The following is a 57,671-nucleotide window of genomic DNA, read 5'->3' on the forward strand; positions in this document are numbered from 1 at the left end:
TATTTCCCCCTGACACGTTCACCGTTCTCTGCGCGTGCAGGGAAAACAGATTTACGGGTGAACGGAACATAATCATGGTCACAGAGGTTATCTCTCTGCTTACAACCGTTTATGCCAATCCGAAGATAAGCCATGCCCTTGCCCCGGCTCTCATCGTCCCCCTCACCCCGGCCCTCTCCCCAAAGGGGCGAGGGGGCAAAAGATTCCGCCGGACGGGTGAACGGAACAGATCCGGGCGAATAGCTCCCCCCTTCAAATCCGCATTCTGGCAACCACAACAAAACGGTTGGCAGGCACGACAAGGGAAGCGCCGACGGAAGTTGTTATGTTGAATCCGACACTCTTTATCCAGCACGCAGATAACAACACAACACACTCTGAAGGTGAGAACGTGATGACAATTAAAACTGGAAAAAAAGCGCTGGCGCTGGCCATTGCGCTCCTGACCTCTGCCGGTGTTAACGCCCCAGCCTTCGCCCACGGCGGCGAAGCGCATATGGTGCCCATGCAGAAAACGCTCGCTGATTTTGGCGCGGACGTCCAGTGGGACGATTACGCGCAAATGTTTACCCTCATCAAAGACGGCGCTTATGTAAAAGTGAAGCCAAACGCCACCACGGCGGTGGTTAACGGTAAAACGCTGAAACTTGAAGTGCCGGTTATCTTTAAAGACAAAACGGCGTTTATCTCCGAAGGCTTTATCAATGAAGTTTTCCAGTCCGGGCTGGATCAAACCTTCGCCGTAGAGAAAAAACCACACCCGCTTAATTCCCTCAGCGCCGATGAAATTAATAAAACGGTGGAGATAATCAAAACAGCGGCGGAGTACAAAGCCAATATCCGCTTTACCGAGATTTCACTGCGCGAGCCGCCTAAAGAGCAGGTATGGAAGTTTGTGATAGACGGCACCAGCGTGAGTCAGCCCCGCGAGGCCGATGTCATTATGCTCGATGGTCGCCATATTATAGAGGCCACGGTGGATATAAGCGCCGGAAAAGTGAATTCATGGAAGCCCATAGAGGGTGCTCACGGCATGGTATTGCTGGACGATTTTGCCAGCGTACAGTCAATAATCAACGGCAGTAAAGAATTTGCCGAGGCGGTGAAAAAACGCGGTATCAAAGATCCGTCGAAAGTAGTAACCACCCCGCTCACCGTCGGCTATTTTGACGGTAAAGACGGCCTGAAGCAGGATCAGCGTCTGCTGAAGGTCATCAGCTATCTCGACGTTGGCGACGGCAACTACTGGGCGCATCCGATTGAAAATCTGGTCGCCGTGGTAGACCTCGAGCAGAAGAAAATCATCAAGATTGAGGAAGGCCCAACTATCCCGGTACCGATGACGCCGCGTCCTTATGACGGGCGCGACCGCGCTGCCCCGAGTCATAAACCGCTGGAAATTATCGAACCGGAGGGCAAAAACTACACCATTACCGGCGACACCATCCGCTGGCAAAACTGGGATTTTCACCTGCGCCTCAATTCCCGCGTCGGGCCAATCATCTCTACCGTGACCTATAACGACAACGGCACCAAACGCAAAATAATGTATGAAGGTTCGCTGGGCGGGATGATTGTGCCATATGGCGACCCGGATATCGGCTGGTACTTCAAGGCTTATCTGGATGCAGGTGATTACGGCATGGGCACGCTGACCTCGCCAATAGCACGCGGTAAGGACGCACCGGGCAATGCGGTTTTATTGGATGAAACCATTGCCGATTACACAGGTAAACCAACCACGATACCACGTGCTATCGCCGTTTTTGAGCGCTATGCCGGGCCGGAGTACAAGCATCAGGAAATGGGCCAGCCGAACGTCAGCAGCGAACGCCGCGAGCTGGTGGTGCGCTGGATTAGTACCGTCGGCAACTACGACTATATTTTTGACTGGGTATTCCACCAGAACGGCACCATCGGTATCGACGCGGGCGCTACGGGCATTGAAGCGGTAAAAGGCGTGAAGGCTAAAACCATGCACGATGCCAGCGCGAAGGAAGATACGCGCTACGGCACGCTGATTGACCACAATATCGTCGGCACCACCCACCAGCATATTTATAACTTCCGCCTGGACCTGGATATCGATGGCGAAAATAATAGCCTGACTGCTATCGATCCGGTAGTGAAGCCAAATACCAGCGGCGGGCCACGCACCAGCACCATGCAGATCGATGAATATGCGATTAAAAATGAGCAGGATGCGGCTCAGAAATTTGACCCCGGTACCGTGCGCCTGTTGAGCAATCCTAATAAAGAAAACCGCATGGGCAACCCGGTTTCTTATCAGCTGATCCCTTATGCGGGCGGCACTCATCCGGTGGCTACCGGCGCGAAATTTGCTCCGGACGAATGGATTTACCACCGCCTGAGTTTTATGGATAAACAGCTGTGGGTGACCCGCTATAACCCGGATGAACGCTATTCAGAAGGCAAATACCCTAACCGCTCCGCCCACGATACCGGGCTGGGAGCCTATACCAAAGACAACCAGTCGCTGGAAAACAGCGATAACGTAGTCTGGCTGACCACCGGCACCACGCATATTGCGCGTGCCGAAGAGTGGCCAATCATGCCAACGGAATGGGTACATGCCCTGCTCAAACCCTGGAACTTCTTTAACGAAACGCCAACCCTGGTGCAGTCGGCGGATAAGGACGGGAAGTAGTCAACAAGGGCGCTCCGCAACGAGCGCCCGCTTTTTATTCCGCAGACTTAACAGCTTGCCAGGCGTGGATCAGCAGCGACTGAAAGAACTGGACGCTGCTCGCAAAACCCGCTTCCAGCAACAGAGCCTCCGTTTGCCGCGGTGCAAGCAGCAGCAGGCGACGGTTTAGCTCAGCCTTAACCTCTTCGATATCGCGCGGGCGCTGGGTGAACGCCTGCTGCAACGCTACCCAATTTTTCAACTGCCCGTTAAAAGCCGGGTCCTGCATATCACCGGCTATCTCGGCCGCTATCAACTGCCCGTTTGGCTTCAGCCTGTCAGCAATGTGCTGGTAAATTCCGCCGCGCCGTGGGTGCTGGATAAAATGCGCTACCAGCAGGCAAAGCGCCACGTCGAATTCGCTCTGCGGCTGAACATCATCCACATGGCCAACAATCAATTCGCAGCGCTCGCTCAGCCCTTCCCGCTCAAGTTTTTCAGCGCATACCGCCAGCATATCCGGCGAAGGATCCACCCCGGTAAAGCGCCATGTCGGGTGCTCTTTTGCCAGCCTGACTATTTCTGTTCCGGTGCCGACACCCACGCACAGCACACGAGAATCATCTGGAAAATCTCGCAGCAGCAATGAGATAAGCAGGTGCAGGTTGTCCGAAATTTCCTTCAGCCGCTGGTTGCTGACGTCGTACTGGCGCGAAAACTCAGCGTTAAAAATGTCATTGGTATCGTTCATCAGGCTGCCTCGGTTCACGGCTTTAACAACTCATGTAACTTACGATAGCACATGAGATGAAGGTTTAAAAATCGTTTTCTTCAGCGCCATAAACGCCTCTCAGAACAGATTCTCCGCTGAAAAATATCCGATTAAATAACCGATTGATTAATATCCAGGCAAATAAAACGGCCGCTAATGAAATTTCTTTTCCGCTGTCGGAATAATTTTTTCCGCAAAATGAAACAAAATATTACCTGAGTAAAAATAAGCATTTTTAGTCACGAAAAAGTAAAGATCAAATAATTCCGAGACGATCTTTTTTATTTGGAGGCAACTAGTGATATACTGCCAGACGGTTTGCAAACCATTTAAGAATAATCAGGCCACTTGTTATCTGGCCTTACAAAACCTCAATCTGGCACTCATTTTATGGGTTCGATCCCCCGTAACTGAAAGACCGGGACAATAAATAATTATGACCTACCATCCACTTCAAAACACCATAGCAACATACAGTCAGCAAATAAAAAGCCACCCTCGATTTCGGGAGGCTATGCGGCATCATTATGACTCACTGTTAGTTACTTATAAAAAGCAGCCGCTATTTTATAAAACTATTCTGCAAAGCTCCCGCTTTCATGTTGTGCTGGCGCTGCTTTGCTTCCACTATGGCGACCGTCGTGCGGTGCTGGCGGATATTAAAGAGTTTTGCGTGAGAATGGAGTTAACCAGCCTGAACACCGTGAATTCGCTGGTGACTCTGCTGCGCATCACCGGGCGTATGACGCTGGAAAAAAGCGAGGATGACCGCCGGGTTTTGCTCTATACCCCCAGCGAAAAAGGCCTCAATGAAACGCGCAGTTATATGCAAATTTCCATACCTTCGCTGAAACTTTTACTCCCGGAAAATACGCTTTCGATTCACGCTCTGGAAGATGAGGCAACCTTCACACAGTTTTTCCGCCGCAGCGCCGGGCTGTTATTTGATGAAGTAATATTGAGCCGACTGGTAGACAACAGCGCGATGTTTGTCGATAAAGATGCCGGGCATATTATCATGTTAAGAATATTACTTAACGCCCGCCAGGATGAAAATGGCCGCTGGTGGCTACAGCCCAACTACAATAAAACGGCAAAAGAGCTGTCAATTTCGCGCATGCATCTTCGCCGCATTATTAACTGTGGTATCTTAGCCGGGCTATTCAGCGAGGATAATGAAGGCCTGCTGGAAATTCATCAGAGCTTTATTGAAATGGCCGAATCTTATTTTGGGTATTACTTCTCATTTATCCTTTACGGGCTTAATATCAATCCTTGTGAAGTGTAAGAAAAGCCGGCATAAAGCCGGCTTTTCTATTATCTCTCCCGCAGCGCCTCTCTCGCCTTATTCAGCGGTTTCAGCAGATAGTCGAGTATCGATTTGCTGCCGGTTTTAATATCTACCGTCGCTATCATACCCGGGAAGATCGGGAACGCTTTTCCTTCGCGGTTTTCAAGCTGGCTGGCGTCGGTGCGAATGTAAACCCGATAGTAGTAAACGTCCCGCTTCACTTCATCCTGAAGGGTGTCAGGCGAAATCATCGTAACCACGCCCTGCAGCCCGCCGTAGATGGAGTAATCGTAAGCGGTTATTTTGACCAAAGCCTTTTGTCCTGGATGGATAAACGCTACGTCTCGCGGAGAGATCTTCGCTTCAATCAGCATTTGGTCATCAAGCGGAACCAGCGTCATCAGCTTGCCGTTCGGCGGGATCACTCCGCCAACGGTGGTCACTTCGATGCCCTTCACAATCGCCCGCAGCGGCGCGGTGAACTTCAGCCGGGTCAGGGAATCCGTTCGCCCACGCATCACCGAGCGCTGGGTTTCTATTTCTTCATTGGTTTTTGCCAGCTCTTCACGCGCGCGCACGTAATACTGGTTTTGCATTTCGGTAATTTTGTTTTGCAGCTCATTTTTCTGCCTTTGCAGGCGCAGCACCTCAACGCTGCTGGCCGCTCCCTGCTTAACCAGCGGTTGAGTCATGGCCAGCTCCCGCTGCACCAGCGCTACGGCCTCGCGTAAACCGGCAACCCCTTTTTCCAGGCTGCTACGGCGTGATTCGTATAAAGCCGTCTCCTGGCTGACCAGCTCGCTGTCGGTTGCCAGAATGTCAGGGAAAGTCAGAGGCGTACCGCCAACTTCGGCTTTTAAACGAGAAGCCGTTGCTATCGCGGCGTGCAAACGTGATTCGCTCTCCTGCACGCCGGACTCGGTTTTGGTGCGATCAAGCTGGGCCAGGACCTGCCCGCGTTCCACAATATCGCCCTCATGGACTTCAAGCTTGTATAGGATCCCGCCTTCCAGCGACTGAATGACCTGCTCACGGGCGGAAGGCACAACTTTGCCCGAACCTGTTGTCACCTCATCGAGGGTGAAGAAGTTTGCCCAGACAACAAAAACCAGCAGCATCAGCCCCAGGGCCCAGGCAACCAGGCTGGAGCGAGGGAGCGCAGGCTCCTTGAGGCGGCTGTTATAACGCGTGATGTCATTCATGCCTGCGCCTCCGTGGCTTCGGCCGTTTTAAGAGTTGCGGTACGGCGCGGCGCGGCCTTTTTCTCCATCATGCCGTGCTGTTGTAGAATTTTGTCACGCGGGCCGTCCATGACGATACGGCCCTGATCCAGCACGATAATGCGGTCAACAAGCTGCAAAATCGGCATTCTGTGAGTCGCCACCACCATCGTTCGGTTGCCGAGCCAGCCCCCAAGATTGGCAATCAGCTGCCGCTCGCTCACTTCATCCAGCCAGGCCGTTGGCTCATCAAGCAGCAGGATCTGCGGCTGGGTTATCAGGGCTCTTGCCAGCAAAAGCGCCTGCCGCTGCCCGCCGGACAGCCCCGCGCCGCCTTCGGTAATCAGATAATTGAGGCCATTTTTCTGTTTCTGCACAAAGCTCAGAGCGCCGCTAAGAACCAGCGCCCGATGGATCTCTTCGTCGGTCGCCAGCGGGCGCCCCATCGTCAGGTTGTCGCGTACCGAGCCAAAGAACAGCCGGGCCTGCTGGCTCAGCAGATGCATATCGCGGCGTAGATCGGCGGTATCCAGCTGGCCGAGACTAATATCGTCTAGCAGGATCTGGCCATGCTGCGGCGTCTGCATTCCTGCCAGCAGCTGCAATAACGTGCTTTTCCCCGACCCGTTGCGGCCCAGCAGCGCAATCTTTTCCCCGGCCTGAATGGTCAACCTGGCGATATCGAGGTCGTTAACCTTCTCTTCTTCGTCGTAATAAAACGCGGCGTAGTTGAGCTGATAATTGCCCCGCAGGTGAGATTTATGCACTTTCTTACCCTGCTCGGGATCGTCAAGCGGGCGCTGCATAAGGTCGTCCAGCCCCTTGCGCGCGACTTTCGCCTGCTGCCAGCGCGAAAGAACGCCGGAAATCTGCGCCAGCGGCGCAATAGTGCGAGATGCGAGGATCGAGGTTCCTACCAGCGCACCGGTGGTCATATCGCCATTGATAACCAGATAACAGCCGACAAGCAGCACAACGGCGTAAACAATCGACTGCACTTCCTGAGTCCAGGTCATCAGCATGCTGGTCAGCCAGCGCTGCTTCATGCCTACCGCCGCCGCCACGTCGTTGGTGTTATTCCACTGATTCTGGAACCGCTGTTCCGCCCGCAGCAGTTTAATGTCTTCGATGGACTGTACGGCTTCAACCAGCGTTGCGTTGCGGATAGCAGACTCGCGCATTCCTTCATTGGAAAGCTGCGCCAGCGGGCGCTGTACCAGCAGGCCGGGGATCAGCAACAGCGGAATAGCCAACAGCACCACAAACACCAGCGGGCCGCCGATAAGCCACAGGATAAAGACAAACAGCAGGAAGAACGGGATATCCGAAACCGTGCTGATGGTGGTGGAGGTAATTAACTCGCGCACCGATTCCAGCTCGCGGATTTGCGAGATAAACGAGCCGGTGGATTTTGGCCGCGCGTTATTTTTAATGCGCAGCGCGCGGGCAAAAACCCGGTCAGAAATACGCAGGTCGGCCCGCTTGCCGACCACATCGGCAATGTGTACACGAAGCATACGCATGGTGAATTCAAAAATAATCGCCAGCATCACCCCGCCGAACAGCACCCAGAGCGTCGGTACCGACTGGGAAGGCACGACGCGGTCATATACCTGCATCGAAAAAATCATCCCGGCAAGCGCCAGCACGTTGGCCGCCATTGCCACCAGCATGATGTCTCCGTAACGCTTCCAGTCTTTCAGGGCCAGCGTCCAGAACCAGTTTTTCTGATACGGCTTAACGTAATCGTCCACGCGCGCATCGGGAATGGAGTTCAGCGGGCGCAGCAGAATAATGCCTTTAAGGCGCTTTGCCAGCTCGTCACGGCTAACGACGGTTTCCAGCCCGCCGTCTCCGCTGAGCTGCACGCTAATCTGCCCATAGTTATCCATACGGGTCAAAACGGCCATTTGCCCGTCGGTAAACTCGGCCACCAGCGGCAGTCGCCACGGATCGATAAGCGAAACGTCTGCCGGTGCGGTACGCATGGCGAGCCCAAGCTGGCGAGCGATATCTTCCAGCACCAGATGATGAGGGCTTTGGCTCTCCTGATTGATGCCCACGCGAACGTGTTCCTCGGAGAAATCCAGACGATAGTGGCGCGCGACGCTAAGCATCGCCTGCAGCCAGGGTTCGTAGCGGGTATGCGTTGAAGTCATTACGTTTCACGTCCTGCGAAAGAAAAATAAATCTGCGGCTATATCTTTTAAGCGACAGCTGCCCCGCCGGGCTTAACTCCGGCGGGGCCTGTTACGCTAGATAACCAACAGCTGGTGGTTGGCCAGTAGCGTAGCCAGATCGGTCTGCACGCCGTTGAGCGTGACGACCGTGGTTGGGTCAAAGGCTCCTCCCTTGCCGTCACGATCGATCTGGATTTCGGTATTACTGCCGTTCTGCACCACTTTGATGTAATCGCCGATATTGCCTGCCCCCGCGCCCAGCTGCGCCACGCCGTTGATGTAATGCGCCGAGCCATCTCCGGCATAGCCGCTGCCCTGCAACAGTTCGCGCAGGTCGATACGGTCGCTGTCTGCGGTACCTTCCCAGGTGCCAACCGAGAAGCCGTTAACCACATCGCTGCCGTTCCCGCCGGTCGCATCCGCGTTATTCAGCAACTTGTATAACAGCGTATCGTGGCCGCCGTTGCCGATATTGAAGATGTCGTTGCCGCCGCGACCTTCGAAGACGTTATTCCCGCTGTTTCCGGTTATCACATCATCGTGGTCAGAGCCTGCAATGCCTTCGATATTGGTGAAGGTTGCGGTGTTAAACCCGGTGTTTTGCGCGCCGGTTTTACTCAGATCCGCATTGATCCCAACGGTGGAGTTTTTAAAGTCAACAATATCCATACCGCCGGTTGTGCTCCAGGTCTGGTGATCCGAAGAGGTTTCCCATCCGCCGCCGCCGTTGTAGACGTAGGTTCCCTGTGCGGCGACAAAGGTATCGTTGTAGCCGGTTCCGGTCAGGGTTCCGCCGTGAATACCGGTTGCAGCGTCTGCCGTCAGGGCATAGCTTTCTTTTCCGTCTCCGGCGGTTAACCCGTCCCACGTTTCGTTGCTGGAAACGCCGTTAATGGCGCGCACCAGTACCGCGCTGTAGGTTTCTGACGGGCTCAAACCGTAGAAGCTCACCAGCGCCGAAGCATCGTTAATGCCGATGCCCGACTGGGCGTTAATCACCTGGCTTGCCACCAGCACGCCCGCGGAGTTGTACAGCTTCACGGTGTTGCCGTAGAAGACGTTCATCCCTTCGCCATCGACTATTTTGAGGTGGATAGCCGTACCCGGCGCAACGGTGTTGGTGTTGCGCTCCAGCACTACGCTGCCGTTCTGGCGGAAGATCAGCAGATCCTGCGCACCATCCCAGTCGTAATCCACCAGCGCCGCGCCGGAAACCTGGCTGGTGGTGGCCGATCCAAACTTAGATGAGGTAAAGCTCGCCGCACCCGGCAGCGCGTCGTTGGTGTAAATGTACGACTGCCCGGTATTCGCCAGCTTGATGATGTCCATCCTGCCGTCGAGGTTCCAGTCCACCGCCACGCTCACGGTGCCGTTATACTTCTCTGTGCCTACCGCCGTTCCGGTCTGCAAATTGCCCTTGCCGTCGTTCAGCATTAGCAAGCCGCCGGTTCCCGCGCGGGACATGCCCATATACAGATCCATATAACCGTCACCGTTAAAGTCGGCCCAGGTCATGCTGACCGCATTACTCGCCGCCGCAGAGCCGGTTGCGCTGTACATGGTGTTAATGAAGTTCTGGCTCCAGGTAAACGTCCCATCACCTTTGCTGAACATGGTGGACAGCGCGTAGTTATTGCCCCCGTTGGTGGTGTGCTGGGCAATATCCACCATGCCATCGTTGTTCAGGTCAACGCCGGAAGCTTCAATCAGGCTGTTGTAGTTACCCACTTTTGCGCCGGTCACGAAGTTGCTGTAGGTCCCACTGCCGGATGTGCCCGTCAGCTTGCCGCCGTTGTTGTTCATAAAGGTGCTGGAGTCCGGCCCGCCCGCGTCGCCCATCACAAAGTCAACGTAGCCGTCGCCCTGGAAATCAATCGCCACCACCGCGCCGTACCAGAGCAGTGCACCAACCGCCGCGCTACTGCCGGTGCTGGTCGACGTATAGGTTCCGTCGCCGTTGTTTATCAACTGGGCGATGTAGCTATAGTTGGTGCTTTCCACCAGCATATCTGCCAGCCCATCGCGGTTGATGTCAGCATAGGCGCCGGTGGTGTAGCTCCCGGTCATGGTGAAGTTGCCGCTGACGCTGTAATTGTTGCGGTCGTTAGCGGAGGCAAACTGCTGGTTGCTGGCAAACGTCCACATACCGTCCGTATCCAGCATATAGCTTGCTGAATAAGCGTTGGTTGCGCTGGTGAAGGACCAGCCCGGCGTCATGGATGCCTCCGCCCCTACCACTACTGTGCCGTGCGTAAGACCCGCGTTGTTGCCGTTACCCGCGCTGCTCATTACCTGCGCCGTTACGTCATAGCTTTTCAGCCCCAGGGCATTTCCGTCAGGGATCTGCAAATACCAGGTGTTAGATGAAGGATCGACCACCACCGCGCCGCCGCGTTCAGAGCTGTAGGTTTTGCCGTCTACCGTGACAACCACATACTGCCCGTTGACCAAATCGGCATTTACGGTGCCGGTAATAATCGGCGTGGTGTCCGTCGTCGTCAGGCCGTCAACCAGCGCTTTGGTGGTAGGTATCGAGGTATCTACCGTCAGGCTAAACTTGTTCGAGTCGGTGTAGTTCCCGGCTTTGTCGGTGATACGCAACACATAGTTGTAATTGCCGTCCAGCAGGCCGGAATCCGCAAACGTCCAGTTGGTTCCGCCGGTAATAGTCACCTTGCCCACCAGCACGCCGTCGCGGAAAATTTGGGCTATTTCGCCGTCCGCCAGCGCATGATTCAGAGTGCCGTTAAGCACCGGAGAGTTATCATCCGTCGGATAGCTGCCGTCGAAGTTACCGGTACGTTCGCCGGTATCATCGGTGTAGCTCACAATAGTGCCGAGCGTGTCCGGCGCCAGGGTATCAACCGTGACGGTCTGGTTGGCGGTTGAGCCAACGTTTCCGGCCTGGTCGATAATACGAACCTGGTAGAGGTAATCCCCGTCAGCAAGCGTGCGCCCGTCAACGTAGTGCCACGCCGTGCCGTTAACCACGACATCGACCCAGTTTTTGCCACCGTCCAGGCTTATCTGCACTCGCTCATCGCTTGCCAGCGTATGGCCCAGCGTACCGTTCAGGGTCAGCGTGGTATCCATGGTGATAAAGTCGCTGCTGCTCTGCCCGGTGTCTTCGGAGATGCTGTCGATAGTAATCCCGTAGACAGGTGCGACGGTATCAACGGTCACGGTCTGGGTGGCCGTATCACCCACGTTCCCGGCGAGATCGACCACACGAACCTGGTAAGTGTGATTTCCGTCAGCCAGAACCCGCGCGTCAGTGTAGTGCCAGCTGGTTCCGCTCACGGAGGTGGCGTAAACCCAGGTTAAGCCGCCGTCCAGGCTTATCTGGACGAACTCGTTGCTGCCGAGCGCCTTGCCCAGGCTGCCGTTCAGCGTCAGCGTATTATCGTTGGTGATAAAGTCGCTGCCGCTGAAACCGCTGTCGTTGCTGATGCTATCGACGGTAATCGTTATCGCCGCATCCGGGGCGACGGTATCCACCGTCACCTGCTGCGAAGCGCTCTGCCCGACGTTTCCGGCATCATCCACCACGCGCACGATGTATTGATAAGTGCCGTCGCTAAGGGTTCTTCCGTCGTTGAAGTACCAGCTGGTTCCGAGCGTAGTCACCGTCTGCCAGGTCGTTCCGCCATCGAGGCTTATCTGGACATACTCGCCGTCCAGCAGCGCGGCGCCCACGGTTCCACGCAGCGTCAGCGAAGTATCGTTGGTAACAAAATCGCTGTTACTCAGCCCGGTATCGTCGCTGATGCTGTCGATAGTGACGGTTTTGCTGGCGTCAGGCGCTACGGTGTCCACCGTTACCAGCTGGCTTGCGGTTGAGCCGATATTGCCCGCAGCATCAATAACCCGAAGCTGATAAAGATAATCGCCGTCCGCGAGTACCCGGCCATCGATATAGCTCCAGCTGGTGCCGCTGATGCTGACATCAACCCAGGTTTTACCGCCGTCAATACTAATCTGCGCGTGCTCCCCGGCCGCCAGCGGCGCGCCAAGTTTACCGCTCAGCGTCAGGGTATTGTCGCTGGTGATAAAATCATGTGCGTCCAGACCGGTATCGCGGGAAACGGCTTCCACTGTGATGGTTTTGCTTGCATCAGGGGCGACGGTGTCGATAACCACATTTTGCGCGGCGGTCGCGCCTACGTTGCCCGCATTGTCTATCACGCGAACGTTATAGGTTACCGTGCCGTCCGGCAGCGTGCGGCCATCCGCAAAACTCCATGCGGTGCCGTTAACCACCAGATCGATCCAGCTTGCGCCGCCGTCGAGGCTTATCTGTGCCTTCTCATTATTGCCCAGCGCTGCGCCCAGCGAGCCTTTCACCACCACCTTGTTATCGGCGGTAATAAAGTCCGTGGCGCTCAGCCCGGTGTCGTTTTGCAGCGCATCAATAGTAATGCTCATCTGCGGCGGCGTGGTATCCACGGTAATGGTGCGGTCGGCCCCGGCGCTATTGCCGATGCTGTTGCTGACGCTGGCGTGAATCACATACGAGCCGCCGTCTGCGAGAGCGGTTACCGCACTGCTGCCGAGGGTGTAGCTCCAGCTGCCGTCGCTTTGTACCGTAGTGCTATAAGTCTGTCCGTTCAGCGTGATGGTCACGGTTTGTCCGGCAGGAGCATTGGTTGTCCCGCCGATTACCAACGGCGTGCCGTGCTCCGCGGCGCTGACGATATCGTCTCCGGCAAAGGTGCCTACGCTAATGGTCGGCACTTCGCCGCTCAGGGTGACCTGAGTGCTGCCGCTGCCGCCGTTGCCCGCCTTGTCGCTGACGGTGGCAGAAATAACATAACTGCCGTCCGCCGCGCCGAGGAAGTCCTGCGCCGGAACGGTAACCGACCAGCTGCCGCCGTCGCCAACCTTAGCGGTGTAGCTATGGTTATTGAAGGTAACGGTGATGGTCTGGCCCGGCTGTGCGCTGGTGGTGCCGCTGATGACCTGGCCCACCTGCTGTTCGCCGCTGTTAATGATGTCGTCGCCCGCCACCTTATTGAAGGTGATGGTTGGCGCCACCGTGTCCACCGTCAGGGTGCGGTCCGCGCTGCCCGGGTTACCGGCTTTATCGCTTACCGCGGCATTAACGATAAAGTCGCCCTCGGCAAGTTTCGCCAGGTCCTGGGCAGGTACGGTAAGGCTCCAGCTGCCGTCCGCCTGAACGGTGGTTTCGTAGCTTTCAGTGCCCAGGGTTACCGTCACTTTTTGCCCAACTTCCGCGCTGCTGGTTCCGCGGATCGTCAGCGGCTGCTGCTGCTCCACGGCGTTAATCACATTATCGCCAGACAGGTCAGCGATAGTGATAATTGGCGCGGAGGTATCCACGCTGATGTTATGGCTTGCTGAGGCCGAATTGTTGGCGCTGTCGGTGGCCGAAGCCGTCACGGTGTAGCCGCTGCCGTGCGTCAGATTCTGCACCTGCTCCGCCGGAACGGTAACCGACCAGCCGCCGCCCGCCTGAATAGTGGCGCTATAGCTCACGCCGTTCAGGATGACCGTAACCTGCGTCCCCGTTGCCAGTTCGCTGCTGCCCCCGCTGATAATCAGACTCTGGCTGGCTTCGGCCGCGTTAATCACGTCATCATTGCTGATGGTGTTGATAGTCAGCCCGACGGTTGAAGCGCTTACCAGCACGTTATGCGACGCGCTGCCCTCGTTACCTGCGGCATCGGTCAAGACCGCGCTCACGGTGGCGGTGCCATTTTGCAGAGCGGAGATAGCCGATGCCGGAACGCCGACGCTCCAGTTTCCGCTGGCATCCACCGTTGTGGTGTATTTGATGCCGTTGAGGGTGATAACAATTGTATTTCCCGGAGCCGCGCCGCTGCTGGAGCCGGAGATAATCTGCGCCTGCCCGTGCTCGCTCAGGTTGATAATGTCATCGCCCGCTATCGGGTTGAAACTGATTGTCGGCGCGGTGGTGTCCAGCGTGATGCTCTTGCTGCTTGTTGTGCCGTTGCCAGCCGCATCGTTAACGCTGACGCTAATCTGGTAATTATTGTCCGCCAGCGCACCCAAAGCCGTTGCATCGAGAGTGATGCTCCAGCTGCCGTCCGCCTGCACAACGCCGGTATGTGTTTTTCCATCCAGCGTCAGGGTAACGGTCTGGCCCGGTTCCGCATTTGAGCTACCGGTTACCGTTACGCCGGTTCCGGCTTCTTTCGCGTTAATCACGTTGTCTGCCGCAACCGTATCGATTGTCAGGGCTGGAGCGCTTGCGTCCACGCTATATTCACGCTCTGCCGATGCGCCGTTACCGTTCACATTAGAGACGCTAACCTTTACCGAAGCATCGCCATCTTTCAGGCCGCTGAGGTCACCCGTCGGAACGCTGTAGCTCCAGCTGCCATCATCTTTAACCTGAGTGGTATAGCTGCGCCCGCCGAAGGTAATCGTGACGGTTTGCCCGGCCTCCACGTTCTGAGTGCTGCCGGAAAGCAGCAGGTCTGCGCCTTTCTCTGCGGCATTCAGCACGTTGTCGGCCGTAATGCTATTCACGCTGATGGCTACCGGGCTGAGATCTACTTTGACGGTATGATCGATGGAAACCGGGTTACCCGCGCTGCTGCTGCCTGCCGCGCTGACGGTAACATCGCCCGCTGGCCAAAGGCTTACATCATTCGCCGGTACTGCCGCAGACCAGACGCCGCTGGCGCTAACGGTCGCCAGATAGCTTTTTCCGCCGATAGTTACGGTGACGGTGCTGCCCACGGCCATGCCGCTGGCGCTGCCGCTAACGATCAGATTCTGTCCGTGTTCGATAGCATTAATAACGTCGTCGCCCGCCACGGTGTCGATGCGGATGCCAGGCAAGCCGGCGTCGATAGCAAAATCATGTTCGGCGGACCCGCTATTACCGTGGCCGTTGGTGACCGATGCGCTCACCGTCAGCTTGCCGTTACCCAGCGCGGCCAGCACGTCCGCCGGGAGTTCGAGGCTCCAGCTCAGATCGCTTTTCACCGTTGCGGTGTAGCTTTTTCCACCCAGCATAATTGTGACAACGTCACCTTCCGCAGCATGGCTTACCTTCCCGCTCAGCGTCTGCCCGGCGGCAACTTCAGCCGCATTCAGCACGTTGTCAGCGGTTATCGCATTAATGGTGACGGCCGGGGCCGCCGTATCCACCAGCAGATTGGCATTAGCGCTCGCGCTATTGCCGATGGCGTTTGTCGCCGTAGCGCTCAGGGTATAATTCGCTTCACCCAGCGCGGCCAGATCGCCGGGCTGAACCTCAAGGCTCCAGTTGCCGTCTGCATCCGTAGTGGCGCTGTAGTTTTTGCCGTTCAGCGTGACGGTTACACGGGTTCCCGCCGCAAGGTTGGCGCTGGTTCCGCTCAGGGTCAGAGCTTCGCCTTTTTCCACCGCGTTAAGCACGTTGTCGCCGCTGATGGCGTTGAAGTTAACCGACGGCAGGCCGGTATTAACCAGCACTTCGTGGCTCCCGCCGCCGGTATTCCCCGCCGAATCGGTCAGGCTGGCGGTTATTGTCACTTTGCCGTCGGCAAGCTGGCTCACCACTTCCGCCGGGACGCCTATGCTCCAGTTGCCTGCGGCGTCAACGGTTGTAGTCCAGCTTTCAGAGCCGAGGGTGACGGTGATTTTATCGCCCACCGCCGCGCCGCTGCTGGTGCCGGAAACTATCTGCGCCTGGCCGTGTTCGGCAAGGTTAATCACATCGTCGCCCGCCACGGTGTTGAAGCCGACGGACGGCACGGTAGCATCCACCTTCACGTTATGGCTGGTTGTGCTGCCGTTGCCTGCCGCATCGCTGACGCTGGCCGCTACGGTATATACGCCGTCGGCAAGCGCGGAGGCTTTGTCCGCTGGCACGGTCACGCTCCACGAGCCGTTCGGCTGCACGGTCCCGGTGTAACTTTCGCCGTTCAGCACCACGGTGACGGTTTGCCCCGCCTCGGCGCTGCTGGTGCCGGTAATGACCACCGGCTGCCCGACTTCGACGGCGTTCAGCACGTCGTCTCCGCCAATAACGTTGATTTGCAGCGTAGGCGCTGCGGTATCGACGCTGATTTCGCGCCCCGCAGAAGCGCCGTTGCCGTTAACGTTCACCGTGCTAACTTCAACCGAAGTGTCGCCGTCTTTCAGGCCCTTCATATCACCGGCTGGAACGGTAAATTCCCAACTGCCGTTCGCCTGTACCTGAGTGGTATAGGTGTGCCCCGCAAAGGTAATCGTGACGGTTTGCCCCGCTTCCACATTCTGCGTGGTGCCGGACAACAGCAGATCCGCCCCTTTCTCGGCGGCGTTCAGCACGTCATCCCCGGCAATTTGGTTGACGGAAATCGCCACGGCGCTGAGATCAACATTCACCGTATGGTCGATGGATACCGGGTTGCCGGTATCGCTGCTGCCTTTAGCGGAAACGGTAATATCCCCGGCCGCCCACAGGCTAACTTCATTGCCCGGAACGACGGTTTGCCAACTGCCGTCCGCGCTGACCACCGCGCCATACTCTTTGCCATTGACCGTTACGGTCACCGCGCTGCCCACGCTCAGGCCGGAGCTGGTGCCGCTGATAATCAGATTGAGGCCATGTTCGATGGCGTTAACAACGTCATCCCCGGCAATGGTGTTAATACGCAGCCCCGGCAGCGCGGCATCAATGGTGATTTCGCGCGAGCCGGTGCCGGTATTGCCGGCGCCGTCGGTCACGGAAGCGTTGATTTTAAGATCGCCGTTGCCCAGCGCTTCCAGTACGTCTTTACCCAGCGGCAGGCTCCAGGTCAGATCATCCTGAACTTTTGCCGTGTAGTTAACGCCGCCGATATTGAGGGTAACGTCCGCTCCGGCCTGCACGCCGGTGACTCGCCCGCTGATTATCTGCCCCGCGGTCAGTTCGCCCGCGTTGATAACATCGTCTGTAGCAACAACATTGATGGTTACGCCCGGCAACGTCGAAGCCACTTCCAGCGTGCTGGTCTGGCCGCCGCTGTTCCCTACGTCATTGCTGGCGCTAACGGAAACCTCGTAGAAAGCTTCGCCAAGATGAGCGACATCCTGCGCAGGAACGGTCGTCGTCCATTTGCCCTGGTCATCAACCGTTGCGGCATAGTTTTTGCCGTTAAGGGTTACGGTTACCAGAGCGCCAGGAGCCAGCCCGGTCGATGAGCCGCTGATAACTACGTCGCCGGTTTTCTCATCGGCATTAAGAATATTGTCTCCGGCGATGGTATCTATCGCCAGGGTCGGAGCGGCCGTGTTGACGGTAATTTCGCGCGAACTGTCGCCGGTGTTGCCCGCTTTATCGGTAATGGAAGCGGTAACGGTGTAGCCGCTGTCCGCTAACGCGCCGATATCCCCGCGCGGTATGCCCACGCTCCAGTTGCCCGCCGCGTCAACCACGCCGGTGTAACTCTTATTACCCAGCGTCACGGTGACAATATCACCCGCCGCCGCGCCGGTACTGGTGCCGGAGATAATCTGCGCCTGCCCGTGCTCGCCGCTGTTTATCACATCGTCTGCGGCAATCGCGCCGATGGTGACTTTTGGAACGGTAATATCAACCAACATGTCGCGGCTGGCCGAGCCAGCGTTGCCCGCGCGGTCTTCCACGTTTGCCGTAATGACAATATTGCCGTCGGCCAGCTTGCCGACATCTTCCGCCGGCACCGTCAGGCTCCAGCTGCCGTCGGCCTTAACGTTCGCTTCGTAATCTTTGCCGTTGAGCTTCACGGTAACGGTCTGGCCCGCTTCTGCGGAACTGGTGCCGCTAATAACCAGCGCCTGCTTCGCCTCGGCGGCATTCAGCAGGTTGTCCTGGCTTACCGGATCCAGCGTGACCGTAGGGGCAAGCGTATCCACGCTGACGTTTTGTGCCGCGCCGGTACTGTTGCCGTTATTGTTGGTCACGCTGACCTGCACGCTGGTATCGCCGTCTTTCAGGGCGACCATATCCGCGGCGGGAACCTTGTGGCTCCAGCTGCCGTCAGGCTGCACGGTAGCGGTGTAGGTGTGGCCGCCAAAAGTGATGGTTACCGTCTGGCCTGCTTCCACATTCTGCGTGCTGCCGGAAAGCAGCAGATCGGCGCCTTTCTCGGCGGCGTTCAGCACGTTGTCACCTGAAACGGTGTTGATGCTGATAACCACCTCGCTCAAATCAACAACGACCTGGTGCTGGATGGCGACATCATTACCCGCGCTGCTGCTGCCTTTTACCTCGATGCTAATGGAACCTTCACTCCACTGGCTAACCTCGTTGCCCGGCACGGCGGCCTGCCAGCTGCCGTCTGCCCGCACGGTGGCATCATAATCTTTGCCGTTTATGGTGACGGTCACCGCGCTCCCGGCTTTCAGGCCGGTGCTGGTGCCGGTAATAATCAGGTTCTGGGCATGCTCGATGGCGTTTATCACGTCATCACCCGCCACGGTATCCACACGCAGCCCCGGTAAATTGGCATCTATAGCGATATCGCGGCTGCCGCTGCCGGTATTGCCGTGGCCGTTGGTAACCGAAGCCGTCAGCGTCAAATCACCGTTGCCGAGCGCCGTAAGGATCTCTTTAGAAACCGGCAGGCTCCAGCTCAAATCATCCTGCACAATCGCCTGGTAGAGTTTGCCGCCGAGATTAATAGTGACAACGTCACCTGATGCGGCACCGGTCACCGTCCCGCTGAGGGTCTGGCCGCTGGCGATTTCACCGGCGTTGAGGATATTGTCGGCGGTAACGCTGTTGATGGTTACCGTAGGCAGCGCGCTGTCTACCTGCACGTTATGGCTGGCGCTATTGCTGTTGCCGCTGGCGTCGGTCACGTTTGCGCTAACCTGGTAGTTAGCTTCGCCCAGCTTGCCTACCGCAGAAGCGGGCACGGTAGTGCTCCAGCTACCGTCATCCCGGGTGATGGCCTGATAGTTCACGCCGTTTAGCGTGACGGTGATGACGGTGCCCGCTGGCTGATTACTGGTGCCGGAGATTTGAAGATCCTGACCTTTTTCAACCGCGTTGATCACATCATCGTGCGCAAGCGTTGCGATATCGATCGTCGGCAGAGCGATATTCACCGTTATGCCGTGCGTGATGCTGCCGGTGTTGCCCGCAGCATCGGTAACGCTGGCGGTGAGCGTATAGCTTCCGTCCGCCAGCCCTTTAATCACAGCAGCAGGAATGCCTACGCTCCAGTCGCCGTTGCTGTCCAGAGTCGTGGTGTAGCTGAATGAAACGCCGGAATCGTTAGTAATTTTTACGGTCACAACGTCCCCGGCGGCTGCGCCGGTGCTGCTTCCGCTGATGGTTTGCGCGTAGTTGTGTTCCGTAGCGTTAATGGTGTCATCGCCCGCAACGGTTTCAATCGTCAGCTTCGGCTCGGTGATATCTACCAGCATGCTGCGGTCGGCGTTTGACGGGTTGCCGGCTTTGTCAGCAACCGTGGCATGAACCGTGACATTCCCGTCGCTAAGCGCCCCCAGCGCGTCTGCCGGAACGGTGATGCTCCAGCGGCCATCGGCCCCAACTTTTGCGCTGTAGCTGATGTTGTTCAGGGTAAGCGTCACTTCCTGGCCCGGCTCGGCGGTGCTGCTCCCGGTAATGGTCAGAGGCTGCTTCGCTTCTGCCGCATTAAGGATATTGTTGTCGCTCAGCGGATCGATGGTCAGCAGCGGTGCGCTGGTGTCAACGCTGTATTCCTGCCCGGCGCTCGCCGGGTTACCGCTGGCATTGCTGACGCTAACGGTGACCTGTGCATCACCGTCTTTGAGCTTAGCCATGTCCGCCGCCGGAACGCTGAAGCTCCAGGTGCCGTTATCGTTAACGGTGGTGGTGTAGCTGTGTCCGGCGAAGGTAATCGTCACGGTCTGCCCCGGCTCCACATTAGTGGTCATCCCGGAGAGCAGAAGATCGGCGCCCTTCTCGGCGGCGTTCAGCACGTTGTCCGCCGTGACGCTATTAATACTGATTGAAACCGGAGCCAGGTCTACATCCACGATGCTGTCGATGCTGACCGGGTTTCCGGCGCTGCTGCTGGCGGAAGCGGTGACCGTCAGCACGCCATCCGGCCAGGTGGCAACGTCGGCGGCAGGCACCGCCGCACTCCAGCTGCCGTCGGCATTGACCGTGGCCGGGTAATTTTTGCCATGCAGGGTAACGGTGACGACGCTACCTGCCGTGAGATAGCTGCTGGTGCCGCTGATTATCAGATTCTGGCCGTGTTCCGCGAGGTTAATAATATCGTCGCCCGCAACCGTGTCGATGCGCAGCCCCGGAAGTTGAGCGTCGATAGTGATATCGCGCTCCGCGCTGCCGGTGTTGCCGTGTCCGTTAGTCACCGAGGCATGAACCGTTAGCTCGCCGTTGCCCAGCGCGGTAAGAATCTCTTTCGACAGAGGCACGCTCCAGCTGAGGTCGTCCTGAACCACGGCGCTGTAGCTTTTGCCGCCCAGCAGCACGGTCACGGTGTCACCGGCCTTCACGTTCATCACGCTGCCCCGCAGGGTTTGCCCGGCGTTCACTTCAGCAAGATTGACGGTGTTATCGCCCGCCACGGTATCGATCAGCACAATCGGCAGCGAGCTGTCTACCAGCACGTTGTGGCTGGTGGAATTGCCGTTGCCGCTGGCATCCGTGACCGCCGCGCTGACGGTGTAGTTAGCCTCACCCAGCTTAGCAACGTCCTGGGCGGGGATTTCTACGCTCCAGCGATTGCCGCTCACGGTGGCGCTGTAGTTCACGCCGTTAAGCGTGACGGTGACCCCCGTACCATCAGGCTGATCGCTGGTACCGCGGACGACCAGTGAAGCGCTTTTTTCAGCCGCGTTAACCACGTCATCCTGAGCAACGGTGTCGATGCTGATTTGCGGTAGCCCGGTCGCCACTTCGAAGTTAAGCGCGCCGCTGCCGCTGTTACCCGCTTTATCCGTAACGACTACGGTTGCGCTGTATTTGCCGTCGGCCAGGCCGCCGATGACATCGGCAGGCAGGCCAAGGCTCCAGTTGCCGCTGGCATCCAGCACCGTCGTATATTCAACGTTGTTGATGGTGATTTTGACCGCATCGCCAGCCGCCGCGCCGGTCGCTTTGCCGGTAAGCATCTGCGCCTGGCCATGCTCAAGCTGATTAATGATGTTGTCGCCTGCAAAGGCGTTGATAGTGACAACCGGCACCGTGGTATCCACCAGCATGCCGTGGCTGGCGCTGCCCGGGTTGCCCGCAACGTCATTGACGCTGGCGCTTATCGACCAGCTGCCATCGTGAAGGTTGGCCAGATCCTGCGCCGGAACGGTGACGCTCCAGCTGCCGTCCGCCTGAACCTGCCCGGTGTAGCTTTGCTTATTGAGAATGACGGTCACCGTCTGGCCCGGCTGGGCGGTGCTGGTGCCGGTAATTGCCAGATCCTGCGCCGCCTCGGCGTGGTTAAGAATATTATCCGCGGTGATGCTGTTTAAGGTAATGGCCGGAGGTTGAGTATCCACCAGCACTTCACGCGCCCCGCTGGCGCTGTTACCGCTAGTATTAGTCACGCTAACGGACACTTCGGCGCGGCCGTCAATCATTGCGCCCATATCAGAAGCCGGAACCGTGTAGCTCCAGCTGCCGTCTTCATTCACCGTCGTGGTGTAGGTGTGACCGGCAAATTTGATAACCACGGTCTGCCCTGGCTCAACGCCCTGGGTTTTACCGTTGAGCGTCAGGTCTGCCGCCTTCTCGACCGCATTTAGCATATCGTCGCCGGTGACAGCTTCGACGGTTATTGCCACCGAATTCAGGTCAACTTCCAGTTCGCGGGACATCACCGCCGGGTTGCCCCATTCGTCTGCGGAGCTGGCCACAATGCTCAGCTTTCCGTTTGCCCAGGAGGCTAAATCAGCGGCGGGAACGCCAATCTGCCAGCTGCCGTTTGTGTTAACCACGGCCTGGTAGTCAATGTTGTTGATCCGCACCGTAATGGTGGTTCCGGCGCTAAGATTCGCGCTGCTGCCCGTCACGGTAAGATCCTGGTGCTGTTCGATGGCGTTAATCACGTCGTCGCCGGAGATGGTGTTAATGCGCAGCCCCGGAAGCTGGGCGTTAATGTTAATTTCGCTGCTACCGCTGCCGGTATTTCCGTGCCCATTAGTCACGGAGGCAACGATAGACGCATCGCCGTCGCCCAGCGCTTTTAAGTCAGCAGCAGGCACCGTGGTGCTCCAGCTCAGATCGTTTTGCACCGTCGCGTTATAGGTTTTTCCGCCGAGTTTAATGGTGACCGTATCACCTTCGTGCGCCCCGGTGACCCGGCCGCTAAGCAGCTGATCGTTATCTATTTCGCTGTTGTTAACCCGGTTATCCCCGGCAAAAGCAGAAACAATCACCGTCGGCAGCGCGGTATCAACCAGCAAGGTCGCACCCGCCGATCCGGTATTGCCGTTGCTGTCTGTGCCGCTAACGCTGAGGGTGTAGTTGGTATCGCCGAGCTTAACCACATCGGTGACAGGCACTTCTACGCTCCACGCGCCATGGTTCACCACGCCCGCATAGTTCACGCCGTTAAGCGTAACGGTAATCGCGCTGCCGTCCGGCAGGTTACTGGTGCCGCTCAGGGTAAGCGGCTGCCCGGCCTCGCTGGCGTTGAGTACGTTATCGTGGCTTATGGCGTCGAAGCTAAACGACGGAGGCGTGGAGCTAACGGTAATATCATGGTTTACGCTGGCGCTGTTGCCTGCCGCATCGGTGATGGTCACCGTAATAGTGTTCTGGCCTTCCGGCAGCGAGGAAACAACTTCTTTAGGAATGCCCACGCTCCAGCTGCCGTCTGCTTTAACGGTAGTGCTGTAGGTTGCGCCGCCCACGGAGACGGTTATCTTATCGCCCTCTGCCGCGCCGCGGCTGGTGCCGGAGACGATCTGTGCCTGCCCCTGCTCGGTCACGCTGAGGATGTCGTCGCCGGCAACGGTATTGACGCTGGCCTCTGGCGGAGTGGTATCGACCAGAAGCGAAGTGTTGGTATTAGTGGTATTGCCCGCTTTATCGCTGACGCTGAAGTTAAGCGTGTAGTTGTTGTCCACCATGGCCTGAACGTCAGCGGCGGGGAGCTCCAGGCTCCAGCTGCCGTCCGCGCCGACTACGGCTGTGTAAGTCAGGCCGTTCAGTTTCAGGGTAACGATTTGCCCCGCTTCAGCGTCGGTTTTACCGCTGACGATGACAGGGCCGCCGTGTTCCGCCGCGTTAACAATATTGTCCCCGGCAACGGTATCTACCGTCAGAACCGGCGCTTTGGTATCAACGACAATCGTCTGGCTGGCGGAGATTGTATTCCCGGCGGCATCTTTGCCGCTTACGGCAACCGTCCAGCTGCCGTCGGCCAGGTTTTTTGCATCAGCAGCAGGAACGTTGAGACTCCAGCTGCCGTCCGCGTTAACGGTGGTTGCGTAGGTTTTACCATTAAGGGTCACGGTTAATGCCGTACCCGCTGCCAGCTCTTTTGAGCTGCCGCTTAACAGCAGATCATTTGCCTGAGCGGCCGAGTTAATGACGTTTTTGTCGGCGGTAACGGCGACGTCGATGGCGGCCTCTGCGGTGACAATATTCAGCGTGATATCGCCCGCAGAGCTGACTTTGCTGCCGTCAATCTGCACTACGCTGTAGGTATGGGTGCCGTCGGGCTGTTCGCCGAGCAGCACGCTCCAGCTACCGTTTTTATCTACCATGGTGCTGGCGATGGTATTGCCGTTAGCGTCTTTGATTTGAATCGTCGCGCCCGGCTGGCCGGAGCCGCTAAAGGTTGGCGTGGCGTCATCGGTGACCGCATTGCTGCTCAGCAGCCCTTTGCTGTCGCCTTTGTTATCGGTCACCGCAAAGGTCGGCCTTGCGCTCTCAACCTCTTTGGTATTATCGATTATTTCGGTGTGATTTTTGTCGCTGCCGCCGTGAGCGAGCAGTGCGCCAACCCCGACGCCGCCGGCAATAGCACCGGCAACCCAGCCCCAGGGAACATCGCTCAGTACGGAGCCATCCAGCAGAGGCTGTACGGACTCAATCGGCATAGCCGTTGCCGTAAGCTCGATGCCCTGGCCGCCCAGCGCCGCGCCCGCGTCGTCGAAAGTGATATGAGTAAGCCCGTTGCCGTCGTCGAATACCAGCTCAGAGTGGCGGCCGGACTGCCCCTCTTCTTCCGCGAAATAGCCGTTACAGCGCATCACGCTGCCGTCTTTCATGTAGATCAGCAGGTCTTTACCCTGGCGCACATAGCGAGCCACGTCCTGGGCGCTGCCGTGAACCTGGATGATCGACGGGGAAGAGAGCGAAACGGAAAGATTGCCGTCGCTGGTTAATACTGTTTTCTCTGCATTTTTGCGCGAAATAACGTCAACAACTTTACTCATAGCACTTCTCCTTAAATATGCCGAAACGGGGCATATACGCTTATTTTTGAATGTGCGTATCCCTGAGAAATCTGGATCTCATTTCACATCAACTTATTTTTTCAGTTATCGCTAACTTGCTGCTCTGTTGGTATTTATTTCAATTCAGGTAATTTCGATGCGGCGTTTTTTTCAATCCCCGTCAGCGGCAATAAATTGTCTACGGCGGCGGCATAATTTACCGCTGCCAGCCAGCCGTCATAATCGGCATTAATTTGTGCCCACGCCGCCTGAAAAACGTCCTGCTCCACGCTTAATAAATCGTTGAGGCTGCGTTTGCTGAGCTTGTATTCGTTTTTATAAACCTCACGGGCGCGGCGGGCGTTGTCCAGCTGTAGCTTTCCGGCCTCTTCCCGGCCTCTGGCACCGCTCCAGTCCGCCATCGCTACCGAGGCCTTCTGCAACACGTCAAATTTAGCCTGCTCTACCTGTGAGGTAGCAATACGCCGCGCGCCCTGAGCCTGCTCAACCTGGGCCGAAACGGCGCCCCCCTGATAGATTGGGGCATCAACGTTAAGTTGAATTTGATCGTCCCAGTAAGCGTTATTGTTGGACTGATAGCGGGTGCGCCCGCCCCTCAGGCTTAACGTGGGCCAGTGGCCGGACTTTGCTTTATCGACGGCATAATCCGAGGAGTTGCGCATGGCTTCAGCCGCTAATACCGCCGGGATAATCGAGTAGTCAATGTTGTCGAGCGGCTCCTGCTCCAGCGCCAGCTTCATCGGCAGCGGCTGGTATTGAGCGGCTTTCACTCCTGTCAGCACCACCAGCCGCGCTTTCGCGCTCTGTAAGGCGGCCTGATATTGTTCCAGCGTCGAGCGCATGCCCGCTATCCTGGTTTGGGTTTGCAGCACGTCCGAGCTGGAGCTAAGCCCGGCGTCAGCACGCAGCTTCGCCATGTTGTTCACGGTTTGCAGCGCGGCAACGCCCTCGTCGGCGGCAGCAATCAGCGCCTGGTAGCGCTTGACCTCGATATACGTCTGGGCGGTTTTCTCCGCCACCTCGGTTAACGTTGCCATCAACTGATAACGGTAGCTTTCCCGCTGGCTCTGCTGCTGGCTAATATTGCTGCTGGTTTTGCCGAAGTCATACACCAGCTGGGTAAGACTGAGACCGTAAGCAGCCGAATTTTTTAATGAACCGCTGGAGTCAGTGGTGCTGGAGTGGCCGGTGCTGCCGCTAAGAGAAACCTGCGGGAACCATGCGCTCCGGGCCTGGTCGATTTGTGCCTGGCCGATGCCGAGCTGCGCGGCCTGCCGGGAAACCGCAGGATCTCTGTCCAGGGCAAACAAAATGCTCTCTCCGAGCGTCAGGCTGGTGGCTTGAGCAACGCCGGGGGCAGCGGCCCACTCCGGCGCAGGGGCGGCATTTCCACCCGCGCTGGCCCCGATACAAATAAGGGCGAAAATGACGCCTGACAGAGAATAAAAATGGGCCATAATCGCAAGATCCTTCTACTCAAAATAAATACAGAGATGCGGCAAAAGCTCCGCCTGCTGATTGGCGGATATGACTAAGCAGCCCAATAAATTGAGCGTATTAAATATATAAAAAGACAAAGATTTTATTATTGCGTGGCCGATTAATTTTCTTACCAGCACACCATCTGATTTCTTCAACTATCAATGAGTGTTTTTTCTTCGCACTTTCGCTTCCCATGAATAAATGAAACCCATAATCGAATAGCTATTTCCTTTAGGCTTCCGGCGATTTGAAAAAATAACCAACGAATTAAATATGACTTATTTTATTCAGCGGCGCAAATAACCAGGATGCTTTTTCCTACCGGTTTGTAAGAAAAATCCTACCAGATAAAAATTAACCTCACCAACGATTTTGTGTTAAAGACATGTTACGCAAAAGCAAAGTGGTGACAGTAACTTAGGAGAAAATGACAATATCTGCGCTAAAAACGAAAACGTCGAAGATCGATAATTCATAGAGTTAGCTTACATAAATTGATTTACATCAAATTTACATTTCGTATTAACAGACCGATAATATCAGGTTGCTCATTTTTGGTTGTTTTTTTATAGATGTTAATTTCTTGTTGATGCAAGGGTGTGCTGCGGTCGCCAGAACGCTTTTCAACGCCGCTGAATACCCCTCAGAGAAAGTCACTTCATGACCAAAATAGCGGTTTCTTGACAAAAAAACGCAAAAAAAGCCGGGAGATCCCGGCCTGAAGGTAGCTACAGATTTTATTAGACTAATGGTCAAGACTGGTTAACAGTCTCCCCCGCAAGCGAGGGAGTTCAACACTAGCAGCGACAAATAATAACGGGTCGTGATAAGACCCAAAATGTGTCGCTATTTAGTAGCGCACGCATACCGTTTTAGTTTCGGTATAGGCGTCCAGCCAGTCCGGGCCAAAATCACGCCCGGTTCCGGACTGCTTCATTCCGCCAAACGGCATGTTGGCGTCTATCAGCGTGTGGCTGTTAACCCACACCGTTCCGGCCTGGATGCGCCCGGTATACTGCATTGCGGCCTGTAAATTATTGGTCCAGAGACTGGCAGTCAGGCCGTATTCGCTATCATTGGCCTGGCGTAAAGCCTCTTGCGCATCCGCCACCCGAACAAGATTGACAACCGGGCCAAAGACTTCTTCACGAGTGAGTTTCAGGCTGGTGGAAGGATTCACGACCAGCGTAGGCGCAATGTAAAAACCGTCGCCCTGCGGCCCCGAGTTACCGCTGATAATTTCAGCTCGCTGCTGTTGCGCATCCGCCAGATAGCCCGCTACTTTCTGCTGCTGAGCTTTAGAAACCAGCGGGTTAATGTGCGCCTGAGGATCCAGGCCCGCACCAACCTGTAACGATTTCACCGCCTGCTCAAAACCGCTAACCAAAGTATCAAACAGCGGCGCTTCAATATAAATTCGCGAGCTGGCAGCGCATACCTGCCCCTGGTTCAGGAAGCTTCCGGCCATCAGGCCTTCAATAACCATTGCCGGGTCGGCGTCTTTCAGCACAATGGCCGGGTTTTTACCGCCCAGCTCCAGCGTGACCCTGGTCAGACGGTCAGCCGCCGCTCTGGCAATGCCTTTTCCGGTGGCCGTCGAGCCGGTAAAGCTAACCTTAGCCACAAGAGGATGTTCGGTCAGCGCTTTGCCGCAGCGTACTCCGCTGCCGGTTACTACATTAAACACGCCATCCGGCACGCCCGCCTCGCTCGCCAGTTCCGCCATGCGAAGCAACGTCAGCGGCGTTGTCTCGGAAGGTTTCACCACGATGGAACAGCCGGCGGCGAGTGCGGGCATGACTTTCCACATACCTATCAACAGCGGAAAGTTCCACGGCACGATACCGGCTACCACGCCAATTGGTTCTTTGCGTGTCCAGGCCTGGTAACGCGCCCCTTCCGGCATCGGGATCGATACATCCAGCGTCTGGCCGCTAATTTTAGTGGTCAGGCCTGCGGTGTAACGCATCCAGTTCAAAGTGCATCCCACTTCAAAAGCGCGCGAAATATTGATCGACTTACCCTGCTCCAGAGTTTCCAGCTGCGCCAGCTCTTCCGTATTCTGCTCAAGCAAATCGGCAAAACGCAGTAAGATCCTTTCCCGCCCGGCGGGCAGCATATTTGCCCAAACGCCGCTGCTGAATGCGCGCCAGGCGGAGGTTACCGCGCGATCGACATCCTCTGCGCTGGCATCGGCGCTGCTGGATATTTGTTGCCCGTCCGCCGGGTTGTAAACCGCCAGCCGGGAGGCGCTGTCGGACTCCTGCCAGCGGCCATCAATGTAAAGCCCATGAGAACGCTGAAGAAACTGGCGCACATTGCCCAGCACGCTTACCGTTTCTTGCTCAGACATAGCATCTCCTTATCAAAGTCATTATCGGGTAGCACCTCTTCATTCTAGGCGTTATGTTGAATTCCGGGTTTGCTGCGGCTGACATTCGCTTTGCTGGCTGTGACACGCTACACAAATACAAATCATGCTTCTTTTTTTGAATCACGTTTACCTATAGTTATTGGCGTCGGGCGACGAAAGGTGGGGGATGTATGGCACAAGAGCAATACAACGAGCGATTCGAAAAATGGCTGGATCAGGTTAATCGTGCATGCGGGTGCTTTGCCGGTGCGGCGCTGAAAAGTGAATTTCACGGCAGCCTGAGCGAGCAGCAGATGCATGCCATGAAGCTTAGTGTCGTGGAGATAAGCCAGGCCAGCCTGGTGAGAACCCGGCGCGAGGTTTCACAAAGCAACGACGCCTGGTTTTATACCGTATTTCAGCTGGCCGGAGAGGCCGTAATGGAGCAAGGCGACAGCCGGGCCGTGCTACGAGGCGGCGACATCACGCTTATCGACGCCTCTCAGCCCAGTCGTTTTACTTATACCAGCGGCGCAAAACAGGTCTCTCTGCTGCTGCCCCGCCACCTGCTTGAACAGAACCTGCGTTTCGGTGACATTCCCTGCGCGCAAAGGCTGGCGGCGGAATTACCGATGGTGCGGCTTAGCCATAGCCTGCTGCGCGAAAGCATGGGGAGCAACTCTCTTAGCAATAGTGAGAGTGAGGCTATGCTGGAAGCGATTACCTGCCTGCTTACCCCTGCGCTTATCAACCGCAGCCTTCCTCACTCCAGGCGCGACCGCCATCTGCAAAAAGTCATGTCGCTGATTGATGAGCATATTCAGTCCGAAACGCTGCGCCCGGAATGGATTGCCAGCGAATCCGGCATGTCGGTACGCAGCCTCTACCGCCTGTTCGCAGATAAAGGGCTGGTAGTCGCTCAATATATTAAAAATCGCCGTCTTGACCTGTGCGCCCAGGCGCTGCGCACCGCCGGGCAAAGCGAGAAACTCGCGGGGATTGCTTACAGCTGGGGATTTGCCGATCACAGCCATTTTTCAACGGCTTTTAAAGGAAGGTTTGGGCTTTCGCCGGGGGAATATCGGAAGCGTTTTCAGGCCGCCTGAAAAGAGCCCTCTCACCCTGAGCCTTCCTGAAAGAAGGCCGGGGGTGAGAGTAAAATACCAAAACTACTTCTTCATCCACTGGCCGTTCAGACCACGCACATACTCACCGGCCGGCGCACGATCGACCAGTTTCTGCCAGGCAAGCCGCGCCACTTCGTTGATCGAAATATTATTGGTGTCCGCCAACTGCTGGTAATGCTGGGCGCGGGCATCATTGATGCTTTTTACCAGCGCCAGGGTTTCCTGGTCCTGTTTTATCGGCGCAATATAGCCGCTTAGCGTTTCGCCGACCCGCCCCTGTTCACGAGCTTCATTCAATGTCAGAGCCATTGCCGACGCGCTGAACAACAAGGCCAGCGCCAGCGCCCCTTTAAGAATAGATTTCATCCCCGTTCCCCTCATCAGAACAGATCGCTGCGGCTTTTGAGCAGGCTTTCGACATCTTTATCCACTTTGATATGGATCTCATGCTCAATTTTGACATTCATATTGATGGTTATTGGCTCTTTCGGCGCCGCTACCTCGATTCGCGGCGTGCAGCCCGCCAGCATCATGGCGCAGGGTGCCAGCAGCGCGGCGGTTAATATTTTCATTGTCTGTCCTCACAGGCTTCGCCGGGTTGGGTACAGCGCGCTGACGGCAGCGCGGCATTCTCTTCCAGCCAGGTTTGTAAATTATCGCCAAAGCGCAGGCTGCGCCACAGGGTAAACAGGTTTTCCTGATGGGTATAGTTGAGATTGACGGTATTTGTTTTCCCCTCGACGTGGCTGATGCCGGTCACGCTGGAGCGCATTTTCACTATGCCGAGATTATCAAGACTGAGTTGGGTCCAGGAGCGGGAAATTTCCATATAGCGCAGCCAGTTAATTGCCGCCCCCGCAGCCATATTATTATCGACGATGGCGTCGGCCATATCCTTATCCATACGGAAGGTCATCGGCCCGGGGTTTGTCAGCCAGCCGTCTTTGATTATCCACTGCGGATGGTTAAGCCATAGCGGCAGCGCGCCGTTGAAGCGCCCGGACATGGTGAATTGTTTCGGGCTAATCGCGCTGATAAGTTCGCTCGAGGAGAGATTTTGCAGGCGCAGCAGCGCCGCATCATGCTGCGGCATACGCAACTGCTGCATGGATATCTTGCCGCCCAGCACATCGGCATTCACGTTGCTTAGCAGCAGAGGCTGACGTTCACTCCATGGATACCAGCCTTCGAGATCGGCAGTAATATTTTGCGTCGCAATCTGGTTGCGCACTTCTGCGATGCGCAGAGTGACCGGCCCACGGGTGCCGAGATGCCAGGTGGAGTCGCTGAAGCGGAACGGCAGCACAAAGTCTACGCCGTTGATTTGGTTATCCGGCATCCAGACGCTGCCGTTTTTTACCACGCCGTGGCCGCCTGCCTCGAAGCCCTGCCCGGCTGCGGCCGAGAAAGCAACCTGAGCGTAGAGCGCGCCGCCCTTCAAATCCATTTTCCAGTCCGGCGGGAGCAGGGGCTGGAACACGGTCAGCACCTGCTTTGGCCACCACGCATTACCGCGCAGGCGCTCGCCATCCCAGCGCCCCACCACCCGTACCGGGCCAATAGCACCCGCATGGAGATCGCCTTTGTACAGGAAGGAAGTTGGGTTTTGGCCACTGACGCTAAACTTGAGCGTTGAAGGGGGCAAGGCGCTGCCGCCGCTGAAGGTGGCTGCTCCGGCATCCAGCGAGAAGTCGCCGCTAAAGGTTTCTTTTTTTTCGTTACGCTCCCAGCGCAGCGGTTTTTCCAGCACCAGGCGCGGCTTGGCTATCAGCATCGAGCCGTATTCCAGTTTGTCGAATCCGGTTGATAGCGAACTAAGCTCTATTGCGCTGTCGCGCCATTCGCCAAGGCCCCTTACGTCCCATTTAGCCTGCATCGGCGTGAAACTGCCCTTGCCCCAGTAGCGCCACTGCCACAGCCCGGCGTCCGGCAGGAAGTCGTTAGCTTTGCCGTCAAGATGCAGTTCAACGGAGCCCATTTCGTTATCGTGAGCGCGCAGAATTGCCTGCAGGCGGCCATCTACGCCTTTACCCGAGACGCGCACGCCGGCCAGCGGCCAGCGCACATCATCTATATTCAGGGTTTCAATCAGCCGCCCGCGTGAACGCAGCAGCGCGCCGGGGCGGAACAGTAAAGCCGGGTCGGTAAGCGCCCCGGTCAGCTCGCCGGGCAGCACCGCGTAAAAAATCAGCTGATCCTGTTTGGCTTCGCCGGTTAGCTGAAACGGTAAGGCGCTGTCGGTCATGCTGAGCTTGCCCGGCCCGATGTTCAGCACGGCGTTACCCTTCCCGGCTTCGCCCTGGGTCACCACGTTCATTCGCCCGGTGAATACCGCGTTATCCAGCCCCTGCTGCCAGTCTTCTACCTTCAGCGCCAGGCCGCCGCGCAGAGGGAAACCGGCGTAGGGCCAGTTCCACTCGCCGCCGTTAATCTCCAGCACTTTCTCGCTTAGACGCCACGGAACCGAAAGCAACATCTCGTCTGAGGCGGCTTTTCTGACCGCTAACGTACCCGAGCTGGCATGCCAGTTCAGCATCACGTCAAGCTTGTCCGACTCCTGCGGAATTTGTACCTGAGTCGCAACCTGGCCATCGGTCGGCAGGCCGTCGGGAACCAGAGGCAGGGTTAACTCGCCCACCAGCTCCAGCGGTGGAAGACCTTCGAATGCGCCAACCTTCAGCTCGCCTATCCGCAGGCTCTGCCCTTTAAGGGTCGCGGCAACGGTCAGCAGTTTGCCCTGGTAATCCAGGTGCTGTTGCTCCGGCGTCAGCGAAAGGCGCAGCGCCCCCGAATACTGCTGCCACGGAGTCACGTTGAGCTTATCGATAGTCAACCAGGTGTTGGGCAGCATTTTCTGCCATTCTTCAAGGGTACGCGGCGCGGCGAACGAGGCATCATCCTGCGGGATTTTGCCGATACAGTCCGGGTTCAGATTCAGTTCCGCAACCTGCAGGCGCCAGCGGCTTGGGTGGCTGAGGGTGGCATCCCTGAGATTGGCAAGTTCGCACTCACCCGCCAGATAACGGAGATCGGGAATAACAATTGCGCCGTTATGCAGGCGCGGGCTGGCTTCCATCGCGATGCGCGTTCCCTGCGGCAGCCAGATACCGGCAAGCGTCGGCAGCCAGTGAGCGAGCGTCAGCAGCAGCGAAAGCGGCAGTAAAATCAGCGCCAGCAGCAGCGCAAGGGCGGCTTTGTATTTACCCTTCATGGGTGGTTAATATCCTGATTCAGCGACAATTTAAGCCGAAATATGTCATTATTCTGGCACGATTATGGCCGGACGTGAAGGCGGCGACAGCATTAAGCTTAGCTTGCCCGGAAAGTGTAATAGTCACCCGGCGTTAAAATTTCTTTTAAGAAATTGTATGATTATTTTAAGCATGGTAATTTTGGAACCAACCCTTTCTGGAGATAAGTCTTATGAAACTTGCGGTTTATAGCACAAAACAGTACGACAAAAAGTATCTGGAGCAGGTTAACCAGGAGTATGGCTTTGATCTTGAATTTTTTGACTTCCTGCTGAGCGAGAAAACTGCCAAAAACGCCAACGGCTGCGACGGGGTCTGCATCTTCGTTAATGATGATGGTAGTCGCCCGGTGCTGGAAGAGCTAAAAAAACACGGTGTTAAATTTATCGCTCTGCGCTGCGCCGGTTTTAATAACGTGGATTTGGAAGCGGCAAAAGAGCTCGGCATGCCGGTAGTCCGCGTACCTGCTTATTCGCCTGAAGCCGTCGCCGAACACGCCGTGGGCATGATGATGTGCCTTAACCGTCGCATTCACCGTGCCTACCAGCGCACCCGCGATGCCAACTTCTCGCTCGAAGGGCTGACCGGTTTTACCATGCACGGCAAAACCGCTGGCGTCATCGGCACCGGCAAAATCGGCGTTGCGGCGCTAAGAATTCTGAAAGGGTTTGGCCTGCGCCTGCTGGCGTTCGATCCGTACCCAAGCGCGGCGGCTCTGGATCTAGGGGTGGAATATGTTGACCTGGAAACGCTGTTCGCCCAGTCAGACATTATCTCCCTGCACTGCCCGCTGACGCCGGAAAACTATCACCTGCTGAACCAGAGCGCCTTCGACCAGATGAAAAACGGCGTGATGATCATCAACACCAGCCGCGGCGGCCTGATTGATTCCCAGGCGGCCATCGACGCGCTCAAGCATCAGAAAATTGGCGCGCTGGGGATGGACGTTTACGAAAATGAACGCGATCTGTTCTTTGAAGATAAGTCCAACGACGTGATTCAGGACGACATTTTCCGCCGCCTCTCCGCCTGCCACAACGTGCTGTTTACCGGACATCAGGCGTTTTTAACCGCGGAGGCGTTAACCAGCATCTCCGAAACCACGCTCGAGAACCTGCGCCAGCTTGAAAAAGGCGAAGCCTGCCCCAACCAGCTGAACTGATTTGCCGCCCTCTTCACGCCGGAGAGGGCTTTTTAAGATTATCCTTACTGCTTCATGCGCCACATCCTGCGAAAGTGGCGCCCTTTCATTGATGACACATAAACCTTAGGGAGAAGAGATGAAAAAGTTTGCTTCACTTATGCTGGCAAGCGTTGTTCTGGCGGGCTGTGCCCAATCAGCCGATAAAGGCTCCGTAACCGCGCAGGACTTGCAGCACCACCGTTTTGTGCTGCAAAGCGTTGACGGCAAGCCTCTGGATGTGAAAAACAGCAAGCGCGCACCCGAGCTGAGCTTTGGTGAGAACATGCATATTTCAGGCGCGATGTGTAACCGCTTTATGGGTCAGGCAACGCTTGAGGGCGACACGCTGAAGGCGAAGGGTCTGGGGATGACCATGATGCTGTGCGTAGAGCCGCAGCTTAACGACCTGGATCACCGCATCAACGACATGCTCACTGCCGGAGCAAAAGTTACGCTGGAAAATCAGCAACTGGTGCTGAAAAGCGGCCAACATACGCTGACGTACAAACTGGCCGATCTGGTTAACTAATCAGTAGCTGCCACAGGTGCCGGCGGCGAGCGAGTTCTCATTACAACGCTTGCCGTTTGGCATGGCACACATGCCCATCGCACTGCCGTCCAGCTGACGCGCAACGCTCATCGTCCCGCCGATCATCGCACAATTCGCTTCGCCCTGGCTCGACATCGCTGCCCTCAGGCCCGGTGGAACATGGGCCGCAGTGGCCTGTTGCGGGGGTTCATTACTGCAAGCTGATAATAATAGTGCGGCACAACCGGCTAAAAACGCAGCGCGCATGGCTTCTCTCTCCTGGCTGAATATGCAAAACCTTTGCATAATGGCGCATGGTTACCGCTGCGTCGAGGGCATAAAGCAATAAAATGTGTTGCTTTTTGTGGTGTCGATCACCTTTTAAAACAAAACATCAGAGTTTTCTTAGCGCCCCGCCTTTTTATCTCGCTAAATCAAGCTCGCCATCACTCCCGGTCAACCAGCAATAACGTGCCGTGACTACCGGGCAAAACGCGGTGTTCAGCTCCGGCCGGAATAAGATAAAAATCCCTGGATTTAAGCCTGATGGTTTCTCTCCCGACCTGGAGATCCATCTCGCCTTCAATCACCACCAGAAGCTCATCAAACCCGGCATGGGACTCAACCGGAATGCCTTCCCCACCCATTTTGATAAGCTTAATGTTGGCGCCGCCGATTTTCCCCAGCACCTGCGACTTCCAGATATCCGGTAGTTCAAACGCCATCTGTGTTAACGATCCGCTATTCATGCCGTCTCCTTGTAGGGTAAGCCCCTATCCTCACCGCACTTTTCCCGTCGGCCAAATTCTTAATAACCATAAGATATTCACGAACTATTGCGCCGGGTAACGCAGTCGTTAACGATGGATCAATTTGTGCACTCCTGGCCCGAACAACTTCAAGGGGCCAGGTGGACGTACTATAATTGAGGGATTAATTATTACGGGACTCGGGGTTAGCAGGCGGGTCCCTTTATTTTGCGCAATGTAAAGGTGTCTTATGATCACTATCGACGGCAACGGTGCAGTCGCCTCCGTGGCGTTTCGTGCCAGCGAAGTTATTGCCATCTACCCTATCACCCCCAGTTCGACGATGGCCGAGCAGGCCGATGCCTGGTCCGGTGACGGCAGGAAAAACGTCTGGGGCGACACGCCTCGCGTGGTAGAAATGCAGTCCGAAGCGGGTGCGATTGGCGCCGTCCACGGCGCGCTGCAAACGGGTGCCCTTTCTACTTCGTTTACATCATCTCAGGGTTTGCTGCTGATGATCCCAACGCTGTACAAACTGGCCGGTCAGCTGACCCCGTTTGTGCTGCACGTTGCCGCCCGCACCGTAGCCACCCACGCGCTGTCGATTTTTGGCGATCATTCCGACGTGATGGCCGTGCGCCAGACCGGCTGCGCCATGCTCTGCGCCAGCAGCGTGCAGGAGGCACAGGACTTTGCGCTGATTTCGCATATTGCCACCCTGAAGAGCCGCGTGCCGTTTATTCACTTTTTCGACGGCTTCCGCACCTCGCACGAAATCAACAAAATCGTGCCGCTGGCGGACGACACTATCCGCAGCCTGCTGCCGCAGAAAGAGATCGATGAGCACCGAGCCCGCGCTCTGAACCCTGAGCACCCGGTTATCCGTGGGACCTCGGCAAACCCGGACACTTACTTCCAGTCCCGCGAGGCCACTAACCCCTGGTACAACGCCGTTTACACCCACGTTGAGCAGGCGATGAGCGATTTTGCCGCTACCACCGGGCGCAGCTATCGTCCGTTTGAGTATTACGGGCACCCCGAAGCCGAGCGCGTGATTATCGTTATGGGTTCTGCGGTAGGGACTTGCGAAGAAGTCGTGGATGAGTTGCTGACTCGCGGCGAGAAAGTGGGCGTGCTGAAAGTCCGCCTGTTCCGCCCATTCTCAGCCGGGCATTTGCTGGAACTGCTGCCGCAAACCGCCCGCCGGGTAGCCGTTCTGGATCGCACTAAAGAGCCGGGAGCGCTGGCCGAGCCGCTTTATCTCGACGTGATGACAGCCCTGGCCGAGTCCGTCAGCCGTGGCGACCGCGAAACATTGCCTCGCGTGATTGGTGGCCGCTATGGCCTGTCATCTAAAGAGTTCGGCCCGGAATGCGTGCTCGCCGTCTTTAACGAACTGAGCGAAGACAAACCTCGCCCTCGTTTCACCGTCGGTATTTATGACGACGTTACAAACCTGTCGCTGCCGTTAGGGCAAAACACCCTGCCCAACCGCGCTAAGCTTGAAGCCCTGTTCTACGGCCTCGGCAGCGACGGTAGCGTTTCGGCAACCAAAAACAACATCAAGATTATCGGCAACTCGACGCCGTGGTTTACCCAGGGCTATTTCGTTTACGACTCCAAAAAAGCCGGTGGCCTGACGGTTTCACACCTGCGCGTAAGCGAGCAGCCGATAAATTCCACTTACCTGATTGAGAAAGCGGATTTCGTCGGCTGCCACCAGTTGCAATTTATCGACAAGTATCAAATGGCGGAGCGCCTGAAGCCCGGCGGCATTTTCCTGCTTAACACGCCGTACGCCGCCGATGAAGTCTGGAGCCGTCTGCCGCAGGAAGTGCAGGCGGTGCTTAACCAGAAGCAGGCGCGTTTATACGTGATTAACGCGGCGAAAATCGCCCGTGAATGCCATCTGGGCGCGCGCATCAATACCGTTATGCAAATGGCCTTCTTCCACCTGACGCAGATCCTGCCGGGCGATACCGCACTTGCCGAATTGCAGGGCGCGATTGCCAAAAGCTACAGCAGCAAAGGCACGGAAATAGTCGAACGTAACTGGCAGGCGCTGGCGCTGGCGCGCGACTCCCTCGCCGAAGTACCGCTGCAAGCCGTTAACCCGGACAGCGCAATGCGCCCTCCTGTGGTTTCCGACGCCGCACCTGATTTTGTTAAAACCGTCACCGCTGCCATGCTGGCCGGCCTGGGCGACGCCCTGCCGGTTTCTGCTCTGCCGCCGGATGGCACCTGGCCGATGGGCACCACCCAGTGGGAGAAACGCAATATTGCGGAAGAGATCCCAATCTGGAAACCGGATCTTTGTACCCAGTGTAACCACTGCGTTGCCGCCTGCCCGCATTCGGCCATCCGCGCCAAGGTGGTTCAGCCCGACGCGATGGAAAACTCGCCGGAAGCCCTACAGTCGCTGGATGTAAAATCTCGCGATATGCGAGGCCAGAAATATGTGTTGCAGGTTGCGCCGGAAGATTGCACCGGCTGTAACCTGTGCGTGGAAGTCTGCCCGGCTAAAGATCGCCAGAACCCGGAAATCAAGGCCATCAATATGCTGTCCCGCCTTGAGCACGTTGAAGAAGAGAAAGAGAATTACGACTTCTTCCTCAATCTGCCGGAAATCGACCGTTCCAGCCTGGAGCGCATCGATATTCGTACTTCTCAGCTGCTGACGCCGCTGTTTGAATACTCCGGCGCCTGCTCCGGCTGCGGCGAAACGCCTTATATCAAGATCCTCACCCAGCTGTACGGCGACCGCATGCTTATCGCTAATGCCACCGGCTGTTCGTCTATTTACGGGGGCAACCTGCCGTCTACGCCGTACACCACGGACGCCAATGGCCGCGGCCCGGCCTGGGCTAACTCGCTGTTTGAAGATAACGCCGAGTTCGGGCTTGGTTTCCGCCTGACCGTGGACCAGCACCGCGCCCGCGTAATGCGCCTGCTGGGCCAATTTGCCGACAAACTACCGGCAGAGCTGAACGAGCAGCTGCACGCTGAGGCAACACCTGAAGTTCGCCGCGAGCAGGTTGCCGAGCTGCGCAAGCACCTGGCTAATGTTGACGATGCGGATGCCCGTCAGCTGGTGACCGACGCCGATGCGCTGGTGGATAAATCCATCTGGCTGATTGGCGGCGACGGCTGGGCCTACGACATCGGCTTTGGCGGTCTTGACCATGTGCTGAGCCTGACCGAGAACGTCAACATTCTGGTGCTGGATACTCAATGTTATTCCAACACCGGCGGCCAGGCCTCTAAAGCCACGCCGCTTGGGGCAGTAACCAAGTTTGGCGAACACGGCAAACGCAAAGCGCGTAAAGATTTGGGCGTCAGCATGATGATGTACGGCCATGTCTACGTCGCACAGATTTCCCTGGGCGCACAGCTGAACCAGACGATAAAAGCGATTCAGGAAGCGGAAGCTTACCCTGGCCCGTCGCTGATCATCGCCTACAGCCCTTGCGAAGAGCACGGCTACGATCTGGCCCTGAGCCACGATCAAATGCGCCAGCTCACGGCGACCGGCTTCTGGCCGCTGTACCGCTTCGACCCGCGCCGTGCAGATGAAGGCAAACTGCCGCTGGCGCTGGACTCTCGTCCGCCGTCGGACGCGCTGGCAGATACGTTGATGAAAGAGCAGCGTTTCCGCCGCCTGAACGCACAGCAGCCGGATGTTGCCGAACAGCTATGGAAGGATGCCGCAGCTGATTTGCAGAAGCGTTATGATTTCCTGGCGCAGTTGGCGGGCAAAGCGGAGAAAGTTAGCGAGTAATTGGGTAATGACCCTCACCCCCGTGGGGTGAGGGGAAAACTGATTTACTTCAGCAGGCGAACCTTCACGGATTTACCCTTGATTTTGCCCTGCTGGAGCTGCTTCCACGCGTGACGTGCCACGGACTGGCGCACCGCCACGTAGACATGAACAGGATGCACGTCGATTTTACCGATATCCGCCCCTTCCAGCCCCATTTCCCCGGTTAATGCCCCCAGAATATCACCCGGACGCATTTTGGCTTTTTTACCACCGTCGATGCACAGGGTCGCCATTTCGGCTTCAAGAGGTTTAACCGAAACGCCGGACGGCACCTGCTGCCAGTTCAGGGACAGGTTGAGCATTTCGGCAAGCACGCCTGCACGCTGGGCTTCTTCCGGCGCGCAGAAACTGATAGCCAGCCCGCTCTGCCCGGCACGCGCCGTACGACCGATGCGGTGAACGTGAACTTCCGGGTCCCAGGAGAGTTCGTAGTTAATCACCATTTCAAGCGCTTTGATATCGAGGCCACGGGCGGCAACGTCGGTAGCTACCAGCACGCGGCTGCTGCCGTTAGCAAAACGTACCAGCGTCTGGTCACGGTCGCGCTGTTCCATATCGCCATGCAGCGCAAGCGCGCTTTGGTTACGCTCATTCAGCGCATCGCACACGGCCTGGCAATCTTTTTTGGTATTACAGAACACCACGCAGGAAGCAGGCTGGTGCTTGCTCAGCAGCGCCAACAGCAGGCCAACTTTACCGCCGCGGGAAACTTCATAGAACTGCTGCTCAACGGCAGGAAGTTCGTCCACGGTGTCAATTTCAATGGTCAGCGGGTCACGCTGCACGCGACGGCTGATGGCCGCAATCGCCGTTGGCCATGTTGCGGAGAAGAGCAATGTCTGGCGCTTTTCAGGCGCATGGGCGATAACTTCATCGATAGCATCGGCAAAGCCCATATCCAGCATGCGGTCAGCTTCATCCAGCACCAGCGTTTGCAGAGCATCCAGGCGGACGGTCTCTTTTTTGAGGTGATCCAGCAGGCGGCCGGGCGTTGCCACAATAATATGCGGGGCGTGTTGCAGGGAGTCACGCTGGACGCCAAACGGCTGGCCGCCGCACAGCGTCAGAATTTTAATATTCGGCATATAACGAGCCAGGCGGCGCAGCTCTTTAGCGACCTGGTCGGCCAGTTCACGCGTTGGGCACAGCACCAGCGACTGGGTTAAGAACTGGCTGGCGTCGATGTGCTGCAACAGGCCGAGGCCAAAAGCTGCGGTTTTACCGCTGCCGGTTTTTGCCTGAGCGCGGACGTCTTTTCCGGCAAGAATTGCGGGCAAAGCCGCGGCCTGAACGGGCGTCATTTCGTGATACCCCAGTTCGCTAAGGTTGGCGAGTTGTGCTTCAGGTAAAGCGTTCAGTGCGGAAAAAGCGGTCACAATGGTCATCTCTTAATAATAACGGGCAGGCGCGTATGCTAGCAGATTCGCGGGCTTCAGGCGTCAGTTTATCGATTTTGCTGCTTTAACGGACAAATCGATAAAAATTGCCCTTTCTTCTGCTTCTGCGGGTCTGGCGGCAATAAAGGTTTAAAGATTGATCCCAAACAGAAATTCGGCTAAAGAAATGATTATTATGCTGTGCTTTGCGCCTTAAGCTAAATCAACAAGGTATTTCCCGGTAAAAGATAAGGAATCAGAATGTTCGAGGATAATGACTATAAGCTTTACGTTATCGTCAACCGTAACGCCGAGATTAGCGTGCAGATGAATGCCGTTGGCCACCTTTGCGGCGGGATTATGCTAAAAGCCGAAGAGCCGAAATTTCATGATTACCTCAACCAGGATAGCGGCTTAAGCGCCTATATGAACCACTATCCGGTTGTGGTGTTGCAGTCCAAAAACAGCAGCCAGCTGGCTACCGCGCTTGAAAAATGCAAAGAGGAAGGCGTGCTGTATAACTTCTTCACCACGACTATGCTGTCCCACTCCTCTGAACAGCAGATTAAAGATACGCTTGAAGCGCCCTTTGCCGGGCTGGACTTCGTGGCCATCGCCCTGTACGGCGAGACGGAAAAACTGAAGCCGGTGACTAAAAAATTCTCAGTGTTTAAAGGCTAATCGCCGGGGTAATAATGCGCCGTGTTATTACCCTGCCCTTACTACCACTCATCTCCCGCGTAGAGGCTGAGAATGTCATCCTCAAACCAGCAGCCTACTTTGTAATACATTGCGCAGCCGATCAAAAAGCTGGCGATAAGTATCAATGCCGTCAAAAATCCTTTCACTTCGTAACACTCTCCAGTAGGTCTCGCGGTGATATTGACAGGGCGGGCAAAAAAAAGTTCCGCGATGTTACTATCTCACACAGCCGGGGCATCTTGCGGGGAAGACCAGACCGTTAGTATCGGCCCGGCTCCCTGAGACTTTATGGATAACGGGATAGCCCGTTAGTCAGGAATATTTTTAGATTTAAAACAGCATAGCGTGATGACAAGGATCACCGGCGCCCAGAATAAAACAACGCTCAGCGTCAGATTAATGTACACATAGGCAGACGGCGATGCGTAGTTGATGGCAATCACGCTAAGCAGCCGGTTTAACAGCGGTAACAGATACGCAATCCCAAACCACCAGCCGGTGCGACCAATATCATGCATTCTCCTGATCCCAACAGCCAGCGTCGGAAGCAGCAGCACGAGCGACATCACGGCGTAAATCAGGCCGATATAAAACATCGGCGGCTCCTGCTGAGCCAGGCCCGCGCGGATGCCGATAACCACTGGCGTTAACAGCAACACCGCATAATTGATGCCAACAAACGCCCAGAACTCTTTCCTTGTTGCTCGCCCATTAAAAACGAGTCCTTTTTTCCATCCCTGCAAATAACTTGCCCAAAATCCCATATCTATTCCTTGTTATATCCTTGCGTTAAGCGCGCATGAAACGCTGGTTATCAGCGGCTGTCAAGCTACCCGATCTGTTAGCAAAAGCTGCCTTGCTACTGGAGCAAAACCACAAAAGCCCTCAGGTGTACTGAAAATAAACATAATGATATGTTCAACTGCGGAACAGGTACTCTACAAAAGGACTCGTGATGAAACAGTCAGAGATTGAGGATTTACTCAGCAAGCTGGAAACGCCGCACGACGAGGCAGCGCTAAGCTGGGTGGCAAAACAGAATCAACGCACGACGGAAAGATTCTCCCGTGGTGAGCGTTTCGAGAAAATGCAGCACGCTATTTTGCTGGCGCTGGACGACAAAACAAATATCCCGTGGGGGAGTCATTACCGCGAGATGGTCTACAACTTCAGGCAGGATGACGAACACCCGCGCGGCATCTGGCGACGCACCACAGAAACCTCGTACCGGACGCCAAACCCGGAATGGGAAACGGTACTGGATATCGACCGCCTGAATGATGAAGAAGGCAAAAACTGGAGCTACCACGGCGCGGATCTGCTCTACCCGGATTATTCGCGGGCGCTGATCTTCTTATCAAGCGGCGGCGATGCCTGCGAGATTCGTGAATTCGATCTGGTGAATAAAGTCTTTATCCACGACGGTTTCTATCTGCCGGAAAGTAAAAGCTCGGTAAGCTGGCTTGATGAAAATACGCTGCTGCTGGCGCTGGACGCGGGCGGCGACACGCTCACCACCTCAGGCTATCCACGCTGCGTTTACCGCTGGATTCGGGGAACCTCACCGCAGCAGGCCGGGCTGATTTGCGCCGGTGAAGCAACGGATATGATGGCTTCTGCCTGGCACGACCCTACGCCAGGCTTTGAAAGAGACCTGGTGTACTGTCGCCAGGATTTTTACCACGGTAAGACCTGGCTACTGAGCGGCCAGAACGAGCTGGCGCTTATCGACATCCCGGATGATGCTTCATGTCGGTTCTTTAAAGACTGGCTGCTGGTAACGCTGAACTCCGACTGGCTTATTCCGGATAAAACCTGGCCCGCCGGATCTTTACTGGCTATTGATTTCGCGACCTTCCAGCGTGGCGGGCGTGAATTCATTACTCTGTTCACGCCAAACTCCCGAACCAGCCTGCTGGGTTTCAGCACGACCCGCGATTATCTCCTGCTTAACCTCACTCAGGATGCGGTAGAAAAAGTCGAAATCATGAAAATCGAGGGTGGGCAGCCGCAAAGCTTGAAGATCCTGGCTCTGCCTGATTTTACTAACGTTTCGGCCGGCGGTATTGATCGCGAAAGCAACCGCTACCTGCTGGTAAGCCACGGTTTCCTTCAACCTTACAGCCTCAGTTATGGGGATCTGGACGACGACTCGCTTGCCCTTGTAAAACAAGACCCGGCCTGTTTTGAGGGACGTGAATTTGAAGTCACCCAGCACTTTACCCTGTCGCCGGACGGCGCGCGCGTCCCCTATTTTCAGATAGCGGCCAAAGGTCTGGCGCTTTCAGGCGATAATCCAACGCTGCTCTACGGCTATGGCGGGTTCGAGGTTTCATTAACGCCCGATTATTTAGGCCCCAAAGGCGCTACCTGGCTGCAAAAAGGCGGCGTTTACGTTGTCGCCAATATTCGTGGCGGCGGTGAGTACGGGCCAGCCTGGCACCAGGCCGCCTTAAAGCAACATCGCCACCGAGCCTATGAAGATTTTGCGGCCGTTGCTGATGATTTAATCGCTCGTAAAGTCACTAGCCCGGCAAGTCTGGCGGCTCAGGGCGGCAGCAACGGCGGACTGTTGATTGGCAATATGCTGACCGACTACCCCGAGCTGTTTGGTGCTCTGGTGTGTGAAGTCCCGCTGCTGGACATGCTCAACTACCATCGCTGGCTGGCGGGCGCTTCGTGGATTGCCGAGTATGGCGACCCTGAGATCGCCGAAGAGCGTCAGTGGCTGCTGAATTACTCTCCGTTTGACAAAGTTAGTGCCGAAAAACAGTACCCGCCGACGCTATTTACCACCGGTACGCAGGACGACCGAGTAAGCCCGGCGCATGCACGCAAAATGGTGGCGCGTATGCAGCAGCAGGGCCACGAGGATGTCTGGCTGTACGAGGAAACTGAAGCGGGCCACGGCAGCGCGCCGGAGAATAGCCAACGGGCTTTTCACCAGGCAATGGTTGAAGAGTTTTTGTGGCAGATGTTGACCGGGCGCTAAGAGCCCAAGGTAAGGCTGCCTGCTGGCGCTAACTGCAAGACTATTAGATATGCTAATGGATTAGCATATCTTTTAATTTTTATTTATCAGCCAAACGCTATTTAATCTGCGTCTTAACCCCCTCGACGGAGAAAGAAAAATGGCTGGTGAGAATAACCTCGAAATCCTGCTTAAAAACGCATCCCCGGAACTTAACCCCGGCCGGTATGTGTTTTGCACGCTGGAAGACCCTTCTGCGGAAATTAAAGACGCGGCTATCGTCATCATTCGGGAAGCCGAAGGCGTCACGCTGGTTCTCCCTGAAGACGTGGCCGGTCAGCATGCTTTGCGCTATGACTATGTCGCCAGCTGGATAACCCTGAAAATCCACTCTTCCCTTGCAGCCGTTGGCCTCACTGCCGCCTTTTCCCGCGCGCTTGCGAATAAAAGGATCAGCTGTAACGTGGTCGCGGGCTATTACCACGACCATATTTTCGTCGCCTGCGAGGACACGGCCTCTGCTCTTGCCACGCTGTCTTCACTTTCGTCAGACGCATAACCGCCCCCGCAGCTGGTAGAAAGCCTCCGGATTGCCGGCCCCGCTGTAAATCCTGCTGGCATTTGGTGCCGCAATCCGTACCATACACGCCAGCATTACACGCCTCGCGTGTTGGATTCAGAGCCAGAGACTTTCATGACCAGCTAAAAATCCGAATGTGGCACAGTGATTCCGCCCCCCTGAATGAAAAAATCATATTAAATATTAATTAGTTAAACCCCTGACACTTTTCCGTCAACTTACTAAATAAATGCCCCGTTTGCTCTGCTTTGCTCCTTTTTTGCCCCTAAGTACATGCCTGCATTTCAGTCCAATTTGCACACCTCCACAAGTAATTGCGATTGTATTTAGACCATTAATGGTCTAAATTAAGACTGCAAGCACTGACCAGGAGAGTATATGAAAGTTGAAACTATTAGCTTCGTTAAAAAGAACGCTGCTTCTCTTAATCTGTCCGAACCGATACTGGTAACGCAAAATGGCGTTCCTGCTTATGTCATCGAGTCTTATGACCAGGTGCAAGAGCGTGAGAATGCCATTGCTCTTTTGAAACTGCTTACGCTTTCGGAGAAGGACAAAGCCGAAGGCAGACTGTTATCGAGAGAGCAGTTGCTGGATGGCATTTGATGGGGGAGCGCTGATAAAAGGATCAGGTCATGCAACAAGTCAGCATCGAATACACGCTCACGGTAAAAACCTGTATTGATCATATTGCGGTTTTTCTTCGCAATGCAGGGGTAGAGCCAAGGGGAGTAATAGCGCGTATTTTGGATGAGTTTGAAAGGAAAGTAAGCGCGTTCCCTCTCGGCTGCCAGGTATGCCCGGAGCTGGTTAATCTTGGTGTTTCAAAGTACCGCGAATGCAATACCTCAGATGGCTACCGAGTGCTGTATTCAACTGACGGCTCGACAGTAACAGCACATGCGGTTTTATCGCAACGTCAGGATGTTAAGCAACTGCTATTCAAACGCCTTATTCAAGCATGAAATCATCCCGCTTCGGCGGGACTTTTCATTATCTTGCGAAGAGAAAGTTCACCGGCACAGTAATCCTGCTCCAGGCCTTTCTCGCCCTCGGTAGCCATAATAGCACTCCTTGTTCACAACATATTTTTTGCAAAAGCTTCCATACTTCTGATTGAATACTCACGAATCAACATCACCTCTCTCAGCCGTTGGGCTTCACCCGAAACACCGATCACAAAGCGAGCAGTAATCAACTCATACTCATTGGGCCTGTGCTTACGCAACCTGCCGACACAGCCATCAATCAGGATGTCTTCATCATCGGTGCACTGTGACCATGATTTTTTACCTTATGGCAGTAGCCCTCTATAAAGTTACTAATACCGATTCATTGAATGACAAAAATCTTAGAGTCGTTTAGTTTTTTTTTAGTATATAATATTCAAGCACCCTACCGACTATGGTTGGTTAATTCTTGAGAAACAAAGAATACAGCGCGATTGACGCAACTTTCTTCCTGGTCCTAACCAAAGGTAAGACTAAAATGGTTGACATTAAAGTTAATACTTATTCTGCCAACGTAAATTCTAATGAAAAGAGAGTTATAAGAGTTTATCTAGATGTAAACCATACTAATAGTGAGGACAATACCAAAATAGCCAGTTACTAGATGGTTGACGATACCAGAGCTACCATCCCGGGTATTCAAGCTTTTCTTTTTCAAGGTTCTCTTATGCAGTTAATCACGGTTTAAAAATTTCCTTAACTGAATAAACTCAAAGAAACCATCTATGGTTTAGGCTACCATCACCAAGCGGAAAACAAAGTCATCAATTTACAGGACTGAAACTTCAGCCCCAAAAAAACCTCATCTAATCGGAATTACTCATCCTGTACTTATATATTTATTACAAAAGCACTTAAGTTGATGGGGTAATCATTTCGCGTGTAAAATATATGAACTGTAAACCCTCAAGTGAAACCAAATAACCCGCCGCAGCGGGCTCTCCCTAAAAACCATGAGCAAACCATAGAGGAAAAATATAATTTTGGGATATTATTGATAAAGTTAAAAGTTTTCTATCAAGTTGACATACTAATCATTTTAACTTACCTTCAAATATATTTATAATATCATCCAAGTTACGATTCTGCTTCCTTGCTTTATCAAGAACACTCTTTTTGAACCGTTCTGAGTAACTATCTCTATCCGTAGGGTCCCCTTTTAAAAGGGGTTGGAATATTTTTTTACATCCATTATTGGTTTGTTCTTTGGCAACACCAATTATATCTAATAAAAAACCTTCTAAACACGGCATTGAGCCAATGACCCGAATACCTTTTTGCTTCGCAGTCTTAAGAACAACAGGACAACAAATAAGGTCCAAATCTATTAGCACAGCAACTCTATCATACCCATCATTTTTCTTGCATGAAATCGCATGATTTATTACATGCTCAGGCCCCTTACCCTTCGCTGTAACAATTTTTGTTTTAATCACTCCTTTAGAATACAGTCCGTTTACGTGTGCTAGAAACGCTTTTTCACAGAAACCTTCACCCACAAAAAGTAATGTTTCTTTTTTATATCTTATCTGCCTCACCTTAGCCATAATACCCTCACAAACAGATATCAGGCACGCCACCGAGTGCACCTGTTATATATTTAGCATAAAGATTATCTTGGCTACGAAGGCCCTTTACATCATCTAATCGCCAGCACTCACTTTTTCCATCATCTTTTTCCACTAAATAAACATGATGTTTTTTTAGGTTTTTCAAAACCTCAGGCGAATGACAGCTAAATATTAATTGTGCGTTTTTTGTATTTATGGCCTCATTTTCAAACATGCTCAGAAGTTCTACAACCATATTTGGATGTAAATCACTATCTAACTCGTCTATAACAGCTACACCACCATCGCGAATAGCAATAATGAGAGTTAATATAAAATAATAGCATGCTTGAGTACCACTCGATTCCATGTAAAATGGAACCTTAAATTTCTTTCCTTCGCACTTATGGACACCATATGGCATAAACTCTTTTTTTCTCTCACCAGTCTCTTTTTCAATAACCTCTTGCTCTTTTAAAATTATATTATCCAAGCCTAAATCCATTCTTTTCATGTACTTAATGGCTGAATTAAATACATCTTTATCACTAGAATAATATTCAGTTGCCTTCATAACATGAGAGTAGTTGAAATTTGTTTTACCATAAACATTCAAATTGTTATCAATAGAAGATAAGTTATCCAGAATCAGACTTGCAATAATACTATCTTTGCGGTGCATATATGCAATAGTAGATGAGTTTTTTGGTATAGACTTCATTTCAGATACTGGGAACGCATTTTCATCAGACATAAGGGCATGCGACTTACATATATATTCATTACTTTCTTCATCGAGAGTTCTTTTGAATAGAGTCGTGTACTGTCGACTTGTTTTTAATTTTAACTCTTCGTGATAGACCCTTTCTCTTGTTAATTTAACTAAATATTTATATTCCCAATGTCTATCTTTATCATCATAATCTAAAAAACATATTTCAATTTCAGATGGTTCCGTAATTGCTGAGTAATGTGGATAAAAAGGCAACTGACTTTTACCATCTAATTTTTTGAACGAATGGGTACAAAACCAACTTAAAAAAGCTAATGGCTTAAGCATATTGGACTTACCAGATCCGTTTGAGCCTAGAACAGTAAGAATTTTCGCAATCTTAGTTTCATTAATCTCAGTATCATAACTTGAAAATGATGAGTTTTGTTTCAAGGTAAGATCAACGTACGTGTCTTCCTTGAATGAGTAGAAATTCTTAAAACGATACCATTTGATCATACTAATCCAACTTAGACAATTTTATGTTTAACTCGCTCCAGTATTGCATTTGCAAGCATTTTTTTCTAGTTAAGTATCAACAAAAAACACATTGAGTTAACTAATTGATATAATTGTACTTTATGAATAAACCTGCCATATCCCCCTGACATCAAACTTTATAATTTCATTTAAAATCATTAACATATATGGTTGCCAGTGTGTTCTTAGGCCTGACATCACTTCAGAGACAAGAGTTAAATCCATACTCGCCTCTAGCAACGAATTACCATATGGCGTATTCGTTCAATTAGTTCATCAGTAGGCCGGTACCAATAAACAATCGCAAAAAGCAGCGTTATCGCCGTACAGTCCGGCCCCCCACTGAAAAATTTAATGTTTCGCCTTAACCCGGAGGGTGGGCGACATTCCCCGGGATATTCATACGCCATACTGCCAACACGGGCTCGGTGGGCTCAATAATCCTCATTCAAGATCGCTGTCTAAAAGTACTGAAATTTTATTTATTTCAGGGCACATCGTGATGGTGTCAAAAAATTACAGAAACTCAGGACAAAACCCGATCCTCTGACAAAGCAGGAATTTGAGAAAATCAGTATGGCGGAGAAGGGACAGAGCCAGAATTTATGGCGGTTCGCCATTTACTCAGGACTGCGCCATGGCGAGCTTGCCGCCCTTGCCTGGGAAGATATCGATCTCGAAGCCGGGACGGTCACGGTATGCCGGAACCTGACAATGATCGGCACATTCGGACCACCCAAAACGGATGCAGGTTACAGAAAAATAAAACTGCTCGGGGTCGCGCTGGAAGCCCTGAAGGCGCAGCGTGAGTTGACGGCTCTGCACCCAAAAACCAAAATAATATTTCATCACCGGGAGTACGGCCGCACCGAAACACAGTTTTTGCACTTCGTTTTTATGCCGCGGATGTGTAAAGGAGAGCAAAAACCTTATTGTTCTGTCACCAGTATCAGCGCCAGGTGGAACGCCGCTGTAAAACGTGCTGGAATTCGCCGCCGTAATCCGTACCATACACGCCACACTTACGCATGCTGGCTGTTATCGGCCGGTGCGACCCCCTCTTTTATTGCGAATCAAATGGGGCATGAAAACGCGCAAATGGTTTATGAGGTCTACGCTACGTGGATTGAAGAACTGAGCGGTGATCAGGTGAATATGCTTAACGGCAGGCTGGCACTTTGAAAAAACTTTGCCCCTTATATGCCCCTTTTGGTTTCAGAGACAGTAAATAATGCAAGAAAATCAGCAAGCTACAAAGAAAGAACAGTACAACCTGAACAAGTTACAGAAACGCCTGCGCCGCAACGTGGGCGAAGCGATTGCCGATTACAACATGATTGAAGACGGCGACCGTATTATGGTCTGCCTTTCCGGCGGCAAAGACAGCTATACCATGCTGGAGATCCTCACCAGTCTGCAAAAGAGCGCGCCTATCAGCTTTAGCCTGGTAGCGGTGAACCTCGACCAGAAACAACCGGGCTTCCCTGAGCACGTTCTGCCGCAGTATCTGGAAAGCATCGGCGTTGAGTACAAAATTGTCGAAGAGAACACCTACGGCATCGTTAAAGAGAAGATCCCGGAAGGCAAGACCACCTGCTCACTTTGCTCGCGCCTGCGCCGGGGTATTCTGTACCGCACGGCAACCGAGCTGGGCTGCACCAAAATCGCCCTCGGCCACCATCGCGATGACATTCTGCAAACGCTGTTCCTGAACATGTTCTACGGCGGAAAAATGAAAGGCATGCCGCCGAAGCTGATGAGCGACGACGGCAAACACATCGTTATTCGCCCGCTGGCCTACTGCCGCGAGAAAGATATCGAGCGTTTTGCTATCGCGCGTGAATATCCGATTATTCCATGCAATCTCTGCGGCTCGCAGCCAAACCTGCAGCGTCAGGTTATTGCCGATATGCTGCGTGACTGGGATAAGCGCTATCCGGGTCGAATCGAAACCATGTTCAGCGCTATGCAAAACGTGGTGCCATCGCACCTGTGCGATACGGAGCTATTCGACTTCGTTGGTATCACTCACGGTTCTGAAGTGGTTAACGGCGGCGATCTGGCGTTCGACCGCGAAGAGCTGCCGATGCAGCCCGTTGGCTGGCAGCCGGAAGAAGACGGAGCAGAAACCTCTCTGCAACGCCTGGATATTCTGGAAATCAAATAACCTTTCATTCCCTCTCCGCCCGGAGAGGGAAAACTTCAGTGATGCGCAGGCGGGTCGATTATCGGATGCGGATCGGGTTCGGTCGGCGGGTCGGGTAGCGGCTGAGGTCTGGGAATGGGGTCGGGTACCGGGATGGGTTCGTTCGGGAACGCCGGGTCGCTCATTGTCAGGCTGTTGCGATACAGCATCGTCATCTCCTGGGTCAGTGAATCACCCTTTAAAGCATAGCCGACAAATCGCAGGCAAAAAAAAGCCGACTAATAAAGTCGGCATCGTACGAATCAATTGTGCTATGCAGTAATTCTAAAAAAGGAAGTAAGACAATATGGAGCGCAACGCCCATCGCTTGACGTTGCATTCACCTGCGAGAGAGAGTTTGCCTTTGTGGCGCTTTTTGTTTCTTGATTTCGCTCAATAACAGCGCCGTTTTCAGGCCATTTCCTCGCTAAAATCGCGCAAATTTATAACCATTTACTGCGATGCAACCACCAGGCAACACCGCCGATAAGAACTACCAACATTATACAGAACAGGCTGAAGCCGAACGCCCAGCCGCCGCCGGGAATGCCGCCGAGGTTGACCCCAAACAGCCCGGTTAAAAAGGTGCTTGGCAAAAACACCATCGCCATCAGCGACATGGTGTAAGTCCTGCGGTTCATCGACTCCTGCATCACCTGGGATATTTCGTCCGTCATTACCCCGGTACGTGCAATGCAGGAATCAATCTCATCAAGCCCCCTGCCCAGCCTGTCGGCAATATCCTGCATGCGGCGGCGCTGGTCGTCGCTCATCCAGCTCAGGCGTTCGCTGGAAAGCCGGGCATAAACGTCACGCTGGGGCGACATATAGCGGCGCATCACAATCAGCTGTTTACGCAGCAGCGCCAGCGTGCCGCGAGGCGGAACTTGCTGATCAAGCAGGTTATCTTCAAGGTCGATGATTTTGTCGTGCATCTGCTCGATAAATTCGCTCGCGTGGTCTGTCAGGGCGTCGCAGGCATCCACCAGCCAGCTTCCACAGTCCGTTGGTCCTGTGCCTTCGTTGAGATCGTTAACTACGTCGTCAAGCGCCAGAACCTGGCGGCGGCGGGTGGAAACAATCAGGCGCTCGTCGATGTACAAACGCACGGCAACCAGCTGGTCCGGGCGCTCATCCGTGCTGCCGTTTATACAGCGCAGCGTAATCAGCGTGCCGTCACCCACTCTTGATACGCGCGGGCGCATACTCTCGCCCGCCAGCGCATCGCGAACATAATTAGGCAGCAGCGGCGTATTGGCCAGCCAGTCGGCGCTATCGGCATTGGTATAATTCAGATGCAGCCAGCAGGGGTGCTCGCTGTCGATAATCTCATTATTATCAAGCGGCTTGACGCCGCCTTTACCATCAAGTTGCCAGGCGAAAACCGCGTCCGGTACATGCAGCTCGCTGCCTTTAATTACATCCACTGCGCAATCCTCAAACTGAGTCTGTTCTTTCTGACAGTCTAGCCATCTCTGGAGCTAAGGCAACAGATAGCGCGGGTCAAACGTTCTGAATTCGCAGGAAAAAGAGTAAACAAAGCTTAAGCGGAGGATTGTTTCGTGCAGAAAAAACCGGGCGGGCGCCCGGTTTTATTAGCGTAGCTGGCTGTCTTTAGAGCCGCGGCGGTTATAGCCTGAAAACGTTGCCCGGTGGGCATCTTCCACCTGCTGGCATTTAACGCACAACCGCACGCCCTGAATCGCTTTTCGCCTTGCCTCCGGGATGCTCTCCCCGCACTCTTCGCAGTGTGCAAGGCTTTCTCCCTTTGGCAGTTCGCTGCGCGCTCTGGCTACAGCATCGTCTATGGTGCTGTCGATTTGCTCCTGAACGGCGTCGTCGCTGGCCCAACCTGATGCCATATTCTCTCCTCCGCAATCGCTAACCTGATGAGAGGATTATAACACTTTCAGCGTACGAATTTTAGCCAGGACTAGTGCTTAATAATGTACATCGTCCGGCTATAGGCAACATCTTCAGGGTTATCTATCGGATAGCCTTTCAGCCAAGGCTTGATCAGGCGGCCATTGGTGTACTGATAGATTGGCGCGATCGGGGCTTTTTCCTGAATGATTTTTTCCGCTTCGTTATAGTCTCTATTACGCGCTTTATCGGTGGTTTCCAGAGCAGCCTGAGCCAGAAGTTTGTCATAAGCCGGGGAGTTAAAACGCGAAATATTACCGCTGTGGGTGGCCGTGAGCAGCGAGAGGAAAGTAGAAGGTTCGTTGTAGTCACCTACCCACGAAGCGCGGATCACGTCGAAGTTGCCGGTATTGCGGCTGTCGATATAGGTTTTCCACTCCTGGTTTTGCAGCTTCACGTCTACGCCGAGGTTCTTCTTCCACATTGAGGCGACGGCGATGGCGATCTTCTGGTGGTTTTCAGAGGTGTTGTACAACAGCGTCAGCTTCAAAGGTCTGGACTCGCCGTAGCCCGCGGCACGCAGCAGCATCTTCGCCTGGGCGTTCAGCTCCTGCTGGCTCATGGTTTCAAACGGTGAAGGCTCGGGGGTAAATCCGGCGGTCACGTCCGGGGTAAAGCGCCACGCCGGTTTTTCACCGGTTCCCAATACTTTTTCCGCCATCAGGCGACGGTCGATTGTCATGCTCAGCGCCAGGCGAACGCGCGAATCAGCCGTCGGCCCTTTTTGGGTGTTAAAAGCATAGTAATAAGTGCCAAGCTGCGGCGGCGTGTAAACCTGGCCCGGAATATCCTTCAGCAGCTTCTGGTAGAGGTTTTTCGGGAAGGATTCGGTGATATCGATATCCCCGGCCTGGTAGCGTTTAGTGGCCGCCGACTCCTGGTTAATCGGAATAAAGGTGACTTTGGTCAGCACCGTTTTGCCGTTATCCCAGTAGTTTTTGTTCGGTACAACCACCAGCTTCTCGTTGACCACCCGGTCCTGCAACGTGAACGCGCCATTACCCACCAGATTTCCGGGCTTAGTCCACTCCCCGCCAAATTTCTCAACCGCCGCTTTTGGCGTTGGGTAGAAAGCAAAGTTGGCCGTCAGGCTCGGGAAAAACGGTACCGGTTTATCAAGCTGGACGCGCAACGTTTTAGCATCAACGGCAGTAACCCCGAGCTTATCCGCAGGCATTTTACCGTCGATAATTGCCTGTGAATTAGTGATGCCCGCCAGCGTGGCGAACCAGGCAAATGATGAGGTATTTTTTGGATCAACCAGGCGCTGCCAGCTGTAGACGAAGTCCTGCGCCGTCACCGGCGTCCCGTCGGACCAGCGCGCGTTGTCCCGCAGCGTAAAGGTCCAGATGCGGTTATCGTTGCTCTGCCATTTGGTGGCAACGCCCGGCACCAGCTCTCCCTTTTCATTCTGGTTAACCAAACCTTCAAAAAGGTCACGTATAACCTGGATTTCAGGCAAACCGACCGCTTTTATGGGATCAAGGCTCGCGGGTTCGTCTTTAATATGCCTGACCAGCTCCTGATGGGCAGCTAACTGGGTTCCGGCCGGAACGTCCGCCGCCCACGCGCTTTGCAGCATGCAGGCAACGGCCACCGCACAATAGCTTAAACTGACGCTTTTTTTCATCGTTATCCTTCCGTGTTTTTGCAATCAGGAGATTAATGTAAGTTACTGTAGCGCAATTTATTATTCTGTTGCCAGGAAGATGCTCACATCTATGGTTTAAGGTGAGTTTTGCTGAAAACATTGCTATTAATAATGTTAAAACATTCCTGTTTAGCAGAGGAACATCATGCCCACGACCCGCCCTCGTCCCCAGCGTGGACATCTGCCCCCGGGCTGTGAACGCTACGGAAAATCCGCTTTAGGCGCCCCGCTGCTCTGGTTTCCTGCCGCCGTTACCGACGAGCCCAGTGGGCTGATTATTGCCGGTACGCACGGCGACGAAAACGCTGCGATGGTTGCACTTTCCTGCGCGCTGCGTACGCTTGAGCCGCAATTTCGCCGCCATCATGTGATTCTCGCCGTTAACCCGGACGGCTGCCAGCTGGGGCTGCGCGCCAACGCTCACGGCGTCGATCTTAATCGTAATTTCCCTTCTGCAAACTGGAAGGCGGGCGAAACGGTCTACCGCTGGAACAGCAGTGCAGAACTGCGGGATGTAGTGCTTTCAACCGGCAAAACGCCCGGTTCCGAGCCTGAAACCGCCGCCCTGTGCCAATTAATTCACCGGCTACAGCCCGCATGGATTGTCTCTTTCCACGATCCTCTGGGCTGTATTGAGGACCCGCACAGCTCTGCTCTTGGTCACTGGATGGCGGAGGCTTTCACCCTGCCGCTGGTCACCAGCGTGGGTTACGAAACGCCGGGTTCTTTTGGCAGTTGGTGTGCGGATTTAAGCCTGCCCTGTATTACCGCAGAGTTCCCACCAATTTCAGCGGATGAGGCCAGCGAGCGCTATCTCCAGGCAATGATCGGCCTGCTTCACTGGCGTAAATAGCTACGGGTAAAGCTTGCCGGTTACAAAATTCAACCCCGGCTCGACGTCAACGGCAAGCCAGGTCGGGCCATCCAGGTCGGCAAAGCGAACTTTAGCCGCCAGCGGCAAGGCGGCGGCTATCGCGCGTGAAGTGCAAAGCATACAGCCGAGCATCACGTCAAACCCCTGTTCACGCGCCGATTTAGCCAGCAGGAGCGCTTCTGTCAGGCCGCCGGTTTTATCCAGTTTGATATTCACCATTTCATAGCGCCCCGCAAGGGTTGCCAGGCTGCTGCGGGTGTGGCAGCTTTCGTCGGCGCATACCGGCAGCGGATGGATAAAGTTTGCCAGCGCCTCGTCCTGCCCCGCAGGCAGCGGCTGCTCCAGCATCGCGACGTTAAGGTCGGCAAGCAGTTGGCAGCGAGCGGCTAGCCCGTCACCGCGCCAGGACTCATTGGCATCAACAATTAAAATGGCCTCAGGCACCGCCGCTCTTATAGCGACCATTCGCTCGGTAATCAGCCGGTCGTCCAGCTTCACCTTTAGCAAGCGAGCGCCCTTTTCCCACAAAAGCGCGGCGGATGCCGCCATCTGTTCGGGTGCGGCAATAGTGACGGTTTGCGCGGTGGTAATCATTTCCGGCAGCTCAACCGCGGCCAGGCCGGAGATTGTTGTGTGTTTCTGTCGAGCCTCGAGATCCCAAAGCGCGCTGTCGATAGCGTTGCGGGCGGCTCCGGGCGGTAAAGCCTCTTGTAGTCCGGCACGCGTCATCCCGCGTTCAAGCTCGGCTAAAACGGTGGTAATTTGCGCCAGCACGGAGGCATCGCTTTCGCCATAGCGGGGGTAAGGCGTGCATTCGCCAACGCCTTTTACTCCGTCTTCTTCAAGCTCAACGACCACGACAACCGCTTCGCTGCGCGTCCCCCTGGAGATAACAAATGGCGTATGGAGCGGCCATGCTTCCTGGTAAACTTTCACTGTTCTCATCATTGTCTCCCTTTGGGCTTATCACCTGAGTATAGCGAGCCCGGGCTTTTATCAGGAGTATCAGTTTTTTATGTTCATCACGGAATTCATGGAATACACTGTCCCGGGCGTTAATTTTATGTAAAAGGAAGATTAAACATGTCACAAACCGTTCATTTCCAGGGCAACCCGGTGAAGGTTGCAGGTCAGCTCCCGCAGGCAGGCAGCAAAGCAGCAGCGTTCTCTTTGGTCGCTAAAGACCTTTCTGACGTTGCGCTGAGCCAGTTTGCCGGCAAACGTAAGGTGCTGAATATTTTCCCGAGCATCGACACCGGCGTCTGTGCCGCATCCGTGCGTAAATTCAACCAACTGGCAACCGAGCTGGATAACACCGTTGTACTGTGTATCTCTGCCGACCTGCCGTTCGCCCAGTCTCGTTTCTGCGGCGCAGAAGGTTTGAACAACGTTATTACGCTTTCCACCTTGCGCAACCCTGAGTTCCAGCAGGCCTACGGCGTGAGCATCGCCGAAGGCGCTCTGAAAGGCCTGACCGCACGCGCGGTAGTGGTTCTGGATGAGAAAGATGAAGTGGTATTCAGCGAGCTGGTGAATGAAATCACCAACGAGCCGGACTATACCGCGGCTCTGGAAGCTCTGAAGGCTTAAGATTGTAAGCGCTACAGACAAAAAACCCCGGCGAGCCGGGGTTTTCTTTTTCTACTCTTCGCTTTTCTTATGGCTCAGGCCATATTCGCGCAGCTTATTGGCTATCGCGGTATGGGAAACCCCAAGGCGTTTTGCCAGTTTGCGGGTACTTGGATAGCTGCGATAAAGCTGGGTCAGCACCGAGCGCTCGAAGCGGCTGGTGATATCATCCAGCGAACCTTCCATCGCCTCCTCGCCCACCGCAAGGCTTGCGGTATCGAAGTCCGGCAGCAGAATGTCCTGCGGGCGCAGTTCGTAGCCTTCCAGCTGGGTCAGCGCGCGATAAATGGCGTTTTTGAGCTGGCGCACGTTGCCCGGCCAGCCGTAGCGAGTAAGCACGCTGCTCAGGTCATGCGCCAGTTTAGGACGCGGAACGCCCTGTTCGTCGGCAAAGCGGGCAACAAACAGTTCGGTCAGCGGCATGATGTCCTGCGGACGATCGCGCAGCGGCGGCAGATTCAGCGTCAGCACATTCAGGCGATAATAGAGATCTTCACGGAACTCGCCTTTTTGCACCAGCTCAACCAGGTTCTTCTGCGTGGCGCAAATCACTCGCACATCGACGTGGACTTCGTGCTCCTCGCCTACGCGGCGGAAGGTTCCGTCATTCAGGAAGCGCAGCAGTTTGGTCTGCATCCTCGGCGACATCTCGCCGATTTCATCCAGCAATACGGAGCCGCCGTTGGCCTGCTCGAAGAAGCCTTTTTTGCCTTCGACGGCGTTCGCGTAAGCACCCGCCGCGTGGCCGAACAGCTCGCTTTCAATCACATCATCAGGAATTGAGCCGCAGTTCAGCGCCAGATAAGGTTTCTGTGCGCGCTGGCTGCTGAGGTGGCAGGCGTTAGCCAGCAAATCTTTGCCTGTGCCGGTATCGCCAACAATCAGCAGCGGCGCGTTCAGCAGCGCCAGTTTACGAGCCTGCTCAACCACCTGCCGCATTTTAGGGCTAACGGCAACAATCTGGTCGAAGGCGCTGAAATCGCTGCTGGAAAGATTTTGCAGCTGGCGACCCATGCGCAC

35 protein-coding genes and 2 pseudogenes (1 of these 37 running past the window's edge) are annotated in these 57,671 nt (G+C 54.8%); 15 read left to right on the forward strand and 22 right to left on the reverse strand.

The window, feature by feature from the left end; translation table 11 throughout:
- Positions 1 to 394 precede the first annotated feature (394 nt).
- Positions 395 to 2,668: a primary-amine oxidase gene (tynA, locus tag HMPREF0201_RS10530; RefSeq protein WP_039898271.1), complete on the forward strand. Its 2,274-nt coding sequence runs from the start codon at positions 395 to 397 to the stop codon at positions 2,666 to 2,668.
- Between the two features lie 34 nt (positions 2,669 to 2,702).
- On the opposite strand, the gene HMPREF0201_RS10535 is transcribed toward tynA, so the two are convergent.
- Positions 2,703 to 3,398: a class I SAM-dependent methyltransferase gene (locus HMPREF0201_RS10535; RefSeq protein WP_016536611.1), complete on the reverse strand. Its 696-nt coding sequence runs from the start codon at positions 3,396 to 3,398 to the stop codon at positions 2,703 to 2,705.
- A gap of 535 nt (positions 3,399 to 3,933) precedes the next feature.
- On the opposite strand from HMPREF0201_RS10535, the gene HMPREF0201_RS10540 reads away from it, so the two are divergent.
- A complete protein-coding gene (locus tag HMPREF0201_RS10540) occupies positions 3,934 to 4,707 on the forward strand; it encodes a hypothetical protein (RefSeq protein ID WP_016536613.1) in 774 nt (257 codons plus the stop codon).
- Between the two features lie 29 nt (positions 4,708 to 4,736).
- Here the strand turns inward: HMPREF0201_RS10540 and HMPREF0201_RS10545 are convergent, their stop codons facing one another.
- The 5 genes from HMPREF0201_RS10545 to HMPREF0201_RS10565 form a co-directional block, all read right to left on the reverse strand.
- A complete protein-coding gene (locus HMPREF0201_RS10545; RefSeq protein WP_016536614.1) occupies positions 4,737 to 5,912 on the reverse strand; it encodes an HlyD family type I secretion periplasmic adaptor subunit in 1,176 nt (391 codons plus the stop codon).
- Complete coding sequence (locus HMPREF0201_RS10550; protein ID WP_016536615.1) at positions 5,909 to 8,089, reverse strand: type I secretion system permease/ATPase; 2,181 nt, start codon at positions 8,087 to 8,089, stop codon at positions 5,909 to 5,911. The genes HMPREF0201_RS10545 and HMPREF0201_RS10550 overlap by 4 nt, the downstream gene beginning before the upstream one ends.
- A 96-nt stretch (positions 8,090 to 8,185) precedes the next feature.
- The gene (locus HMPREF0201_RS10555) at positions 8,186 to 24,433 is read right to left on the reverse strand and encodes an Ig-like domain-containing protein (RefSeq protein WP_016536616.1); all 16,248 of its coding nucleotides are present in this window, start codon (positions 24,431 to 24,433) and stop codon (positions 8,186 to 8,188) included.
- A gap of 134 nt (positions 24,434 to 24,567) precedes the next feature.
- Positions 24,568 to 25,911, reverse strand: coding sequence for a TolC family outer membrane protein (locus HMPREF0201_RS10560; RefSeq protein ID WP_016536617.1), 1,344 nt, complete (start codon positions 25,909 to 25,911; stop codon positions 24,568 to 24,570).
- Positions 25,912 to 26,786: 875 nt separating this feature from the next.
- Entirely contained in the window at positions 26,787 to 28,289 is a 1,503-nt protein-coding gene (locus HMPREF0201_RS10565) for an aldehyde dehydrogenase family protein (protein ID WP_016536620.1), read from the reverse strand.
- 191 nt (positions 28,290 to 28,480) lie between these two features.
- Between HMPREF0201_RS10565 and feaR the strand changes: the two genes are divergently transcribed.
- Positions 28,481 to 29,395 carry a transcriptional regulator FeaR gene (gene feaR / locus HMPREF0201_RS10570; RefSeq protein WP_016536621.1) on the forward strand — a complete coding sequence of 305 codons (915 nt, stop codon included), beginning with the start codon at positions 28,481 to 28,483 and terminating at the stop codon, positions 29,393 to 29,395.
- A 63-nt stretch (positions 29,396 to 29,458) separates the two neighbouring features.
- Here the strand turns inward: feaR and HMPREF0201_RS10575 are convergent, their stop codons facing one another.
- Genes HMPREF0201_RS10575 through HMPREF0201_RS10585 form a run of 3 tightly spaced genes read right to left on the reverse strand, consistent with a single transcriptional unit; the run spans position 29,459 to position 32,627 of the window.
- A complete protein-coding gene (locus tag HMPREF0201_RS10575) occupies positions 29,459 to 29,782 on the reverse strand; it encodes a YdbL family probable chaperone protein (RefSeq protein WP_039898275.1) in 324 nt (107 codons plus the stop codon).
- Between the two features lie 14 nt (positions 29,783 to 29,796).
- The gene (locus HMPREF0201_RS10580; protein WP_016536623.1) at positions 29,797 to 29,988 is read right to left on the reverse strand and encodes a YnbE family lipoprotein; all 192 of its coding nucleotides are present in this window, start codon (positions 29,986 to 29,988) and stop codon (positions 29,797 to 29,799) included.
- Positions 29,985 to 32,627 carry a YdbH family protein gene (locus HMPREF0201_RS10585; protein WP_016536624.1) on the reverse strand — a complete coding sequence of 881 codons (2,643 nt, stop codon included), beginning with the start codon at positions 32,625 to 32,627 and terminating at the stop codon, positions 29,985 to 29,987. Before HMPREF0201_RS10585 ends, HMPREF0201_RS10580 begins: the two co-directional genes overlap by 4 nt.
- A gap of 212 nt (positions 32,628 to 32,839) precedes the next feature.
- On the opposite strand from HMPREF0201_RS10585, the gene HMPREF0201_RS10590 reads away from it, so the two are divergent.
- Both HMPREF0201_RS10590 and hslJ read left to right on the forward strand, forming a co-directional pair.
- Positions 32,840 to 33,829, forward strand: coding sequence for a 2-hydroxyacid dehydrogenase (locus tag HMPREF0201_RS10590; protein WP_016536626.1), 990 nt, complete (start codon positions 32,840 to 32,842; stop codon positions 33,827 to 33,829).
- 118 nt (positions 33,830 to 33,947) lie between these two features.
- Positions 33,948 to 34,379 carry a heat shock protein HslJ gene (gene hslJ / locus HMPREF0201_RS10595; protein WP_016536627.1) on the forward strand — a complete coding sequence of 144 codons (432 nt, stop codon included), beginning with the start codon at positions 33,948 to 33,950 and terminating at the stop codon, positions 34,377 to 34,379.
- Here the strand turns inward: hslJ and HMPREF0201_RS10600 are convergent, their stop codons facing one another.
- Positions 34,380 to 34,646 (reverse strand): putative hemolysin, encoded by a 267-nt coding sequence (locus HMPREF0201_RS10600; RefSeq protein WP_039898277.1) that lies wholly within the window; start codon positions 34,644 to 34,646, stop codon positions 34,380 to 34,382. It abuts the gene before it with no gap.
- Positions 34,647 to 34,825: 179 nt separating this feature from the next.
- Positions 34,826 to 35,128, reverse strand: a complete 303-nt coding sequence (locus HMPREF0201_RS10605; protein WP_115586242.1) for a cupin domain-containing protein — start codon at positions 35,126 to 35,128, stop codon at positions 34,826 to 34,828.
- Positions 35,129 to 35,378: 250 nt separating this feature from the next.
- On the opposite strand from HMPREF0201_RS10605, the gene nifJ reads away from it, so the two are divergent.
- Entirely contained in the window at positions 35,379 to 38,906 is a 3,528-nt protein-coding gene (gene nifJ, locus HMPREF0201_RS10610) for a pyruvate:ferredoxin (flavodoxin) oxidoreductase (RefSeq protein WP_016536631.1), read from the forward strand.
- A 44-nt stretch (positions 38,907 to 38,950) separates the two neighbouring features.
- Here nifJ and dbpA read toward each other — a convergent pair whose 3' ends face one another.
- Positions 38,951 to 40,324 (reverse strand): ATP-dependent RNA helicase DbpA, encoded by a 1,374-nt coding sequence (gene dbpA / locus HMPREF0201_RS10615; protein WP_039899321.1) that lies wholly within the window; start codon positions 40,322 to 40,324, stop codon positions 38,951 to 38,953.
- Positions 40,325 to 40,585: 261 nt separating this feature from the next.
- On the opposite strand from dbpA, the gene HMPREF0201_RS10620 reads away from it, so the two are divergent.
- Positions 40,586 to 41,005 carry a DUF2000 family protein gene (locus HMPREF0201_RS10620; protein ID WP_016536633.1) on the forward strand — a complete coding sequence of 140 codons (420 nt, stop codon included), beginning with the start codon at positions 40,586 to 40,588 and terminating at the stop codon, positions 41,003 to 41,005.
- 329 nt (positions 41,006 to 41,334) lie between these two features.
- Here HMPREF0201_RS10620 and HMPREF0201_RS10625 read toward each other — a convergent pair whose 3' ends face one another.
- Entirely contained in the window at positions 41,335 to 41,790 is a 456-nt protein-coding gene (locus HMPREF0201_RS10625; protein ID WP_016536635.1) for a DUF805 domain-containing protein, read from the reverse strand.
- A 191-nt stretch (positions 41,791 to 41,981) separates the two neighbouring features.
- Here HMPREF0201_RS10625 and HMPREF0201_RS10630 point away from each other — a divergent pair, with 191 nt between their 5' ends.
- From HMPREF0201_RS10630 to HMPREF0201_RS10645, 4 genes are all read left to right on the forward strand, one after another.
- Entirely contained in the window at positions 41,982 to 44,018 is a 2,037-nt protein-coding gene (locus HMPREF0201_RS10630) for a prolyl oligopeptidase family serine peptidase (protein ID WP_016536636.1), read from the forward strand.
- 139 nt (positions 44,019 to 44,157) lie between these two features.
- Positions 44,158 to 44,556, forward strand: coding sequence for an ACT domain-containing protein (locus tag HMPREF0201_RS10635; protein ID WP_016536637.1), 399 nt, complete (start codon positions 44,158 to 44,160; stop codon positions 44,554 to 44,556).
- A 399-nt stretch (positions 44,557 to 44,955) separates the two neighbouring features.
- Positions 44,956 to 45,183 (forward strand): type II toxin-antitoxin system Phd/YefM family antitoxin, encoded by a 228-nt coding sequence (locus tag HMPREF0201_RS10640; protein ID WP_016536638.1) that lies wholly within the window; start codon positions 44,956 to 44,958, stop codon positions 45,181 to 45,183.
- A gap of 29 nt (positions 45,184 to 45,212) precedes the next feature.
- Positions 45,213 to 45,542 carry a type II toxin-antitoxin system RelE/ParE family toxin gene (locus HMPREF0201_RS10645; protein ID WP_016536639.1) on the forward strand — a complete coding sequence of 110 codons (330 nt, stop codon included), beginning with the start codon at positions 45,213 to 45,215 and terminating at the stop codon, positions 45,540 to 45,542.
- Positions 45,543 to 45,655: 113 nt separating this feature from the next.
- Here HMPREF0201_RS10645 and HMPREF0201_RS23435 read toward each other — a convergent pair.
- The 3 genes and pseudogenes from HMPREF0201_RS23435 to HMPREF0201_RS10655 all read right to left on the reverse strand — a co-directional run.
- Positions 45,656 to 45,892: pseudogene (locus HMPREF0201_RS23435) on the reverse strand (antiterminator Q family protein); the annotation flags it as partial.
- Between the two features lie 729 nt (positions 45,893 to 46,621).
- On the reverse strand, positions 46,622 to 47,134 hold the full coding sequence (locus tag HMPREF0201_RS10650) for an RloB domain-containing protein (protein ID WP_016536642.1): 513 nt from the start codon (positions 47,132 to 47,134) through the stop codon (positions 46,622 to 46,624).
- Between the two features lie 7 nt (positions 47,135 to 47,141).
- Complete coding sequence (locus HMPREF0201_RS10655) at positions 47,142 to 48,368, reverse strand: AAA family ATPase (RefSeq protein ID WP_016536643.1); 1,227 nt, start codon at positions 48,366 to 48,368, stop codon at positions 47,142 to 47,144.
- Between the two features lie 522 nt (positions 48,369 to 48,890).
- Between HMPREF0201_RS10655 and HMPREF0201_RS10660 the strand changes: the two are divergent.
- Both HMPREF0201_RS10660 and ttcA read left to right on the forward strand, forming a co-directional pair.
- Positions 48,891 to 49,571, forward strand: a pseudogene (locus HMPREF0201_RS10660) (site-specific integrase); the annotation flags it as partial.
- A gap of 49 nt (positions 49,572 to 49,620) precedes the next feature.
- Positions 49,621 to 50,556, forward strand: a complete 936-nt coding sequence (gene ttcA / locus HMPREF0201_RS10665) for a tRNA 2-thiocytidine(32) synthetase TtcA (RefSeq protein ID WP_016536646.1) — start codon at positions 49,621 to 49,623, stop codon at positions 50,554 to 50,556.
- Between the two features lie 35 nt (positions 50,557 to 50,591).
- Here the strand turns inward: ttcA and ynaL are convergent, their stop codons facing one another.
- The 4 genes from ynaL to HMPREF0201_RS10680 all read right to left on the reverse strand — a co-directional run bounded on the left by ynaL (position 50,592) and on the right by HMPREF0201_RS10680 (position 54,127).
- On the reverse strand, positions 50,592 to 50,744 hold the full coding sequence (ynaL, locus tag HMPREF0201_RS23520; RefSeq protein WP_016536647.1) for a proline-rich small protein YnaL: 153 nt from the start codon (positions 50,742 to 50,744) through the stop codon (positions 50,592 to 50,594).
- Between the two features lie 273 nt (positions 50,745 to 51,017).
- A complete protein-coding gene (zntB, locus tag HMPREF0201_RS10670; RefSeq protein WP_016536649.1) occupies positions 51,018 to 52,001 on the reverse strand; it encodes a zinc transporter ZntB in 984 nt (327 codons plus the stop codon).
- A 168-nt stretch (positions 52,002 to 52,169) separates the two neighbouring features.
- Entirely contained in the window at positions 52,170 to 52,436 is a 267-nt protein-coding gene (locus tag HMPREF0201_RS10675) for a DksA/TraR family C4-type zinc finger protein (protein ID WP_016536650.1), read from the reverse strand.
- A gap of 71 nt (positions 52,437 to 52,507) precedes the next feature.
- Entirely contained in the window at positions 52,508 to 54,127 is a 1,620-nt protein-coding gene (locus HMPREF0201_RS10680; protein WP_016536651.1) for a peptide ABC transporter substrate-binding protein, read from the reverse strand.
- Positions 54,128 to 54,293: 166 nt separating this feature from the next.
- Between HMPREF0201_RS10680 and mpaA the strand changes: the two genes are divergently transcribed.
- Positions 54,294 to 55,001: a murein tripeptide amidase MpaA gene (gene mpaA, locus HMPREF0201_RS10685; protein ID WP_016536652.1), complete on the forward strand. Its 708-nt coding sequence runs from the start codon at positions 54,294 to 54,296 to the stop codon at positions 54,999 to 55,001.
- Here mpaA and ycjG read toward each other — a convergent pair whose 3' ends face one another.
- The gene (gene ycjG / locus HMPREF0201_RS10690; protein WP_039898279.1) at positions 55,002 to 55,967 is read right to left on the reverse strand and encodes an L-Ala-D/L-Glu epimerase; all 966 of its coding nucleotides are present in this window, start codon (positions 55,965 to 55,967) and stop codon (positions 55,002 to 55,004) included.
- Positions 55,968 to 56,105: 138 nt separating this feature from the next.
- On the opposite strand from ycjG, the gene tpx reads away from it, so the two are divergent.
- Positions 56,106 to 56,612, forward strand: a complete 507-nt coding sequence (tpx, locus tag HMPREF0201_RS10695) for a thiol peroxidase (RefSeq protein WP_016536654.1) — start codon at positions 56,106 to 56,108, stop codon at positions 56,610 to 56,612.
- Positions 56,613 to 56,663: 51 nt separating this feature from the next.
- On the opposite strand, the gene tyrR is transcribed toward tpx, so the two are convergent.
- Positions 56,664 to 57,671 carry the 3' portion of a transcriptional regulator TyrR gene (tyrR, locus tag HMPREF0201_RS10700; protein ID WP_016536655.1) on the reverse strand. The gene runs 555 nt beyond the window's last position, so the window shows 1,008 of its 1,563 coding nt (coding positions 556-1,563); its start codon lies off the right edge, out of view; its stop codon occupies positions 56,664 to 56,666.

The organism is Cedecea davisae DSM 4568 (assembly GCF_000412335.2).
GTDB classification, from domain to species: Bacteria; Pseudomonadota; Gammaproteobacteria; order Enterobacterales; family Enterobacteriaceae; genus Cedecea; species Cedecea davisae.

Excerpts from the sequence above, each read along its gene's own strand:
- tynA (WP_039898271.1), top strand. The coding sequence starts at position 395 with ATGACAATTAAAACTGGAAAAAAAGCGCTGGCGCTGGCCATTGCGCTC.
- HMPREF0201_RS10540 (WP_016536613.1), top strand. The coding sequence starts at position 3,934 with ATGCGGCATCATTATGACTCACTGTTAGTTACTTATAAAAAGCAGCCG.
- HMPREF0201_RS10605 (WP_115586242.1), bottom strand. The coding sequence starts at position 35,128 with ATGAATAGCGGATCGTTAACACAGATGGCGTTTGAACTACCGGATATC.
- ynaL (WP_016536647.1), bottom strand. The coding sequence starts at position 50,744 with ATGCTGTATCGCAACAGCCTGACAATGAGCGACCCGGCGTTCCCGAAC.
- HMPREF0201_RS10635 (WP_016536637.1), top strand. The coding sequence starts at position 44,158 with ATGGCTGGTGAGAATAACCTCGAAATCCTGCTTAAAAACGCATCCCCG.
- HMPREF0201_RS10565 (WP_016536620.1), bottom strand. The coding sequence starts at position 28,289 with ATGTCTGAGCAAGAAACGGTAAGCGTGCTGGGCAATGTGCGCCAGTTT.
- feaR (WP_016536621.1), top strand. The coding sequence starts at position 28,481 with ATGGCACAAGAGCAATACAACGAGCGATTCGAAAAATGGCTGGATCAG.
- HMPREF0201_RS10650 (WP_016536642.1), bottom strand. The coding sequence starts at position 47,134 with ATGGCTAAGGTGAGGCAGATAAGATATAAAAAAGAAACATTACTTTTT.
- HMPREF0201_RS10675 (WP_016536650.1), bottom strand. The coding sequence starts at position 52,436 with ATGGCATCAGGTTGGGCCAGCGACGACGCCGTTCAGGAGCAAATCGAC.
- HMPREF0201_RS10580 (WP_016536623.1), bottom strand. The coding sequence starts at position 29,988 with ATGAAAATATTAACCGCCGCGCTGCTGGCACCCTGCGCCATGATGCTG.
- HMPREF0201_RS10640 (WP_016536638.1), top strand. The coding sequence starts at position 44,956 with ATGAAAGTTGAAACTATTAGCTTCGTTAAAAAGAACGCTGCTTCTCTT.
- HMPREF0201_RS10625 (WP_016536635.1), bottom strand. The coding sequence starts at position 41,790 with ATGGGATTTTGGGCAAGTTATTTGCAGGGATGGAAAAAAGGACTCGTT.
- ycjG (WP_039898279.1), bottom strand. The coding sequence starts at position 55,967 with ATGAGAACAGTGAAAGTTTACCAGGAAGCATGGCCGCTCCATACGCCA.
- HMPREF0201_RS10645 (WP_016536639.1), top strand. The coding sequence starts at position 45,213 with ATGCAACAAGTCAGCATCGAATACACGCTCACGGTAAAAACCTGTATT.
- HMPREF0201_RS10600 (WP_039898277.1), bottom strand. The coding sequence starts at position 34,646 with ATGCGCGCTGCGTTTTTAGCCGGTTGTGCCGCACTATTATTATCAGCT.
- mpaA (WP_016536652.1), top strand. The coding sequence starts at position 54,294 with ATGCCCACGACCCGCCCTCGTCCCCAGCGTGGACATCTGCCCCCGGGC.
- HMPREF0201_RS10575 (WP_039898275.1), bottom strand. The coding sequence starts at position 29,782 with ATGAAATCTATTCTTAAAGGGGCGCTGGCGCTGGCCTTGTTGTTCAGC.
- HMPREF0201_RS10535 (WP_016536611.1), bottom strand. The coding sequence starts at position 3,398 with ATGAACGATACCAATGACATTTTTAACGCTGAGTTTTCGCGCCAGTAC.
- HMPREF0201_RS10550 (WP_016536615.1), bottom strand. The coding sequence starts at position 8,089 with ATGACTTCAACGCATACCCGCTACGAACCCTGGCTGCAGGCGATGCTT.
- HMPREF0201_RS10620 (WP_016536633.1), top strand. The coding sequence starts at position 40,586 with ATGTTCGAGGATAATGACTATAAGCTTTACGTTATCGTCAACCGTAAC.
- hslJ (WP_016536627.1), top strand. The coding sequence starts at position 33,948 with ATGAAAAAGTTTGCTTCACTTATGCTGGCAAGCGTTGTTCTGGCGGGC.
- ttcA (WP_016536646.1), top strand. The coding sequence starts at position 49,621 with ATGCAAGAAAATCAGCAAGCTACAAAGAAAGAACAGTACAACCTGAAC.
- HMPREF0201_RS10585 (WP_016536624.1), bottom strand. The coding sequence starts at position 32,627 with ATGAAGGGTAAATACAAAGCCGCCCTTGCGCTGCTGCTGGCGCTGATT.
- HMPREF0201_RS10545 (WP_016536614.1), bottom strand. The coding sequence starts at position 5,912 with ATGAATGACATCACGCGTTATAACAGCCGCCTCAAGGAGCCTGCGCTC.
- nifJ (WP_016536631.1), top strand. The coding sequence starts at position 35,379 with ATGATCACTATCGACGGCAACGGTGCAGTCGCCTCCGTGGCGTTTCGT.
- HMPREF0201_RS10655 (WP_016536643.1), bottom strand. The coding sequence starts at position 48,368 with ATGATCAAATGGTATCGTTTTAAGAATTTCTACTCATTCAAGGAAGAC.
- tpx (WP_016536654.1), top strand. The coding sequence starts at position 56,106 with ATGTCACAAACCGTTCATTTCCAGGGCAACCCGGTGAAGGTTGCAGGT.
- HMPREF0201_RS10680 (WP_016536651.1), bottom strand. The coding sequence starts at position 54,127 with ATGAAAAAAAGCGTCAGTTTAAGCTATTGTGCGGTGGCCGTTGCCTGC.
- HMPREF0201_RS10560 (WP_016536617.1), bottom strand. The coding sequence starts at position 25,911 with ATGGCCCATTTTTATTCTCTGTCAGGCGTCATTTTCGCCCTTATTTGT.
- HMPREF0201_RS10590 (WP_016536626.1), top strand. The coding sequence starts at position 32,840 with ATGAAACTTGCGGTTTATAGCACAAAACAGTACGACAAAAAGTATCTG.
- HMPREF0201_RS10555 (WP_016536616.1), bottom strand. The coding sequence starts at position 24,433 with ATGAGTAAAGTTGTTGACGTTATTTCGCGCAAAAATGCAGAGAAAACA.
- HMPREF0201_RS10630 (WP_016536636.1), top strand. The coding sequence starts at position 41,982 with ATGAAACAGTCAGAGATTGAGGATTTACTCAGCAAGCTGGAAACGCCG.